At 38.5% G+C, this 57,671-nt stretch carries 48 protein-coding genes (2 of these 48 only partly in view); 27 read left to right on the plus strand and 21 right to left on the minus strand.

Features of this window, described 5'->3' with window-relative positions:
- The 3 genes from RGQ13_RS02980 to tkt form a co-directional block, all read right to left on the minus strand.
- On the minus strand, nucleotides 1-893 hold the start of the coding sequence (locus tag RGQ13_RS02980) for a PAS domain S-box protein (RefSeq protein WP_348392071.1). Its footprint begins 4,183 nt before the window's first position; only the first 893 of its 5,076 coding nucleotides appear in the window; its start codon is at nucleotides 891-893; its stop codon lies beyond the left edge, outside the window.
- Between the two features lie 154 nt (nucleotides 894-1,047).
- Nucleotides 1,048-2,697, minus strand: a complete 1,650-nt coding sequence (gene pgi / locus RGQ13_RS02985; protein ID WP_348392072.1) for a glucose-6-phosphate isomerase — start codon at nucleotides 2,695-2,697, stop codon at nucleotides 1,048-1,050.
- Nucleotides 2,698-2,708: 11 nt separating this feature from the next.
- Complete coding sequence (gene tkt, locus RGQ13_RS02990; protein WP_348392073.1) at nucleotides 2,709-4,715, minus strand: transketolase; 2,007 nt, start codon at nucleotides 4,713-4,715, stop codon at nucleotides 2,709-2,711.
- Nucleotides 4,716-5,151: 436 nt separating this feature from the next.
- Here tkt and mraZ point away from each other — a divergent pair, with 436 nt between their 5' ends.
- The 16 genes from mraZ to lpxC all read left to right on the plus strand — a co-directional run bounded on the left by mraZ (nucleotide 5,152) and on the right by lpxC (nucleotide 23,294).
- A complete protein-coding gene (gene mraZ, locus RGQ13_RS02995) occupies nucleotides 5,152-5,610 on the plus strand; it encodes a division/cell wall cluster transcriptional repressor MraZ (RefSeq protein WP_348392074.1) in 459 nt (152 codons plus the stop codon).
- Between the two features lie 8 nt (nucleotides 5,611-5,618).
- Nucleotides 5,619-6,563 (plus strand): 16S rRNA (cytosine(1402)-N(4))-methyltransferase RsmH, encoded by a 945-nt coding sequence (gene rsmH / locus RGQ13_RS03000; RefSeq protein ID WP_348392075.1) that lies wholly within the window; start codon nucleotides 5,619-5,621, stop codon nucleotides 6,561-6,563.
- 2 nt (nucleotides 6,564-6,565) lie between these two features.
- Entirely contained in the window at nucleotides 6,566-6,880 is a 315-nt protein-coding gene (gene ftsL, locus RGQ13_RS03005) for a cell division protein FtsL (RefSeq protein WP_348392076.1), read from the plus strand.
- Nucleotides 6,877-8,640 carry a peptidoglycan D,D-transpeptidase FtsI family protein gene (locus tag RGQ13_RS03010; RefSeq protein WP_348392077.1) on the plus strand — a complete coding sequence of 588 codons (1,764 nt, stop codon included), beginning with the start codon at nucleotides 6,877-6,879 and terminating at the stop codon, nucleotides 8,638-8,640. The genes ftsL and RGQ13_RS03010 overlap by 4 nt, the downstream gene beginning before the upstream one ends.
- Entirely contained in the window at nucleotides 8,609-10,174 is a 1,566-nt protein-coding gene (locus RGQ13_RS03015; RefSeq protein ID WP_348392078.1) for a UDP-N-acetylmuramoyl-L-alanyl-D-glutamate--2,6-diaminopimelate ligase, read from the plus strand. Before RGQ13_RS03010 ends, RGQ13_RS03015 begins: the two co-directional genes overlap by 32 nt.
- Nucleotides 10,171-11,568: a UDP-N-acetylmuramoyl-tripeptide--D-alanyl-D-alanine ligase gene (locus RGQ13_RS03020; RefSeq protein ID WP_348392079.1), complete on the plus strand. Its 1,398-nt coding sequence runs from the start codon at nucleotides 10,171-10,173 to the stop codon at nucleotides 11,566-11,568. Before RGQ13_RS03015 ends, RGQ13_RS03020 begins: the two co-directional genes overlap by 4 nt.
- Complete coding sequence (mraY, locus tag RGQ13_RS03025) at nucleotides 11,562-12,641, plus strand: phospho-N-acetylmuramoyl-pentapeptide-transferase (RefSeq protein ID WP_348392080.1); 1,080 nt, start codon at nucleotides 11,562-11,564, stop codon at nucleotides 12,639-12,641. Before RGQ13_RS03020 ends, mraY begins: the two co-directional genes overlap by 7 nt.
- A 35-nt stretch (nucleotides 12,642-12,676) precedes the next feature.
- Nucleotides 12,677-14,011: a UDP-N-acetylmuramoyl-L-alanine--D-glutamate ligase gene (murD, locus tag RGQ13_RS03030; protein ID WP_348392081.1), complete on the plus strand. Its 1,335-nt coding sequence runs from the start codon at nucleotides 12,677-12,679 to the stop codon at nucleotides 14,009-14,011.
- Nucleotides 14,011-15,213 carry a cell division protein FtsW gene (ftsW, locus tag RGQ13_RS03035; RefSeq protein ID WP_348392082.1) on the plus strand — a complete coding sequence of 401 codons (1,203 nt, stop codon included), beginning with the start codon at nucleotides 14,011-14,013 and terminating at the stop codon, nucleotides 15,211-15,213. The genes murD and ftsW overlap by 1 nt, the downstream gene beginning before the upstream one ends.
- Before the next feature lie 112 nt (nucleotides 15,214-15,325).
- Complete coding sequence (murG, locus tag RGQ13_RS03040) at nucleotides 15,326-16,402, plus strand: undecaprenyldiphospho-muramoylpentapeptide beta-N-acetylglucosaminyltransferase (RefSeq protein ID WP_348392083.1); 1,077 nt, start codon at nucleotides 15,326-15,328, stop codon at nucleotides 16,400-16,402.
- Nucleotides 16,402-17,844: a UDP-N-acetylmuramate--L-alanine ligase gene (gene murC / locus RGQ13_RS03045; RefSeq protein ID WP_348392084.1), complete on the plus strand. Its 1,443-nt coding sequence runs from the start codon at nucleotides 16,402-16,404 to the stop codon at nucleotides 17,842-17,844. Before murG ends, murC begins: the two co-directional genes overlap by 1 nt.
- A complete protein-coding gene (locus RGQ13_RS03050) occupies nucleotides 17,837-18,793 on the plus strand; it encodes a D-alanine--D-alanine ligase (RefSeq protein ID WP_348392085.1) in 957 nt (318 codons plus the stop codon). The genes murC and RGQ13_RS03050 overlap by 8 nt, the downstream gene beginning before the upstream one ends.
- Before the next feature lie 16 nt (nucleotides 18,794-18,809).
- Nucleotides 18,810-19,598 carry a cell division protein FtsQ/DivIB gene (locus RGQ13_RS03055; RefSeq protein WP_348392086.1) on the plus strand — a complete coding sequence of 263 codons (789 nt, stop codon included), beginning with the start codon at nucleotides 18,810-18,812 and terminating at the stop codon, nucleotides 19,596-19,598.
- Complete coding sequence (ftsA, locus tag RGQ13_RS03060; protein ID WP_348392087.1) at nucleotides 19,591-20,826, plus strand: cell division protein FtsA; 1,236 nt, start codon at nucleotides 19,591-19,593, stop codon at nucleotides 20,824-20,826. The genes RGQ13_RS03055 and ftsA overlap by 8 nt, the downstream gene beginning before the upstream one ends.
- 75 nt (nucleotides 20,827-20,901) lie before the next feature.
- The gene (ftsZ, locus tag RGQ13_RS03065) at nucleotides 20,902-22,056 is read left to right on the plus strand and encodes a cell division protein FtsZ (protein WP_348392088.1); all 1,155 of its coding nucleotides are present in this window, start codon (nucleotides 20,902-20,904) and stop codon (nucleotides 22,054-22,056) included.
- A 326-nt stretch (nucleotides 22,057-22,382) separates the two neighbouring features.
- Nucleotides 22,383-23,294, plus strand: a complete 912-nt coding sequence (gene lpxC / locus RGQ13_RS03070) for a UDP-3-O-acyl-N-acetylglucosamine deacetylase (RefSeq protein ID WP_348392089.1) — start codon at nucleotides 22,383-22,385, stop codon at nucleotides 23,292-23,294.
- 218 nt (nucleotides 23,295-23,512) lie between these two features.
- Here the strand turns inward: lpxC and RGQ13_RS03075 are convergent, their stop codons facing one another.
- Entirely contained in the window at nucleotides 23,513-23,971 is a 459-nt protein-coding gene (locus RGQ13_RS03075; RefSeq protein ID WP_348392090.1) for a DUF721 domain-containing protein, read from the minus strand.
- Nucleotides 23,972-24,023: 52 nt separating this feature from the next.
- Between RGQ13_RS03075 and RGQ13_RS03080 the strand changes: the two genes are divergently transcribed.
- From RGQ13_RS03080 to mutT, 3 genes are all read left to right on the plus strand, one after another.
- Complete coding sequence (locus tag RGQ13_RS03080; RefSeq protein WP_348392091.1) at nucleotides 24,024-24,920, plus strand: M23 family metallopeptidase; 897 nt, start codon at nucleotides 24,024-24,026, stop codon at nucleotides 24,918-24,920.
- A gap of 89 nt (nucleotides 24,921-25,009) precedes the next feature.
- On the plus strand, nucleotides 25,010-27,691 hold the full coding sequence (gene secA / locus RGQ13_RS03085) for a preprotein translocase subunit SecA (RefSeq protein WP_348392092.1): 2,682 nt from the start codon (nucleotides 25,010-25,012) through the stop codon (nucleotides 27,689-27,691).
- 224 nt (nucleotides 27,692-27,915) lie between these two features.
- The gene (gene mutT, locus RGQ13_RS03090; protein WP_348392093.1) at nucleotides 27,916-28,320 is read left to right on the plus strand and encodes an 8-oxo-dGTP diphosphatase MutT; all 405 of its coding nucleotides are present in this window, start codon (nucleotides 27,916-27,918) and stop codon (nucleotides 28,318-28,320) included.
- Nucleotides 28,321-28,522: 202 nt separating this feature from the next.
- Here the strand turns inward: mutT and RGQ13_RS03095 are convergent, their stop codons facing one another.
- On the minus strand, nucleotides 28,523-29,053 hold the full coding sequence (locus RGQ13_RS03095; RefSeq protein ID WP_348392094.1) for a DUF3465 domain-containing protein: 531 nt from the start codon (nucleotides 29,051-29,053) through the stop codon (nucleotides 28,523-28,525).
- Between the two features lie 122 nt (nucleotides 29,054-29,175).
- Nucleotides 29,176-29,412 carry a DNA gyrase inhibitor YacG gene (yacG, locus tag RGQ13_RS03100; RefSeq protein WP_348392095.1) on the minus strand — a complete coding sequence of 79 codons (237 nt, stop codon included), beginning with the start codon at nucleotides 29,410-29,412 and terminating at the stop codon, nucleotides 29,176-29,178.
- A 72-nt stretch (nucleotides 29,413-29,484) separates the two neighbouring features.
- Between yacG and RGQ13_RS03105 the strand changes: the two genes are divergently transcribed.
- The gene (locus RGQ13_RS03105; RefSeq protein ID WP_348392096.1) at nucleotides 29,485-31,170 is read left to right on the plus strand and encodes a PglL family O-oligosaccharyltransferase; all 1,686 of its coding nucleotides are present in this window, start codon (nucleotides 29,485-29,487) and stop codon (nucleotides 31,168-31,170) included.
- 1 nt (nucleotide 31,171) lies between these two features.
- Here the strand turns inward: RGQ13_RS03105 and zapD are convergent, their stop codons facing one another.
- The 8 genes from zapD to RGQ13_RS03145 all read right to left on the minus strand — a co-directional run bounded on the left by zapD (nucleotide 31,172) and on the right by RGQ13_RS03145 (nucleotide 38,950).
- On the minus strand, nucleotides 31,172-31,918 hold the full coding sequence (gene zapD, locus RGQ13_RS03110; RefSeq protein ID WP_348392097.1) for a cell division protein ZapD: 747 nt from the start codon (nucleotides 31,916-31,918) through the stop codon (nucleotides 31,172-31,174).
- Between the two features lie 110 nt (nucleotides 31,919-32,028).
- Entirely contained in the window at nucleotides 32,029-32,634 is a 606-nt protein-coding gene (coaE, locus tag RGQ13_RS03115) for a dephospho-CoA kinase (protein ID WP_348392098.1), read from the minus strand.
- A 163-nt stretch (nucleotides 32,635-32,797) separates the two neighbouring features.
- Complete coding sequence (locus tag RGQ13_RS03120; RefSeq protein WP_348392099.1) at nucleotides 32,798-33,685, minus strand: prepilin peptidase; 888 nt, start codon at nucleotides 33,683-33,685, stop codon at nucleotides 32,798-32,800.
- 133 nt (nucleotides 33,686-33,818) lie between these two features.
- Nucleotides 33,819-35,066, minus strand: coding sequence for a type II secretion system F family protein (locus RGQ13_RS03125; protein ID WP_348392100.1), 1,248 nt, complete (start codon nucleotides 35,064-35,066; stop codon nucleotides 33,819-33,821).
- 37 nt (nucleotides 35,067-35,103) lie between these two features.
- Nucleotides 35,104-36,801, minus strand: coding sequence for a type IV-A pilus assembly ATPase PilB (gene pilB / locus RGQ13_RS03130; RefSeq protein WP_348392101.1), 1,698 nt, complete (start codon nucleotides 36,799-36,801; stop codon nucleotides 35,104-35,106).
- Nucleotides 36,802-36,945: 144 nt separating this feature from the next.
- Nucleotides 36,946-37,317, minus strand: a complete 372-nt coding sequence (locus tag RGQ13_RS03135; RefSeq protein WP_348392102.1) for a pilin — start codon at nucleotides 37,315-37,317, stop codon at nucleotides 36,946-36,948.
- Between the two features lie 212 nt (nucleotides 37,318-37,529).
- Entirely contained in the window at nucleotides 37,530-38,423 is an 894-nt protein-coding gene (gene nadC / locus RGQ13_RS03140; protein WP_348392103.1) for a carboxylating nicotinate-nucleotide diphosphorylase, read from the minus strand.
- Nucleotides 38,423-38,950: a retropepsin-like aspartic protease family protein gene (locus RGQ13_RS03145; RefSeq protein WP_348392104.1), complete on the minus strand. Its 528-nt coding sequence runs from the start codon at nucleotides 38,948-38,950 to the stop codon at nucleotides 38,423-38,425. The genes nadC and RGQ13_RS03145 overlap by 1 nt, the downstream gene beginning before the upstream one ends.
- 325 nt (nucleotides 38,951-39,275) lie before the next feature.
- Between RGQ13_RS03145 and ampD the strand changes: the two genes are divergently transcribed.
- The 6 genes from ampD to lpdA all read left to right on the plus strand — a co-directional run bounded on the left by ampD (nucleotide 39,276) and on the right by lpdA (nucleotide 48,187).
- Entirely contained in the window at nucleotides 39,276-39,851 is a 576-nt protein-coding gene (ampD, locus tag RGQ13_RS03150) for a 1,6-anhydro-N-acetylmuramyl-L-alanine amidase AmpD (RefSeq protein WP_348392105.1), read from the plus strand.
- Between the two features lie 107 nt (nucleotides 39,852-39,958).
- Nucleotides 39,959-40,804: a regulatory signaling modulator protein AmpE gene (gene ampE, locus RGQ13_RS03155; protein WP_348392106.1), complete on the plus strand. Its 846-nt coding sequence runs from the start codon at nucleotides 39,959-39,961 to the stop codon at nucleotides 40,802-40,804.
- A 305-nt stretch (nucleotides 40,805-41,109) separates the two neighbouring features.
- Nucleotides 41,110-41,883 carry a pyruvate dehydrogenase complex transcriptional repressor PdhR gene (gene pdhR / locus RGQ13_RS03160; RefSeq protein ID WP_348392107.1) on the plus strand — a complete coding sequence of 258 codons (774 nt, stop codon included), beginning with the start codon at nucleotides 41,110-41,112 and terminating at the stop codon, nucleotides 41,881-41,883.
- A gap of 154 nt (nucleotides 41,884-42,037) precedes the next feature.
- The gene (aceE, locus tag RGQ13_RS03165) at nucleotides 42,038-44,710 is read left to right on the plus strand and encodes a pyruvate dehydrogenase (acetyl-transferring), homodimeric type (protein WP_348392108.1); all 2,673 of its coding nucleotides are present in this window, start codon (nucleotides 42,038-42,040) and stop codon (nucleotides 44,708-44,710) included.
- Nucleotides 44,711-44,733: 23 nt separating this feature from the next.
- Nucleotides 44,734-46,386: a dihydrolipoyllysine-residue acetyltransferase gene (gene aceF / locus RGQ13_RS03170; RefSeq protein WP_348392109.1), complete on the plus strand. Its 1,653-nt coding sequence runs from the start codon at nucleotides 44,734-44,736 to the stop codon at nucleotides 46,384-46,386.
- A gap of 367 nt (nucleotides 46,387-46,753) precedes the next feature.
- Nucleotides 46,754-48,187: a dihydrolipoyl dehydrogenase gene (lpdA, locus tag RGQ13_RS03175; RefSeq protein ID WP_348392110.1), complete on the plus strand. Its 1,434-nt coding sequence runs from the start codon at nucleotides 46,754-46,756 to the stop codon at nucleotides 48,185-48,187.
- Between the two features lie 211 nt (nucleotides 48,188-48,398).
- Here the strand turns inward: lpdA and RGQ13_RS03180 are convergent, their stop codons facing one another.
- The 6 genes from RGQ13_RS03180 to RGQ13_RS03205 form a co-directional block, all read right to left on the minus strand.
- The gene (locus RGQ13_RS03180; RefSeq protein WP_348392111.1) at nucleotides 48,399-48,875 is read right to left on the minus strand and encodes a hypothetical protein; all 477 of its coding nucleotides are present in this window, start codon (nucleotides 48,873-48,875) and stop codon (nucleotides 48,399-48,401) included.
- A 317-nt stretch (nucleotides 48,876-49,192) separates the two neighbouring features.
- Nucleotides 49,193-50,233, minus strand: a complete 1,041-nt coding sequence (locus RGQ13_RS03185; protein ID WP_348392112.1) for a metallophosphoesterase family protein — start codon at nucleotides 50,231-50,233, stop codon at nucleotides 49,193-49,195.
- Nucleotides 50,234-50,263: 30 nt separating this feature from the next.
- Entirely contained in the window at nucleotides 50,264-51,316 is a 1,053-nt protein-coding gene (locus RGQ13_RS03190) for a DUF2955 domain-containing protein (RefSeq protein WP_348392113.1), read from the minus strand.
- A 3-nt stretch (nucleotides 51,317-51,319) separates the two neighbouring features.
- Nucleotides 51,320-52,435: an HlyD family secretion protein gene (locus RGQ13_RS03195; protein ID WP_348392114.1), complete on the minus strand. Its 1,116-nt coding sequence runs from the start codon at nucleotides 52,433-52,435 to the stop codon at nucleotides 51,320-51,322.
- A 2-nt stretch (nucleotides 52,436-52,437) separates the two neighbouring features.
- A complete protein-coding gene (locus RGQ13_RS03200) occupies nucleotides 52,438-53,544 on the minus strand; it encodes an AI-2E family transporter (RefSeq protein ID WP_348392115.1) in 1,107 nt (368 codons plus the stop codon).
- Complete coding sequence (locus RGQ13_RS03205) at nucleotides 53,537-54,235, minus strand: potassium channel family protein (RefSeq protein ID WP_348392116.1); 699 nt, start codon at nucleotides 54,233-54,235, stop codon at nucleotides 53,537-53,539. Before RGQ13_RS03205 ends, RGQ13_RS03200 begins: the two co-directional genes overlap by 8 nt.
- Before the next feature lie 360 nt (nucleotides 54,236-54,595).
- Here RGQ13_RS03205 and acnB point away from each other — a divergent pair, with 360 nt between their 5' ends.
- A complete protein-coding gene (acnB, locus tag RGQ13_RS03210; protein WP_348392117.1) occupies nucleotides 54,596-57,193 on the plus strand; it encodes a bifunctional aconitate hydratase 2/2-methylisocitrate dehydratase in 2,598 nt (865 codons plus the stop codon).
- A 188-nt stretch (nucleotides 57,194-57,381) separates the two neighbouring features.
- On the opposite strand, the gene RGQ13_RS03215 is transcribed toward acnB, so the two are convergent.
- On the minus strand, nucleotides 57,382-57,671 hold the final stretch of the coding sequence (locus RGQ13_RS03215) for a hypothetical protein (RefSeq protein WP_348392118.1). 418 nt of this gene lie beyond the right edge of the window; the window shows 290 of its 708 coding nt (coding positions 419-708); its start codon lies off the right edge, out of view — the gene reads right to left on this strand; it ends in the stop codon at nucleotides 57,382-57,384.

Genomic DNA, 57,671 nt, shown 5'->3' on the forward strand with positions numbered 1-57,671 from the left:
GGATCTCGTAGTTCTATACTCAAAATACTTGACTGACCACCTTTTAATAAACCTATTTTAGCCAGTTGTTTTTCAAAGCGGCTGGCAGAAACTAATAACCCCTGATCATTTACAAAATAGGTTTCACCAGATTTTCCTACTCGGCCACTTGCTGCAATTCTAAATAATTCTTTATATGGGTTAATTCGTATGGCAAAGACCGAAAATACTTCACCTTGCTTATTTATTAGTGGGCCAACAATAAACATTGTAGTGTTATGTGAGCCTAAACCTTTTTGTAGTTTGTGTAATGAAATATCACTAATGATTGGTGGAATAACAACCGTTTCGCCACTAAATGCTTTTGCTAAAAGGTCGGGCTTTTGTTGGTAGATTAGATTTAATTCGCCTAAGTTTTTATCTCTTGATGAGCCGAAATTTGCAAAATCTTTGGAAATAATAAAGAAGCCAACGTGTTTATATTCTTCCGGCAAAGCATTGTAATTATCTCGTAATTTATCTAAATGCGGATTGTCTTTTAAAGTTGCTTTTGGAGAGTTAATAAGTTTTTCGGCAAGAGTGATATTTTCTTCGTTCTCGGTAAATACATGTAGTGCAGCGATGTGGCCTTCATGCCATGCATCTAGCGATGAATTTGTAGTTACAACAACTGTTTCGAGAGAAGCAACAGCTTGTTCCTTAATTTGCTGGTTAATTTTATCTAGACCATAAACAACAATGACTGAAATGATCAGTAAAAAAATCCCTACAGCACCTACCACTAATTGTTTTGACTTCTTGTTGCCTAGTAAGTCTGCTATGTCTTGTTGTGTTTGTGAACGTATTTTTTTTATAACAAAAACAAGCAGTGCAATAAGCAATATAATGGAAGCAATGAGCGATTGGCTAAACATAAAGAATAACTTCTAATTTAAATAAAATTAACTAATTAAGTTAATCATAGCAGCAACTTAAATAAATTAATCAGAAATGTATTTTATTTTTCAAAGCCATAAAAATAAAGAAGCACAGTATTGTATCTGTGCTTATTTAATATTTCCGGAATGATTATTTTTTAGCTTTGATAACTTTATAATAATTAATAAGTTCACGAGTTGAACTATCATGATTGGCTACTAAACTTTCAGCTTTTATTTCATCATAAATACGGTTCGCTAAGCCTTTGCCTAATTCAACACCCCATTGATCAAATGAACAAATTTCTAAGATTATACCTTGGCTAAATATTTTATTTTCGTACAAAGCAATCAAGCTACCTAATGATTTAGGTTCAATTCTATCTAATAAAATAGTGTTGGTAGGACGGTTTCCCTTATGCACCTTATGTGGAGCCACTTTATCTATGTATTCTTGCGTACGACCTTTAGCTTTTAAATCTTCACGTACTTGTTGTTCATTAACACCGCTCATCAGCGCTTCAGTTTGTGCAAAAAAGTTAGCCATTAATGTATCGTGATGGCCTTGTACAGGAGTTACCGATTCAACTGAGCCAATAAAATCAGCGGGTACTACATTATTGCTCTGGTGTAAGTACTGATAAAAAGCATGTTGGCCATTAATACCAATTTCGCCCCAAATAGACGGTACAGTAGCGTAGTCTACCTCTTGGCCTTGCCAGTTTACGGACTTACCATTGCTTTCCATCTCTGCTTGTTGCAAATACGCGGTGAGTTTATGCAGCGGTTGGTCATAAGGTAAAATTGCTTGTGATTGAGAGCCTAAAAATGTGCAATTCCACACACTTAATAGTGCCATAATCACTGGCGCGTTTTGCTCTAATGGTGCATTTTTAAAATGCATATCCATTTCATGAGCGCCTTCAAGTAGTTCAATAAACTTGTCAAAGCCAAGGTCGATTGCAATAGGTAAACCAATTGCTGACCATAAAGAAAAGCGGCCGCCAACCCAATCCCACATATCAAAGATATTTTCTGCTTTAATACCGAATTCACACGCGTTTACTTTGTTTGAAGAAACAGCGACAAAGTGTTTACCAATGGCCGATTCATCAAACGCTGAAGTAACTAACCATTTCATCGCGGTTTGGGCATTAGTCATGGTTTCAGTGGTAGTAAAGGTTTTACTTGAAACAATAAATAAAGTATTTTCAGGGTCTAACGGTCTTAATATATCGGCGATTTGAGTGCCATCAACATTAGATACATAATGCACTCGAACACTATTATCGCTGTAGTGCTTAAGTGCTTCAGTGACCATTTGTGGACCAAGGTTTGAACCACCAACGCCAATATTCACTACATCTTTAATACGCTTACCTGAATAGCCTTTCCATTGTCCGGTACGTACTTTTTCAGAGAAAATATTAATTTGCTCAAGAGCTTTATTTACTTTCTCGGTTAAGTTTTCACCATCAACAATTAACGGTGTACCGGAACGATCCCTTAAAGCCACATGCAAAACACTGCGATCTTCGGTGCTATTAATACGATCGCCTTTGAACATTTTTTCACGCCATTGCTCAAGATCACAATCTCTTGCTAAGGTGAATAAACCGGCCATTGTTTCTTTAGTAATCAGGTTTTTTGAATAGTCGAACAAAAATGCCGGCAACTTCAAGTTGAAATCATTAAAGCGATAATCACTATTTTGAAACAGATCTTTCATGTGATGTTGTTTCATGCTTATCGCATGCTCTTTTAAAAACTTCCAACTAGGTAAATTGGTTCTTGCCGACATTTATTGAAGTCCTATTTGTTCAAAAGTGATAACGTTGTATTTACTATGTTGTCGCTAGTAAAGCCAAAGTGTTCAAGTAATACATTACCTGGCGCAGATTCACCGAACGTGTCCATGCCAATTACGGCACCTTTACGGCCAACATATTTATACCAAAAATCTTTATGAGCCGCTTCTACCGCAACAATATTGTCAACAGAGCCTGGTAATACTGATTCTTGATAATCATCATCTTGAGCATCAAAAATATTGGTACTTGGCATAGAAACAACACGTATCTTATGGCCTTGTTCTGTTAGCTTGTTAGCGGCAGCAATTGTAATAGCCATTTCAGAGCCAGTTGCGATTAAAATTGCATCCGGTGTGCCAACACAATCTTGTAAGATGTAACCACCTTTAGAAATGTTTTCAACTTGCTCAGGGCTGCGCACTTGATGTGTTAAACCTTGGCGAGAGAAAACTAATGCAGAAGGAGCATCCTGATTCATGATTGCAGCTTTCCAAGCAACGGCACTTTCAGTGGCATCACATGGGCGCCATGTCGTCATATTAGGCGTTAGGCGTAAATTAGGTACTTGCTCAATTGGTTGATGGGTTGGACCATCTTCACCTTGACCAATTGAATCATGTGTATAAACAAAAATGTTTTGAATGCCCATAAGCGCAGACATACGAACCGCATTACGTGCATATTCCATAAACATTAAGAAAGTAGCGCCGTAGTTAATGAAGCCATCATGTAATGAGATACCATTCATTATGCCACTCATACCAAATTCACGAACACCATAAAATAAGTAGTTACCCGATGCATCGTCGCTACTAATACCTTTTGAACCTGACCACAAGGTTAAGTTAGAACCGGCTAAATCGGCAGAGCCACCTAATAACTCTGGTAGTAAAGGCGCGAATGCTTCAATCGAATTTTGCGACGCTTTACGTGAGGCAATATTCGCCATGCTTGCTTGGCTGGCTTGTATAAATTCATCGGCTTTTTCAGCAAAGTTAGCTGGTAATTCTTTAGTAATTACACGGCGTTCAAATTCACTAGCTAGTTCAGGATGTGCATTTTTATATTCAACAAATGCTTCTTCCCATTGAGCTTGGCGATCAACACCTTGTTGTTTTTTATCCCAACCTGCATAAACTTCATCAGGAACAACAAATGATTCTTTTTCTTCCCAGTTTAAAAATTCTCGAACTGCGGCGACTTCATCATGACCAAGTGGTGCGCCGTGACAATCGTGGCTACCTGATTTGTTTGGAGAGCCAAAACCAATTACTGTTTTACAACAAATCATCGTTGGTTTACTTGTTTCAGCTTGTGCTGCTTTTATAGCATTACTAATGGCAACTGGATCGTGACCATCTACATCACTAATCACATGCCAGCCGTAGGCTTCAAAACGGGCAGGGGTGTTATCAGTAAACCAACCTTCAACTTTGCCATCTATTGAAATACCATTATCATCCCAAAAGGCAATCAACTTGCCTAAGCCTAAAGTACCGGCTAATGAGCTTGCTTCATGAGAGATGCCTTCCATTAAACAACCATCGCCTAAAAAGCAATAAGTGAAATGATCGACAATATCATGACCAGGTTTATTGAATTGTGCGGCTAAAGTTTTTTCAGCTATTGCCATTCCGACAGCATTTGAAATGCCTGCGCCTAAAGGACCTGTAGTCGTTTCAACACCAGGTGTATAACCGTATTCAGGATGGCCAGGTGTTTTTGAATGTAATTGGCGGAAGTTTTTAATTTCTTCAATAGGTAATTCATAACCAGATAAATGCAATAAAGAATAGATCAACATAGAGCCATGACCGTTCGATAAAATAAATCGGTCTCGGTCAGGCCAATTAGGATTTTCTGGATTATGTTTTAAAAAATCATTCCATAACACCTCGGCAATATCTGCCATACCCATTGGTGCCCCAGGATGACCTGAGTTTGCTTGTTGAACGGCGTCCATAGATAAAACGCGAATAGCGTTAGCTAATTGTTTACGAGTGGTCATGTTTATACCTAATCTTTTTGTATTACTGAAAAGTGATTTAATTGAGCTTATTATTGTTGTAATTATACATACTTACAATAACTCTTTGATAGGTTTTTGTTATGGCTTAGACAGTAATTAGCGAAAATTAAAACAAAAAATCCACTTCGCCACAGTTATTCGACATTTTTGTCGTTATTTATCCCCGTTTTAATTTAATTATTGGGATATATTTACCCATAGGTTCCACAAAGTTCCACATAATAAGCAACTTAGCGCTATCCCTTATTTTTTATAGATCTCTGGCCGCATTTTATTGCCATTTCTTTACTTGACAACCGTTGACTGTTATCACTAAACTGTATAGAAGTGGGAAAAAGTGGAGAAATGTGGATCTTTAGGCTATTGTTTAAAAAATGCACAGCTTAATAACAAGATCCAGATAGAAGCAAATATTATGTTTAGAGGCGCAAGCAACATAACCTTAGACAGCAAGAATCGTATCACGATACCAACCAAGTATCGTGAGACTTTGTATGCTGATTTCGACGGTAAAATGATCTGCACTCTGCATACAGAAAATCGTTGCTTACTACTTTACCCTTTGCCCGAATGGGAAGAATTAGAGCTGAAATTAAGCCGTTTATCAGACATGAATAAAAGTGAACGAGCCATTAAACGAATTTTACTTGGTAACGCTACCGAATGTGAGCTCGACAAAAATGGTCGTTTATTGTTAAACGGCGTACTTCGTCAACATGCCAATTTAGACAAGAATGTAATGTTGGTTGGTTTATTTAATAAGTTTGAAATTTGGAATGAAGCTGATTGGCAAACAGAAATGCAAACTGGCATTGATGATATTCAATCTGGTGCATTGGAATTAACTGAACGATTACAAGATTTTTCATTATAAGAAAACATATGACGACAGAATTTTCACACATTTCAGTTTTATTACAAGAGTCCGTTGATGGTTTAGCTATAAAACCAGACGGTACTTATATTGACTGTACCTTTGGCCGGGGCGGTCATTCAGGTTTGATCCTGAACACCTTAGGTGATAATGGCCGATTGATAGCGGTCGACAGGGATCCGTCAGCAATAGAGTCTGCGCAAAGATTTGCTGACGACCCCCGCTTTTCAATAGTGCATAACGGTTTTTCTAATTTAGCTGATATTGCAAACGACTTAGATATAACCGATAAAGTCGACGGTATTTTATTAGATTTAGGTGTGTCATCGCCGCAACTTGATGATGCCAGCCGTGGCTTTAGTTTTATGAAAGACGGTCCTTTAGATATGCGTATGGATACCACTAAAGGTCAAACGGCTAGCGAGTGGTTAATGCATGCTGATGTTGAAGATATTACCTGGGTGTTAAGAACTTTCGGTGAAGAAAAGCACGCTTGGCGTATTGCCAATGCCATTGTAGATGCCCGTGAAGAAGAAGAATTAACTACCACCAGCCAGTTAGCAAAGATTATTAAAGTAGCCGCGCCGCAACGTGAAATTAAAAAACACCCCGCAACTCGCAGTTTTCAAGCTATTCGTATGTATATCAATTCAGAGCTTGAACAAATTGAAAACGTATTAGTTGCCGCGTTAGATGTATTACAAGAAGGTGGTCGCTTAGTGGTCATTAGTTTTCACTCGCTAGAAGACCGATTAGTAAAGCAATTTATGAAAAAGCACAGCACAGGTAAAAAAGTACCTCGTGGTATGCCAATTCCAGAAGTAGAAATTCAAAAAGGCAAAAAACTTGCCTTGGTAGGTAAAAAGCTTAAACCAAGTAAAACTGAAGTCAGCGATAATGTACGTTCGCGCAGTTCAGTTTTGCGAGTAGCGGTACGTTTGGCCAAGGAATAAAAATGGCGTTGGGTAAATTTGTTTTAACCCAAGAAATTTGGCAAGACATACGTCGATTTGGCGGTACCTATAGCTTAGTGTTGTTGGTGCTGCTTTCTGCGTTTTCGGTGATCTATTTAACTCATTTAAATAGGCAAACAACGATTGCAGTAGAACGACTTTATACCGAAAGAGATGAGTTAGATATTGAATGGCGTAACCTGCAATTAGAGCAAAACTCTTTAGCAGAACATAGTGAAATTGAATACAAGGCCGACAAAATGCTGCATATGCATCGGCCGAAACCAACAAATGAAATAATAATAAAGATACCATGACGGTTAAAAAAGCTAAACGCAATCAAGATAACTACAAACCGACCACCATCGCGTGGCGGTTTTATGTTGTCTTGGGTTTGATTTGTTTAGTGTATACCGGTTTGGTTGCCCGCGCGGCTTACATTCAAGTTATCGAGCCAGGCTCGTTAATTGCAAAAGGCGATAATCGCATCCATCGTAACATGCTTAATGATACCCATCGCGGTGCTATTGTTGACCGAAATGGTATTGAACTAGCTATTTCTGTACCTGTGCAAACTATTTACGCCGATCCTAAAATTGTGATTGAACAGAACGGTTTAGACATGAACCGTCGCTGGAAAGCGCTTGCCCAAGTACTTAATAAAGATGTAGACAAATTAAAATCTCGTATTGGAACTAACCCTAAAAGGCGTTTTGTTTACCTCGCTAGGCAAGTATCGCCATCAATGGCGGGCTATGTACGCGAACTGAAAATACCGGGTATTTATTTAAGAAAAGAATCGAAACGTTTTTACCCTGCCGGTGAAATCAGTGCACATTTGGTTGGTTTTACCAATGTTGATGACAAAGGTATTGAAGGTTTAGAACGTTTATATAACGATCGCTTAACTGGTGAAGCAGGCAAGAAAAAATATATAAAAGATGCGAAAGGCAGAAAAATTGAAATTCTTGAAAATTTGGACGCGACTGACCCACAAAATGTCGTATTGTCTATCGACCAAAGAATTCAAGCGTTAGCATATCGTGAGTTAAAATCGGCAGTGAAATCGTTTAAAGCGACTTCCGGTTCGGTAGTGGTGGTTGATGTTAAAACCGGCGAAATTTTAGCTATGGTGAATGGTCCTTCGTATAACCCAAATAATCGCAAGGGCACCGCTACACATCGCTTTCGTAACCGCGCTATAACCGATATTTTTGAACCAGGCTCTACAATGAAACCGTTAACTGTATTAACGGCATTAGAGTTCGGTTCAGCAGAGGCTGACACAGTAATTAATACGTCTCCAGGTTCAATGCGTATCGGTGGTCGTAGAGTTTCAGATCCACGTAACTATGGCAAATTAACTCTGACCGAAATCCTTAAAAAATCATCAAACATGGGCACAACAAAGCTGGCTCTTGATGTACCGAAAGACTTCCTATTAGGCAAGTTTTTTGAAATGGGTTTCTCTGAAGATACAGGTACAGGGCTTGTTGGTGAAAGCTCTGGCATGTTATCTGACCGAAGCCGTTGGTCAAAATTTGAATTGGCAACATTGTCTTGGGGTTACGGTTTAGCGATTACGCCTTTGCAGTTAGTTAGATTTTATTCTGCTATAGGCAATGGCGGTATGAAAATGCCATTAACAGTTTTAAAAGACCCTAGCTTTAATGAAGGTGAACAAGTACTTGATGCGATAAATACCAAAGCTGTTTTAGAAATGCTTGAAAAAGTAGTCACCGAAGGTGGTGGTAAAAAAGCTAAAGTTGAAGGTTACCGAGTTGCCGGGAAAACTGGTACCGCGATAAAAGCAGCTGCCGGCGGTGGTTATGGAAATGACTATGTAGGTTTATTTGCCGGGGTTGCGCCAGTATCTGATCCTCGCCTTGCCATTGTTGTGGTTATCAATGAACCTGGCGGTGATTTGTACCATGGCGGTGAAGTTGCTGCGCCGGTATTCTCAAGAATTATGGCTGGTTCATTACAGTATTTAAACATTGCTCCTGATGACGAAACGCAAATTAGTCGTTGGAGTAAGACATTTAGTGATAAACAAAAAGGAGCAAATGATGCTTGATTTTTCAGCTAACCATTTTGCTACTTTTTCAATTGCTAAAGCGTTAGCTGAATTTGATATCACTATTGATAATATCGAAACTAAGCATCTGGTTAATGACTCTAGGTTTGTTGAACCAGGTGACATTTTTGCGGCAGTAACAGGTACTCTTTCTGCTGGTAACGAGTATATAAATTCAGCAGTAGCAAAAGGCGCCTGTTTAGTAATTGCTCAATGTCAGAACAGTAGTGAACACGGCACTTTAAATAGTGTAACCGAGCAGGGCAATACGGCTACAGTTGTTAACTTTTTTGAGTTTGATAAACAACTCTCCTTGGTTAGCGCTTACTACTACGATAAGCCGTTTAAAAATATGAGTTTAATTGGTGTTACCGGCACTAATGGTAAAACTAGCTGTTGTCAGTTGCTCGCACAATTGTTCACAAAAAACAATCATAAATCAGCTATTATTGGCACCTTAGGTGCAGGTACATTAGATAGCTTAGAAAAAATAAATAATACCACCCCTGGGCCAACTAAATTACAGCAGTTATTAGCGAAATTCAGTTTTAATAAAATTGAAAATGTTGCAATGGAAGTGTCGTCACATGCCTTAAGTCAGAACCGTGTTGATGCCAATATGGTTGATATTGCAGTGTTCACTAATTTAAGTCGAGATCATCTTGATTACCACGGTGACATGGGCACTTATGCCGATGTAAAAAAACGATTGTTTCTAGGCTCAGCAGAGCAGGTGTTGGTATTGAATGTTGATGACCAATACTGTCAGTCATGGCTTGGCGAGTTACCGGATGAAAATCGACAGGTAATGTATAGCGTTAATGAAGCAAATAAGCACTTATTAGAAAATAATGAGTTTTTATTAGCTACTAACATTGTTTGTCATAACCAAGGCGTCAGCTTTAAATTAACGTCTAGCTGGGGCAACTGTGAAATAAACAGTGCGCTATTAGGCGAGTTTAATGTTGCCAATTTATTAGCGGCAATGGCGGTATTGTTAGTAAAAGGTATCGAACTTACCGATATTACTAAATGCACCGAGCATCTTGTGCCAGTAACCGGGCGAATGGAAACATACGGGGCAACAGGAAAAGCGACAGCTGTAGTTGATTATGCTCATACGCCTGATGGTTTAGAAAAAGCATTAGAATCGGCTAAAGCACATTGTCAGGGCGAACTTTGGTTGGTTTTTGGCTGTGGTGGTGACAGAGATAAAGGCAAACGGCCAATGATGGGAAGTATTGCCGAGCAATACGCGGATCATATTGTATTGACTAATGATAACCCTAGAAGTGAAGAGCCGTCGCAAATTGCTGCTGATATTAAACAGGGCATCAAAGCCATTAACAAAGTAGACGTTATTATTGATAGACAACAAGCGGTTATTTCTGCATTAAGCCGTGCTAAAGAAAACGACATGGTTCTATGTGCAGGTAAAGGCCATGAAGACTATTTAATTATTGGCGATGAAACTATTGCATACCATGAACGGGAAGTTGTACGCCAATTCTACCAAGGAAGGGCAAAATCATGATCCCATTATCCTTAACTGAAATAGCTAGCGTAGTTGACGGTAAAATAGTTAATAATCACGATAAAATCATCGTTGAAAGTGTCTGTTCTGATTCAAGACAATTGCAGCAAGGCGATTTGTTTATCGCCTTAAAAGGTCCTAATTTTGACGGTCATCGTTTTGTTGAGCAAGCCGCATCTATAGGTTGTGTTGCCGCGTTAGTGGTAGAAAAGCAAGATGTAGCTCTACCACAAATTGTTGTTAGCGATTGTTATAAAGCTCTAGGTGAACTAGCTGCATATGTAAAAGCCCAAGTTGCACCTAAAACTGTTGCTATAACTGGTAGTAGCGGAAAAACCACTGTAAAAGAAATGGTTGCGGCAATTCTATCTCGCTTAGGCACGGTACTTGCGACCAATGGGAATTTCAATAATGAAATTGGCGTGCCATTAACTTTATTACGCTTAGAGACGCAACATGAATATGCCGTTATCGAACTTGGCGCTAATCATATTGGTGAAATAGCCTATACCACAGGGTTAACTAAACCTGATGTTGCGGTCATTAATAACATTGCCGCTGCCCACTTAGAAGGCTTTGGCGATTTGTGTGGTGTAGCCCGGGCAAAAGGCGAAATTTTTGAAGGTTTAGGTGAACAAGGCGTTGCTTTGTATAACCAAGATACTCCATACGCGCATAAATGGCAGTGGCGTTTAGAAGGCAAAAATGTTCGTAAATTTTCGTGCATTAGCCCAGCTGATGCGTACTGTACTGATATTCGAATGAATACCAAGGGTTGTACTAGTTTCACCTTAAATACACATAAGGGAAATATCGATATAGAAGTACCAGTGCCAGGTAGACATAATGTTTGTAATGCTGTTGCTGCTGCTACCGTAGCACTGGAGTTTGGCGCTACGCTTACAGATATAAAACTTGGCTTACGTGATATGGCGCCAGTAAAAGGTCGGTTAAATTTAATCAACTTACCTGATGATTTCACCCTAATTGACGATACCTATAACGCTAACGTTGAATCGACAAAAGCGGCAGTAGAGTTATTAGCGAGTTACTCTGGAAGAAGTATTTTGGTCTTGGGTGATATGGCCGAACTTGGTGAAGATGCACGTACTTATCATCAAGAAATAGGTGAGCATGCTTTAGAGCAGCACATCGACAATATTTTAACTTTAGGTGTACTAAGTCAAAGTACATCTTCTGTATTTGAACAAGATGGTCGACACTTTTCATCGAGAGAATTGTTAGTTGAACATTTAGCAAATTTATTAGCACAGGAAGATCAGGCAATTACCGTATTAGTTAAAGGGTCACGTAGTGCCCGCATGGAATTAGTGGTTAAAGACATAAAAGATTGGCGCGAAAAGTCAACGAAAAATGAGGTTTCACCATGTTAGTTTGGTTAGGTCAGTATCTTACTGAGTTTTATTCTGGGTTTAATGTATTTCAATATTTAACCTTTAGAGCTATTTGTGCCACGTTAACCGCGCTGATTGCGTCGTTATATTTAGGGCCGAAGTTAATTCGCTATTTGCAAAAAATGCTAATCGGCCAAACTGTCCGTGACGATGGTCCTGAAAGCCATTTATCAAAATCTGGCACGCCAACAATGGGCGGGATTCTGATTTTAGGAACGATTTTATTAAGTATTTTATTATGGACCGACTTAACCAATAGTTATGTGCAAATAATTATATTTGTGACCGTAAGCTTTGGCTTAATAGGCTTTGTTGATGACTACCGTAAAGTGGTTCGAAAAGATGCTAATGGCTTAATTGCCCGCTGGAAGTACTTTTGGCAAACCGTAGCCGGTTTAGGTACCGCTATTTACCTATATTCTCTTTCTGCACCGGCGGATACCACCTTGCTAATTCCTTTTGTGAAAGAAGTGATGCCGCAACTTGGTTTGTTTTATATCGTATTTACCTATTTCGTAATTGTTGGTACTTCAAATGCGGTTAACTTAACCGATGGGTTAGATGGCTTAGCAATTGTGCCAACGATTTTAGTAGCTGGAGCATTTGCAGTATTTGCTTACGTTACCGGTAACATAAACTTTTCTGCCTATTTGAATTTACCGCACATTCGTGAAGTGAGTGAAATCGTTGTGGTGTGTACTTCAATCGTTGGTGCAGGATTAGGCTTCTTGTGGTTTAACACCTACCCAGCGCAAGTATTTATGGGCGATGTTGGCTCGTTGGCTTTAGGCGCATTACTTGGTGTTATTGCAGTATTAGTAAAACAAGAATTAGTGTTGTTTATTATGGGGGGCATTTTCGTAGTAGAAACTCTGTCGGTAATTTTACAAGTAGGCTCATATAAATTAAGAGCAAAACGAATCTTTAGAATGGCGCCTATTCATCATCATTATGAATTAAAGGGTTGGCCGGAGCCGCGGGTAATTGTACGTTTTTGGATCATATCCGTCGTATTAGTGTTAATTGGTTTAGCAACACTGAAGTTAAGATAACAATGACTAAAAAAATAAAAGGTTTTAACCGTTAAATGACAACATTGGCGTTACTGCAAGATAAAAACATATTAGTGCTTGGCTTAGGCGCCACAGGGTTATCTTGTGCGCGTTTTTTGACATCACAAAATGTTGATTTTGTTGTTAACGATTCTCGTCAAAAACCACCCGGTGTAGCAAGGTTAAAGCAATTAAATAACAAGATACAACTGATTAGTGGTTGTTGGGATGTTGATGCAATTGCTAATGCCGATTTAATTATCGCCAGCCCCGGTGTTGATATTAACTTGCCTGAAATAGTGAACAACCGTAAAGCGGGAAGCGAATTAATTGGCGATGTTGAGTTGTTTTGTCAGTTAAGTAACTGCAAGGTTATTGCTGTTACAGGCTCAAACGGAAAATCAACCGTTGTTTCAATACTTGCCCATTTAGCTGAGTATTGTGAACTAGATGCCGCTCTTGCCGGTAATATCGGCTTGCCGGTACTAGATGTGGTAAATGAAGCGAAAGATTTTGTCATTCTGGAATTGTCTAGTTTTCAACTTGAAACTATGACTTCAATGCAGGCAGTCGCTGCAACAATTTTAAATATCAGCGATGACCATTTAGACAGACATCAAACCATTGAAAATTATGCACAAATCAAGCATAAAATTTTCAGTCAAAGTAAACGTAGAGTAATAACACGCGAGCAAGATTTATCGCAACCTATAACTCAATTTACAACGGATGTTAGTTTTGGATTAGATAATCCTGATGAAGGGCACTTTGGTATTGCTGATGTTGCAGGTATTCGCTATTTGTGTTTTGGCGATACAAGTTTAGTCGCTTGTAATCAGCTACCAATAGTTGGTAAACACAACGAGTTAAATTGTCTAGCAGCATTAGCATTAGGTTACTGTGCTGGTTGGCCTATAGATAAAATGGTTAAAGGTTTAGCCTCTTTTGAAGGACTAGATCACCGTTGCAAACAAGTCGACAGTGGTGATGACATCGTTTGGGTTAATGACTCGAAAGCAACCAATATTGGTGCAACTTTAGCGGCTATCGATGGCCTGGCGAGTAGCCACCATAAATTAATTCTTATTGCTGGTGGTGATGGCAAAGGTGCTAACTTTAATGAATTAAAACCTGCACTTGCTCATGTAGACCATCTAGTAACTTTAGGCAAAGATGGTCCGCAAATAGCGGCATTAAAAGCTGATAGTATTCAAGTCGCTACATTACAAGAAGCTGTCACAGCGAGTCGTAAACTGGCAAATACGGGTGATATGGTTTTACTGTCGCCAGCATGTGCCAGCATAGACATGTTTAACAATTATATGCAGCGCGGCGATATGTTTATTGAAGCAATCAGGGAGGCAAGCTAATGGCTATTTCAATGCCTTCGGTTAGGCTTCCTGAGTTACCTTCTTGGCTTTTTGAAAGTCAAACAGCAAAAAACCAAGTAACCTTTGATCGTGGTTTTATCGTTATTGCACTAGCTATGTACCTGATTGGATTGATCATGGTCGCAAGTTCTTCAATGCCAATTGGTGAAAAGTTATTTAATAATCCTTTCCACTTTGTTATTCGCCATGCCATTTACATTGTGATGAGCTTATTTATTGCTGCTATAGCACTTAGAGTGGAAATGCATCATTGGCAAAAATCGAGCTGGGTTTTATTGCTGTTAGCGATGTTTTTGTTGGTCGCAGTTCTCATCATTGGTCGTACGGTAAATGGTTCCACACGTTGGATCATGGTGGGGCCAATTAACATTCAAGCCGCTGAGCCAGCCAAGCTTTTCTTCTTCTGTTATTTGTCAGCTTACCTAGTAAGGCGTCGAGATGAAGTGATGGATAACTTTAAAGGCTTTTTTAAACCATTATTAGTGTTATTTTTGCTAGCAGTTTTGTTATTATTAGAGCCTGATCTAGGCACGGTAATTGTAATGGGGGCAACGGCCCTTGGTTTACTATTTTTAGCCGGTGCAAAGTTATGGCAATTTTTTGCTATTGTTGCTGTAGTTTTGAGCGCATTTGTAATGTTGGTTATCTTTGAACCGTACCGTTTACGCAGGGTTACGTCGTTTTTAGATCCTTGGCAGGATGAATTTGGTAGTGGTTATCAATTAACACAATCGTTAATGGCGTATAGCCGTGGCGAATTTTTTGGTCAAGGTTTAGGTAACAGCGTACAAAAACTCGATTATTTACCAGAGGCTCATACGGATTTTGTTATGGCGGTTGTTGGTGAAGAATTTGGTTTTATTGGTATTGTGTTTTTATTAGGCCTTTGTTTAACCCTTGTGATCAAAGCATTGTTGTTAGGCAAAAGAGCATTAGAAAAAGAAAAGTATTTCGAAGGTTTCTTCGCTTATGCCATTGGTATTTGGATGAGCTTTCAAGCGGCAGTTAATGTTGGTGCAAGTGCGGGAATATTCCCGACTAAAGGATTAACCATGCCGTTGATTAGTTATGGTGGAAGTTCAATGATTGTCATGACGTTGGCGATAGTGGTATTAATTCGCATTGATCATGAATTACGGTTGCAGTCAATCCAAGCAACCGCAAAAGGAGGGCGTAAGTAGTGTCTAAACGTCCAACGATATTAGTAATGGCGGGTGGCGATTGGGTAGGTCATATCTTTCCTGCGCTTTTTGTCGCCGAAAATTTACAAGTCTTTAATGGAGGGCGTAAGTAGTGTCTAAACGTCCTACTATTTTAGTGATGGCAGGTGGAACAGGGGGGCATATCTTTCCTGGGCTTGCTGTTGCTGAAAATTTACAAGCACAAGGTTGGCATGTGCATTGGCTTGGTACGAGTGATCGTATGGAAGCACAAGTGATCCCGGCTAATGGTATTGATATTTCATTTATTAATATTGCTGGTTTACGCGGCAAAGGTATTAAGTCTTGGTTAACTATGCCGTTTAAAGTGCTGCAATCGGTTTTTCAATCATTAAAAGTACTTAAACAAGTGCAACCTGATGTGGTTTTAGGTATGGGCGGCTATGCAAGTGCTCCAGGTGGATTAGCTGCTTGGTTAAAACGTGTTCCGCTAGTTTTACATGAACAAAATGCGGTTGCAGGTATGTCGAATCGCTATTTGGCAAAAATTGCCACGAAAGTGTTAAGTGCGTTTCCAAACGCATTTGCGTTGCCTGTTACTAGTACTGTCGTTGGTAACCCTGTGCGTAGTGATATTAGTAAATTAAATACTAGCGAAGAACGAGAAATCACTAAAAAAGTATTGGTAGTTGGCGGCAGTTTAGGGGCAAAAATTTTGAACGATACCGTGCCGCAAGCAATAAGCCAAATTAAGCTACAAGACATTGATGTTTGGCATCAAACTGGTAGTGGTAATAGCGCAGCAATTACAGCTTCATACGAAGACTACGGCGTAAATAAAGATAAAGTAAAAGTAACTGATTTTATCGATGAAATGTCGGTTGCTTATGATTGGGCTGATTTGGTCATTTGTCGTGCTGGTGCATTGACTGTTTCGGAGCTTGCGATGGCAGGCAAGCCGGCTATATTTGTTCCACTACCGCATGCTGTGGATGATCATCAAACAAAAAATGCTGAGTACCTGGTAAAACAAGGTGGCGCGAAGTTAATGCCACAAGATAAGTTTAACGCTACTGTGCTGGCGCAAAAATTAAATTTATTGTTTAGCTCAGATATGGCGCTACGCAATATGGCGAAAGCGAGTAAATCCGCTTCTACTCCCAATGCTACCCAAGTGGTTGCTGATATTTGTAAGGCATTGGTGAAATAATGAATGAATTAACTATGAAAATTCCAGAAATGCGTCGTGTAAAAGTTATCCATTTTGTTGGCATCGGTGGTGCTGGTATGGGTGGTATTGCTGAAGTTTTATTAAATGAAGGTTACAACGTAACCGGTTCAGACATCAGTGTTAACCCTGTTGTTAATCGACTGACTAAACTTGGCGCTAACATTACTATCGGCCATAAACCTGAAAATATTCAAGGCGCAAGTGTAATTGTTGTATCTACTGCAATTAACAAGAAAAATGTTGAGTTAATAACCGCACAAGAGCGACGAATTCCAGTGGTACGTCGCGCTGAGATGTTAGCTGAGCTTATGCGCTTTAGACACGGTATCGCGATTGCAGGTACTCATGGCAAAACTACTACGACGAGCTTAATCGCCAGCATTATGGCTGAAGGTGATCTTGACCCTACTTTTGTTATTGGTGGTTTGTTAAATAGCGCTGGTACTAATGCTCGTTTAGGTAAAAGTCGTTATTTAGTCGCTGAAGCAGATGAAAGTGATGCGTCATTTTTGCATCTGCAACCGATGGTGTCAGTAGTAACCAATATCGATGCTGATCATATGGAAACTTATGACGGCGATTTTGAAAAGTTAAAAGATACCTATATCGAATTTTTACATAACCTGCCATTTTATGGTTTAGCCGTTATGTGTATTGATAATCCTGTAGTTCGTGAATTACTACCAAAAATTGGTCGCCAAATTACTACCTACGGCTTCAGCCAAGACGCAGATGTTAGAGGAATTGATTATCAACAAAGCGGTGAAGTAAGTAAATTTATTGTGCAACGCGCAAATAAAGACGACTTAGCTATCACCTTGAACTTGCCTGGCTTGCATAATGTTGCTAATGCCTTAGCAGCTATAACTGTGGCTACTGATGAAGGTGTAAGTGATACCGCGATTGTTGCTGCACTTGCTAAATTTGAAGGAATAGGTCGTCGTTTTGAGCATTTAACCACGTTAACACCACAACAGGGAGATATTACCGTAATTGATGATTATGGTCATCACCCAAGTGAAGTGGCAGCAACCATTAAAGCTATGCGTACTGGTTGGCCAGAACGTCGTTTAGTGATGATGTTTCAACCACATCGTTATTCACGTACCCGTGATTTATATGAAGACTTTGTTGAAGTGCTAAGCGAAGTAGACTCATTAGTTCTTCTTGATGTGTATTCTGCTGGCGAAGACCCTATAACAAATGCCGACTCGAAAGCATTAGCTCGAAGCATACGCTTACGTGGCAGTGTTGAGCCAATTTACGTGAGCTCTACTGAGCAACTTCCTGAAATTATGGAATCAATCCTGAACGACGGTGACATGTTAATTACTCAAGGTGCCGGTAATATTGGTGCAATTGCAAGAGAGTTAATAACCGCGAAAAGATTGAATTTAAGAAAAGGAGCTATTAATGACTGATCAATTAATTGATCTAGCTTCTTTAAAGCAAGAAACCATAGCAGTGTTATTTGGTGGTGACAGTGCCGAGCGTGAAGTATCACTAAGCTCTGGAACTGCAATTACAGAAGGTTTAATAAACGCAGGCTTTAAGGTAAAAGCTATCGATACTCAAGGTTTCGACTTAGCTAACTTGAAAACCGAAAACATAGACCGAGTGTTTATCGCTTTACATGGCCGCGGTGGTGAAGACGGTTGTATTCAAGGAGCACTTGAATACTTAAGTATCCCTTATACCGGCTCAGGTGTTTTGGGCTCAGCATTATCAATGGATAAAGTTAGAAGCAAGCAAGTTTTCAAAGCAATGAATTTGCCAACTGCTGATTTTGCCGTAGTTAACGAAGAAGACTTTAATGCCAATACTGCTGAGATGGTTTTAAACCAACTTGGTAACAAGGTAATGGTTAAACCAGCTAACGAAGGCTCAAGCATTGGTATGGCTATTGCCAACGATGTTGATGAATTAAACGCGGCGTTATTAGATGCCTTTAAATATGATCAGCAAATACTTGTTGAAGCTTGGTTAAGCGGTGCGGAATTTACTGTTGCCATTTTAGGCGATGAAGCGCTGCCGGCAATTTCAATGGTTACTCCACATGAGTTTTATGATTACCAAGCAAAGTATCAAAGTCATAGTACTCAGTATTTATGTCCTTGCGGCTTAGATGCTGACCTTGAAAATGAATTAAAAGTCATTTCGTTAAAAGCATTTAAAGCAACGGGCGCAAAAGGTTGGGGCCGAGTGGATTTAATGCAAGATGACCAGGGCAACTTCAACTTATTAGAAGTTAATACGGTACCAGGTATGACCGTGACATCTTTAGTACCCAAAGCAGCGAAAGTTGCTGGCTTAAGCTTCGAGCAATTAGTAACTCGGGTATTACAACTTAGTGACACTAACAAGGGTTAATTGGTAAATATAAAAGATGAATAAGCAAACACAACTTGATTTAAAAAACGCACCCTGGACCTTTTGGTCTGGGTTTAGTTTTTTTATTCTAGTTTGTTTGTTTATCATGATTGGTAGCTATTACCTGTTCGATTCAATGCTTGAAGATGAAGCTGCGCCAGTTTCATCACTGGTAATTAAAGGGAATATTCCCTACACCAAAAATGAAGAGATTGTCGCGGTGTTAAAGCAAAATACGCTTGGCAATTTTTTTCAGTTAGATGTTAATAATATCCAACAAAACTTAGAAAGTTTACCTTGGGTTTATTCTGCGTCAGTACGTAAACAATGGCCTAATGAAGTTCGCGTTTATGTAATAGACCAAACACCAGTTGCACAATGGAATGATGATTTTTTTATTAATGAACATGGCGTTATTTTTCAAGCAGATAAAAGTAGAGTGCAAAATAAATTGCCAAAATTATTTGGCCCTGAAGGCAGTGAAGTACTGGCTTTACAAAATTATAGAAATTTGAATAATTTGTTAACTTACATTCAAGTTGGCATTGATGAATTAGTACTAACAGAGCGTCATGCTTGGCAATTAACGTTAGCTGATGGCGTCTTTCTTGATTTAGGTCGAGAAGATAGAGTGACAAGAGTGCAGCGCTTTATGGAAGCTTACGAGCAGATAAAAGCGTATGCAAAAAAAGATATGCAAGTTGACTATGTTGACTTGCGCTATGACACCGGAATGGCTGTAGGCTGGAAACCAGTGTTGGTTGATGATTTAAAACAATTACAAGAGCAAAAAACAAATGCCTAAAGCCATAGAAAGAAATTTAGTTGTTGGCCTAGATATAGGAACATCGAAAATCGTTGCCGTAGTCGGTGAAGTAACGCCTGATGATGAATTAAGTATTATCGGTGTAGGTCATCATGCAGCACGAGGTATGGATAAAGGCGGAGTTAACGATCTTAATTTGGTAATTCAGTCTATCCAACGAGCGGTAAATGAAGCTGAATTGATGGCTGATTGCCGTATTGGCTCTGTCTATTTGGGTATATCGGGTAAGCATGTTAGCTGTCAAAACGAAAATGGCATGGTGCCAATTAACGACCATGAAGTGATGCAAGAGGACGTTGATAATGTAATACATACAGCTCGTTCAGTGCCTATGTCAGCAGAGCGACGTATGTTGCATGTGTTACCGCAAGAATACAGTGTCGACGTGCAAGAAGGTATTAAGAGTCCTATTGGTATGTCTGGTGTGCGTATGGAAGCTAAAGTTCATATCGTAACGTGTGCTAACGACATGGCTAAAAACATTGTTAAATGTGTAGAGCGCTGTGATTTAACTGCTGATCAATTAATTTTCTCAGCATTAGCGTCAAGCTATTCAATATTAACTGATGATGAAAAAGAATTAGGTGTATGTGTAGTAGACATGGGCGCCGGCACAATGGATATTTCTATCTTTACAGGTGGAGCATTGCGTCATAGTGCCGTTATCCCTGTTGGTGGTAATCAGGTAACTAACGATATTGCGAAAATATTTAGAACACCACTTAGCCATGCTGAAGACATTAAAGTGCAATATGCATGCGCTCTTCGACAAATGGTAAGTATGGAAGAAAATATTGAAGTGCCAAGTGTTGGTGGTCGCCCTGCAAGAAGCATGTCACGTCATACTTTAGCTGAAGTAGTAGAGCCACGTTATCACGAGTTATTTGAGTTGATCCAAGAAGAGATTAAAGATAGCGGCTTAGAAGATCAAATTGCTGCGGGCATCGTACTAACCGGTGGTACAGCAAAAATGGAAGGCGTTACTGAGTTTGCAGAAGAAGTTTTCCAAATGCCAGTGCGCATAGGTAGCCCATTGGATATTCAAGGTTTAAGTGATTATGTAAACGATCCAAGCTACAGCACGGTTATAGGTTTATTGAAATACGGCATTGAAGCAAGTGCTGAAGGTACAACAAATTCAACAGCGGGTGAGGGCGTAGTGAGCGCACTTACTCGGATGAAAAACTGGTTTAAGGGACAATTTTAGCATTTAGCTAAAACTTAAAAATAAAAACAATTTTTTTTGGTGGAACAAAAAATACAATAGAACGGAGAGAAAATTATGTTTGAATTAATGGAAGACCACAACGAAGAAGCGGTGATTAAAGTCATCGGAGTTGGCGGTGGTGGCGGTAACGCAGTAGAACACATGGTGTCACAAACCATAGAAGGTGTTGAGTTTATTACAGCCAATACTGACTCACAGGCACTACGTAACTCATCTGCTAACGTAACGTTGCAAATGGGCTGTGACGTGACTAAAGGTTTAGGTGCTGGCGCCAACCCTGAAATTGGTCGCAAAAGTGCTGAAGAAGATAGAGAGACAATTCGTCAAACTCTTCAAGGCTCTGACATGATCTTTATCGCAGCTGGTATGGGCGGTGGTACAGGTACTGGTGCTGCACCCGTAGTTGCTGAAATTGCCAAAGAAATGGGTATTTTAACGGTTGCAGTAGTAACCAAACCTTTCCCATTTGAAGGAAAAAAACGGATGAACTATGCCGACCAAGGCATTGAGTTCTTACAAAATAATGTTGATTCATTAATTACTATTCCTAACGAAAAACTGTTAAAAGTATTAGGCCCTGGTACTAGTTTATTAGATGCGTTTAAAGCAGCTAATAATGTTTTACTTGGTGCGGTACAAGGTATTGCTGAGTTAATTACTCGTCCAGGTTTAATCAATGTCGATTTCGCCGATGTACGTACAGTAATGTCTGAAATGGGTACTGCAATGATGGGATCTGGCCAAGCATCTGGTGAAGATCGTGCTGAAGAAGCGGCAGAAGCTGCTATTTCTAGTCCACTACTTGAAGATGTAGATTTAGCTGGTGCTCGTGGTATCTTAGTAAACATAACTGCTGGTATGGATATCTCAATTGATGAGTTTGAAACAGTAGGTAATGCAGTCAAAGCATTTGCATCAGAAAATGCTACCGTGGTAGTAGGTGCAGTAATTGACCCTGAAATGACTGAAGAGTTGCGCGTAACTGTTGTTGCAACAGGTATTGGCCAACAAAACAAACCTGAAATTTCAATTGTACCACCAATGCAAAAGCCTGAGCCTATGGTAGTAAACGCAAGCTACGCGCCATCTCCTGAGCCTGAAATTGCTAATAACACGTACAATGAAACTAACACTGCGCCGCAAACGGCACCTGCAGTAGAAACTGATTACCTAGATATTCCTGCATTTTTACGAAAGCAGGCTGACTAGAATCTTTAGGAACTAGGAACTAGGAACTAAGGGCTAAGAGCAAAAACTGATCAATCGTTCCTTCACTCTTTCCTGAATTTACTTCAGGTTCTATGTAAGGTCTGTTCAGCTGTTGTTCAGGTTTAAAGTGGTAAGTTAATTGAAGGTTTTAAGTTTAATAATTGCTGTTTAATTACAACTAGTTACAAGTGGTAATAAGTTGTTAGCAAATTTTAGGCCAAAACCGTTATCTTTTGACTACAAAGGCAAATTTTGCTATATTACGCGTCCACTAAATTAACAAATTGTTAATTGTGTCGGTTGGAACGCAAGATTTAAGGCGAATTATGATTAAACAACGTACTCTCAAACAAAGCGTAAATGCTACTGGTGTTGGTTTACATAAAGGTGAAAAGGTGCAGATTACTCTCCGTCCTGCGCCTGCAAACACGGGAATAGTATTCCGTCGTGTTGACCTAGAACCTATGGTAGATATTCAGGCTACACCTGAAGCTGTGGGCGAAACTACGTTGTGTACATGTTTAGTGAATGAGCAAGGTGTTCAAGTATCCACCGTTGAACACCTGTTAGCCGCAGTAGCTGGCTTAGGTATTGATAACTTAGTCGTAGAAGTAGATTCTCCTGAGATCCCAATTATGGATGGTAGTGCCTTACCATTCGTATATTTGATCCAATCAGTTGGAATTGAAGAGCAAAACGTCGCTAAGAAATTTTTACGCATAACTAAAAAAATTCGTGTTGAAGAAGGTGATAAGTGGGCTGAATTATGTCCACATGAAGGTTTCAAAGTTAACTTTGCTATCGACTTCGAACATCCGGTAATTGCTAATACTACACAGAATATGAGCATGGATTTATCTGCTAACTCTTTTATCAAAGAAATTAGCCGCGCTCGTACCTTTGGTTTCATGAAAGACATTGAGTTTTTACGTTCACATAACCTAGCACTAGGCGGTAGCTTAGAAAACGCTATCGTACTTGATGAATATCGTATGCTTAATAGTGAAGAGCTTCGCTATGATGATGAATTTGTTAAGCATAAAATATTAGATGCAATCGGCGACCTTTATATGGGCGGTGTTAGTATCTTAGGTGAGCTAAACTCATATAAATCAGGCCATGGCTTAAACAACATGTTGTTACGCGAAGTATTCAAACAAGTTGAAAGTTGGGAATGGGTAACGTATGAAGACGAACGCCCTTCACCGATAGCTTATCAAGATGCTGTTGTAGCGTAAGCGATAAAGAAATTAAATTCATAGAAAGCAGAACTTAGTTCTGCTTTTTTTTTACTTCAAGGATGATGGAATGCAAACTGCCATGGATGGCTTTAAGTTTGTAGATAATTTACAAACGAGAAACGAGAAACGAGAAACGAGAAGTTGAGTAAGCATCAGTTCCATGGTTGGTCCGAATTTATTCGGACGTAATCCCTAAAGGGCTAATTTATTATGACTTACTTTTTCCCATGCTTAGCCAACCGCAATAAAACTTCTTTTAAACCAGGAGGTGCATTCTCGGCAACTTCATAAATATGCTCAGCAGTTTCTTTTGACATACTTTTATTTGGTTTTACTGGCTCTTTCACTATTTCACGTCTATTGCCGTGCGGATTTATCTTTATTTCTATGCGTCGAAAAATTCCTTGGGTTTGCAATGCCAGTTGTTGTGATATATTGTTACGCTCGAACTGTAGACGTTGTCCCCAAACCGGAGATTTTGCTTCTATTACGACTAGATCTTGTCGGCAATTGGCTATTTGCCAAGCATTCTCTGGTAGATCAGGGCATATTTGTCGTATAATGTCGTCCAGGATTTTAAAAGATTGCGCTTTAGTAGAGAAATCAGCCATTGTACCACTGGCTTTTTCAAGCAAGCTGTTTAAGTCTTGAGGGGCTTTTACAATGCGTTTCATTAACCGGTTTACCTTGAGCGATTATCATTTCTAAACAGAAATAAGTATTTAAATGAGTTTAACACTATTATACCGCGGACAAAATGTCCGTTTTTCATTAAAGCTAAGTAAACCAAGATGGCTCGCCATTGTTGGTGGCTTTGCTGTGGTGTCAGGCTTTATTATTCATGCGGTTATGAAATCTGAAGATGTACCTGAACACTTGATGTCGGCTACGCAGCCGGTACAGCCGGTACCTAATACGACTAATGACAAACAAATTGTAGCTTTAAGTGCAAAAATTGCCGAGTTGCAATCGCATGTATTACGCCTAAATGCTTTGGGAGAACGCTTAGCTGAAGAAGCTGATATTCCTAAAGAAGAATTTAATATGGTGGCACTGCCTTCTTCGGGTGGGCCGTTACATCAAGAAGTGTTAACCAGTGATTTTTCAATGACTGACTTGACAAATCAGCTGAATAATTTGAATCACAGTCTAATTCAAAAAGAAAATCAGCTTAACCTACTTGAATCTTTAGCATTGGGTCACCATATCGAAAATATGAGTTACTTATCCGGACGTCCAATTGGCAAAGGCTGGTTGTCGTCATATTACGGAGTTCGTAAAGACCCATTCACTGGTAAACCTACAAAACATAAAGGTGTAGACTTTGCTGGTAAAGAAAATGCTGAAATTTATGCCACCGGCTCAGGCGTTGTTAGTTATGCTGGCGAACGTTGGGGCTATGGAAACTTGGTAGAAATTGATCACGGCACTGGTTATAAAACTAGATATGCACACAATAAGTCGCATCTAGTAAAAATTGGTGATGTGGTGAGTAAAGGGCAAGCAATTGCTAAAATGGGTAGTACAGGTCGTTCAACTGGCCCGCACGTTCATTACGAAATCCTGCGTAACGATAAACAAATAAATCCAACTAAATACGTTTATCGCAAGCCTAAAACTTAAGTAAATAACTCTCGTAATTCTTTGATTCAGTCTCTGACTGATTTTTTTTTATCGCCTAAAATATAATTGGCAAAATTGGTTTAAATAAAATGTTTGTAAATATAATGAGAAAGCTGTTTGGTAGTCGTAATGACCGACTTCTAAAGCAAATGAACAAAGAAGTATTAAAAATTAACGCCCTAGAAGAAACAACAAAAGCGTTAAGTGATGATGATTTAAAAGCCAAAACAACTGAGTTTAAAGAGCGAGTTGCCAATGGCGAAACGTTAAACAACATTTTACCTGAAGCATTTGCAGTAGTACGTGAAGCCAGTGTTCGTGTATTTGGCATGCGTCACTTCGATGTACAAATGATCGGTGGCATGGTGTTACATCACGGTAAAATTGCCGAGATGCGTACCGGTGAAGGTAAAACTTTAACCGCAACATTACCAAGCTACTTAAACGGCCTTACCGATAAAGGTGTTCACGTAATTACCGTGAATGATTACCTAGCCACACGTGATGCTGACTGGGCCCGTCCATTATTTGAATTCTTAGGTATGACTGTTGGTTGTAACATTCCAAATATGGCACCTGAAGAAAAGCAAGCGGCATATAATTGCGATGTAACTTACGGTACCAATAACGAATTTGGTTTCGATTATCTACGTGACAACATGGCGTTCTCTCCACAGCAACGTGCGCAACGTCCATTACATTTTGCGGTAATCGATGAGGTGGATTCAATTCTGATTGATGAAGCACGTACACCACTTGTTATTTCAGGACAAGCCGAAGACAGCTCCGAGCTATATCGTTTAATCGACTCTATGGTGCCGATGCTTGAACAACAAGAAGCAGAAGATGAAGAAGGTGTCGAAAGTACCGGTGATTTCACCATTGATGAAAAGTCAAAGCAAGTATACCTAACTGAGCGTGGTCAAGTTCGCGTAGAAGAAATCTTAAAAGAACGTGGCATGCTAGACGAGCACGATTCTTTATATGGTGCATCAAGTATCGCTTTATTACACCATGTTATGGCGGCGCTTCGCGCACATAAATTATTCCAAAAAGACGTTGACTATATCGTTAAAGAAGGCGAAATAGTTATTGTTGATGAACACACCGGCCGTACTATGGAAGGTCGTCGTTGGTCTGAAGGTTTACATCAAGCAGTAGAAGCTAAAGAAAATGTAAACATTCAAAACGAAAACCAAACACTTGCTTCTATCACATTCCAGAATTTCTTCCGTTTATACGAGAAGTTATCAGGTATGACAGGTACAGCTGATACAGAAGCATTCGAATTTAATCATATTTATGGCTTAGAAACAGTTGTTATCCCGACGAACCGCCCTATGGTTCGTAAAGATATGGCTGACTTAATCTACTTAACACAAGAAGAAAAATACGAAGCCGTAATTACCGATATTAAAGATTGTGTAGAACGTGGCCAGCCAACACTTGTTGGTACAATCAGTATAGAAACCTCTGAATTTTTATCAGACATTCTTCGTAAAGCAAAAATTAAGCATAAAGTACTTAATGCTAAATTTCATGCTGAGGAAGCCGAAATTGTTGCTAATGCCGGTAAACTCGGCGCGGTAACTATCGCAACTAACATGGCCGGTCGTGGTACCGATATCGTCTTAGGTGGTAACTTAGGCGCAGATCTTGCTAAATTGCAAAATCCGTCAGAAGATCAAATTGCTAAAGCTACAGCCGAGTGGCAAGAAAACCATGAACAAGTTGTTGCGGCAGGTGGTTTACACATTGTTGCTACCGAGCGTCATGAATCTCGTCGTATCGATAACCAATTACGTGGTCGTTCAGGGCGTCAAGGTGACCCAGGCTCAACACGTTTCTACTTATCTATGGAAGATGGCTTGATGCGTATCTTCGCCTCAGAGCGTATTGCTAACATGATGCGTAAATTAGGTATGGAACACGGTGAAGCGATTGAACACCCTTGGGTAACTAAATCGATCGAAAACGCCCAACGTAAAGTTGAAGGTCGTAACTTTGACGTTCGTAAGCAATTGCTTGAATACGATGATGTTGCCAACGATCAACGTAAAGTAATTTACGAACAACGTAACGAACTTTTAGATGAAGGTGATATTGGCGATACTATTGCTGCAGTACGTGGCGACGTGATCAACGGTATGATTGATGCGCATATTCCACAACAATCACTTGAAGAAATGTGGGATGTTCCAGCTCTTGAAGAACAACTTAAAGGTGAGTTAACTTTAGATCTTCCGCTAGTTAAATGGTTAGAAGATGACGATAAGTTAAACGAAGACTCATTGCGTGAACGTATTTTAGCGGAAGTTGAAACTGCCTACGCTGAAAAAGAAGCACAAGTTGGCCCAGACGTTTTACGTCAGTTTGAAAAAGCAATTATGCTACAAACACTTGATGGTTTATGGAAAGAGCACTTAGCGGCGATGGATCATTTACGTCAAGGTATTCATTTACGCGGTTACGCACAAAAGAACCCGAAACAAGAATACAAAAAAGAGTCATTCGAGTTATTCTCAAACATGCTTGATAACTTAAAATATGACGTAGTAAGCGTTTTATCTAAAGTTCGCATTCAACAAGAATCAGATGTTGAAGCGGTAGAAGAGCAAACGCGTAAAAACGAAGATGCACCTAAGCAATACACGCATGAATCAAGTGGCCAAGCAACACAAGAAAACGAAGTTGCACGTGTTGGCCGCAACGAGCCATGCCCATGTGGCTCAGGTAAAAAATACAAACAATGTCACGGTAAATTAAGCTAAGAAGTTTAGCTGAATGGATATTGATAAAGCCCTAATTGATGAAGTCAATTAGGGCTTTTTTGATTGAAGGATGAATTAACTTAGAATTGCCAGGGATGGCTTAAATTCTGTTATCATTGACGAGAAATGAAGAGCGTGACGTAACTCTGATCCATTAAACATCATTGCGGCGCAGGTCGTAATCTTATATTCTTCCATCAATATAAAAATCTAGAAACACAACAATGACAAAAAGAGTCCACGTCGCCGTAGGCGTAATATACAAAGACCAAAAATTCTTCCTCACAAAACGCCTTGAACACACCCATCAAGGTGGTAAATGGGAATTCCCTGGTGGTAAGGTGGAAAATAATGAAACTGTGCATGAAGCGCTGCACAGAGAGCTTAAAGAAGAAATCGCAATTGATACTCTCGCGATGCAACCACTCATTGAAATAAGCCATGACTACAGCGATAAGCAGGTATTACTCGAAGTGTTTTTAGTTGACCAATTTTTAGGAGAGCCAACAGCTCAAGAAGGACAACAACAAGGCTGGTTTAAAAAAGAAGAACTAATAAGCATCGACTTCCCAAAAGCCAATACGCCAATAGTAGAAAAATTGATGTTATTGAATTTAGCCAAAATTTAAATGTATGGTTGGCTCGAATTTATTCGAGCGTTATCGCGATAGCGACATTTAAAGGCAAACTTAGTCAAACTTTCCTGCGGAAATAACGTCCTAATAATTTAGGACCAACAAAACTGCAGACCTTCACTGTTAGTTATGATTCCCCTGAATTCGAAGGTGACGCCCTTAGTCCTTGACCCCTAAACCCCTTATTCCTATTTCCTTAATTGTAAGTAAGCCCAACATATTTCAAATACCCATCCGGATGTTGTCCATTAGGATCTTTATGGGTCCAATGCACCACACCACCTTTATCATTCCATTCATACACCCCATAAAAGCCAATATCGTCACCTTCACGTAAAGAATTTACTCTTGAGCCGATATCAATATTATGAGCGACTAATACTGTTTGATTATTTTTAAGCCGTACAATAAAGCGCTGATGACGAGAGCCTTCATTATCATCGGGTAACATTCTTACCACACGACCAGAACCACGTACCTGAACGTTTGATAATTGATTGTCAGACAAATGTGTAATCTTTTCGAGGTCGGTTAGCTTAGATAAATCAACATCACGCTTAAATTCCATGTTTTGATCAAATGCATTAGCGAGCATATCGTCTGTAGATTCTAAAACGATTGGTTGTATATTAGATAGATTTGGATCTTCAGCTTTAGGAAAAAGCACATTGAAATAAACGTATACACCAACAAAGGCTAAAAGAATAATGGTAAGTAAGTTTTTCATAATCCGTGAAATTATTATTTTGTCCAAGATAAAATAATTATGCCCTATTTATAATGGCCATTTCAAGTGATTGAAAAATAGGATTTTAAGAAGGACAAAATAAAATGAGAAAACAAATTTAATTATTCAGATTCAACAAAAAACTTATTGTTTTGTAAAAACTCATCTTCAAGCGCATCCAACATTTCTTCAGATAAAGGCTGTGCACCTTGCGCTGGCTGAGAAATCTTATGACCTTCACTTGCCCACTCACCTAAGTCAATTAGCTGACAACGTTTAGAACAAAATGGACGAAATTCAGACTCATTGCACCAAACAACTTCACTTTGGCAATTAGGGCATTTAACTTTTGTAGTCATTTATTTTCCAGTAACTAATATATTTAAGGTATTATCAATAAAAATAATTATAACAACAATTCGAGTCTTAGTTTGCAATTTAATTTTCATAAAGCATATCAATTAACACTATTATTTTTCACTATTATTGGTATGCATGTAGTTACCTTTATGCCAAGAGGCAGTGGATTATACGTTTCTTCAAATATGATTGGTTGGGGGGTAGTTTCTTTATTAATCTCTTATGGCTTTTGGTATGTATATAAAAATAAAGCGATTACTTACTCAAAACTGTCTTTGTATGTTGTCTCTGGTGTTCTACTTTTAATTTTACCTGTTACTTATTCTAATTCATCTCTAGATAACTTTTTACCTAGATTGATTGCTCTGATTGCAGGAGTCTTATTTTTATTTAGCCTTTATCAATGTAAATTTGGTTTAACAGATAGAGTAAAAATACTGAATATATTTTTAATTGGAATTCTTATAGAGGGTATCTTAGGTTTTTTACAGTTCTTTGTGTTTAACTTTTTAGAGTGGGATTTTGGTTATTATGACTTATTAAACTTACGTCCTTCGGGAGTATTTAGGCAGCCCAATATTATGGCTAGCTTTATGGCTTCGGGTATAGTTATTTCTTTGTTCTTACTTTATAAGGAAATTAATAATTTAAATAAAAAAATTCTTTATATTTATTATTCTGTTTTATTTATCTGTTCTACGATTCTCTTAATTTTACAATCTAAAACTGGCTATTTAGGTTTGTTGCTTTCCTTACTTCTGTTAATTCCTGTTATATTCAAACACTTTAATAGAGTAAAGGTAGGTATCATTTTTATTCTTCTAGGTCTTATTTGGGGTATTATTTCTTTAAATATTATCAAAGGAGTAGAACGAGGAGAAAAGCTTTATACTGATGGCGGTATTAGACTAGATATAATTAATGTTGGATTTGATATATTTGAAAAAAGTCCTTTGCTAGGGCATGGATACGGTAACTTTGAAAGAGTATATAGAAGTGCTCATATTAAAAAAATGAAAACAGAGGAGTCACTTGGTGAGCCTCTTGAAAATCTTCATCATCCCCATAATGAAATTTTATTTTGGGGAATAGAAGGGGGAATCGTAGCTTTATTCGGACTTTTAATTTTAATCATTGGTTTCATACAGATATTTCCCCGAAATATGCTAAGAGAAAATTCCGCTCTTTTAAGCCTATTAGTCCCAATTTTATTGCATACTCAATTCGAGTACCCTTTCTATACTTCATTGATTCATTTACTACTATTTATTACTTTAATTTGGTATATCGATGAGTCACTAAACAATTCGAGGGAGAAAAATATTGGAAAAAATGAAGCTACTAAATATATAGGAATATTGATTCCTATATTAGTAATTCCATTTATGGTTTCAGGTTTGCATACGATGAAATCAATGTCAGATTTTCATGAAAGCAAATACAAAGATGTCCAATACTTGTTGAATGTAAAAAATGACCTCATTTGGCATGACTACATAAGTAGAATTTATCAAAATATATATTTCAATAAAGGAATGAAAACGGGTGATGTTGACTCATTGACTTCCTACATAGTCTGGGGACTTAATTATGTTGAAACTAAACCAAGAGTAAAAATTTACGATAACATGATCAAGTCCATACAGTTAATTGAAAGCAAAGGTAATGAATATAATTATGAAACAAAAGTGAAAATTTTTACAGATGCTAAGTTAATGTACCCTAAAGTTTTTACATATAAAATTGTTAAAGGTTAGACTAACATTTAGCCAAGTTGAAATGCACAGTGTCAGTGATATATTGCTGGCCTTTACTTTCACACAGCTCCATAAAACGTATTGAATATCGGTATCTATTGCCACTTACCGATGGGAAATAATCTACTCCATCGGGTAATTTAATACGTAACAATAATAGCCCTTCACCGTTATCTTGGTAAAAGCTGTTACTGGCTTCAATTTCTAAAAAACTAGATTTTTGACGGATGAATTTTAAAATCATTAGCAACGCTTGTTCGACTTTACCTAACGCACCTAACCATCTATCAACATCTTGTTGAATAAAAATAGGTGGTTGATTTAGCCAATATACAAGAGCAGGTAAATCAAAACCACAATAAGCCCCTTGGAGGGTAAAACGCTTACGCATGCCGTCCAAAAATTTATCATCTTTCAAACTCGACCATAAAGGCTGTTTAGAACGAAGGCTTGTCGTTAACGACTTAGTTTGTTCAAGGTTCAGTTGTAATGCTTTTGAATTTACATCAGGTGATTTTGACCAAACAATTAAATTCTGTTCAAGCTTTTCCAAATCCTTAATAACATCACCGCGTAAATCGGTTCTATCTAATGTATCTAAAATGGCAAATAAAGCATTAAAAAATAAGGTATGACTTGACGAAAATTCTTGGGCCAGACACGAACGTGCCTGAACAAATAATTGCTCAAGTTTCAAATAGTTACGAATCCGTTCGTTTAGAGGGTGTTCATAAAGAATTTCAGTCATGTTTTTATAATTTTTGTTCTGATCTTTCTATACTAACCAGAGATTTAGCGAAAGGCTATTATTTTTTTTGAGTATGATTGGCGAGACATCAGTCTTTTGTTTTTAGCGTGCTAGCCAACAACTAATTTTAAAAACTCTCTATGCAGCAATTCTATCTGCTCTTTTAATTCATCAATAGAGCAATCATCATTATTAATCACATAATTTGCATGGGCTAGTCTTTCATCACGAGATATTTGCGCTTCTAGAATTTTTTGAGCCTGTTCAGCAGTATTATTATCTCGATTTACTGTTCTAGTAATTTGAGTTTCTGGCTTAACATCGACTACCAACACTTTATCAACAGTATTATTAATACCATTTTCTATGAGCAAAGGGGCAACAAGAAAGCAATAAGGACTTTTAGCAAGGCTGCATTGCTCTGTCATAGTATTTCGAATAAGGGGGTGTAAAAGGGCATTTAGCCAGGTTTTATCAGCTTCATTAGCAAATACTCTATGTCGTAACTTGCTTCTGTCTAAATGGCCATCAGCAAGAATAAAATCAGGGCCAAAATGTTCTGCAATTTTGACTAGTGCAGGAGTACCAGGTTCAACAGCTTCGCGAGCAACTAAATCGGCATCAATAATATCGATACCGTATTCTGCAAATATATCTGCGACAGTAGTTTTACCACTACCAATACCGCCGGTTAAACCTATTACTAACTTTGACATTCGACTTCCGTCATTCCTCTTTTTCTCGTCATCACCGCGGAGACTGAGATCTAAAAAACTAGACACTTCCTAAACTCGTTTCAGGATCTCATCAATTGGGCAAATCACTGGATATTCTTTAACGTCCGATTAAAATCGGACCAACCAGCGCTACGATAAATTTTTACGCGAGCATCCCCAAATACCAAACCCATATACCTTCACCCCATAATGCTGTGATCCAACCGGCGATAGCCAAATATGGGCCAAAAGGGATCGGTTTAGAGCTTTCATGATTTCTAAATACCATCAAGCTTATGCCAATAATTGCACCAACCAAAGAAGCCATAAGTATTAATAATGGAAGTAATTGCCATCCAAACCAAGCACCGAATACAGCAAATAGTTTAAAGTCGCCATACCCCATTCCTTCCTTGCCTGTAATTAGTTTAAACAACCAGAATATGCACCATAAACTCATGTAGCCAACAATGGCACCAATAACTGCTTGGTCAATAGACACAAACACATCATTCAAACCAAGAATCAAGCCAAGCCAGACAAGAGGTAAAGTAATTTGATCAGGCAATATCATCTTATCAACATCAATCATAGTTAATGCAATAAGTGCCCAAGTCAATATCAGCATAAACAATGCTTGCCAAGTAACATCAAAATACACACCGATAACTAACGAGGTAATTCCAGTAACCGTTTCAATTATGGGATAGCGTGCAGATATAGGGTTGGTACACGAAGAGCATTTGCCCTTTAAAAATAACCAAGAAAGAACAGGGATATTTTCCCAAACTTTAATTTTATGGCCACATTTAGGGCAGGTAGAAGCCGGTTTAGATAGTGTTAGTTCTTCAAGCTTTGCTAACTCTTTGGCCGGCTTTAATTCATCGTCTAAAAATTCACGGCATTCACATCGCCATTCGTTTTCAAGCATTTTAGGTAAACGATAAATTACTACATTTAAAAAACTACCAATCACCAAACCTAAAATGGTAATAGTTACATAAAATATTATTGGGAAGTGCTCAAATAGAGCGATTACGTCTGAAAACACAGATAGACCTTATTATTATTTTATTTTTTGTGATAACAAAGCTAACAAGTCACACTCATTAGCTTATAATTAATAGTTCCTAGTTCCTAGTTCCTAGTTCCTAGTTCCTAGTTCCTAGTTCCTAGTTCCTAGCCTAAATAATTGAACCCATAGCGAATATTGGTAAGTACATGGCAATAATTAACCCTCCAATAACTACACCTAACACCGCCATAATTAAAGGTTCTAATAAAGCCGTTAAGTTATCAACAGCATCATCAACTTCTTGTTCATAAATTGTAGCTACTTTAGCTAGCATATCATCAAGAGCTCCTGACTCTTCGCCGATAGCGACCATTTGTATAACCATATCGGGGAAAGTTGGCACGTTACGCATAGCTAAATTCATCTGCATACCAGAGGTGACTTCGGCACGAATTTCATTAATGCCATCTCGATAAACAGCATTTCCTGATGCTCCTGCAGCTGAGGCTAAAGCATCTATTAAAGGAACACCTGCAGCAAAGGTTGTAGATAAAGTTCTTGCAAAACGAGCAATTGCCGCTTTATCTAGAATTGCACCCACAACAGGTAATTTTAATATGATTCTATCAACTTTATCTCTATAGTCTTGGCTTTTTAGGTGAGTCTGTTTGTGAAGGTAACCTGTAGCAAATAATGCCGCTAATGCCACCCACCAATAGGCAACCATAAAATCAGATATTCCAAGTACGAATAAGGTAAACCCAGGTAATTCTGCGCCAAACCCTTCAAAAATTTCAGCAAATGTTGGTACAACAAAAATTAACAATATAGAAGTAACGATTGAAGCTATAACTAAAATTGCAATAGGATAAGTCATTGCTTTCTTAATTTTGGATTTAAGAATTTCGGCTTTTTCTTTATAAATAGCAATACGATCGAAAATTGTTTCTAAGGCACCTGACTGCTCGCCTGACTCAACTAAATCACAATATAAGTCATCAAAATATTTTCGATGCTCTCTTAAGCACTCTGATAATGGCAAGCCTGATTGAACTTTATTTCCTATATCCCCAAGCAATTTTCTTATATTGCCGTTTGGATTCCCTTTACCTATCATTTCAATGCTTTGTACCAGAGGTACACCAGCACCAAGCATTGTTGCTATCTGTCTAGTAATAACAGCAATATCCATAGGCTTTATAGCTTTATCACCACTCATTCCAAGGAAGGGTTTAGGCTTTTTCTTAGTTTTTAGGGGAGTTATGCCTTGTTTTCTGAGCTGTGCTTTCAGCTCCATTAAGTTTGTTGCTGATAGTTCACCCTTAATTTTTTTACCCTTACGGTTCATTCCTTCCCAAAGAAACACTTCAACGGGTTTTGGTTTAACTACCTTATGTTGAGCACTTGCAATAGCCATAGGTTTTCCTATCTTTTTGTTATTTTAATTTTTCTGCCTAAGCAGTAACTCGATTTACTTCAGATAAACTAGTAACACCAGATTTTGCTTTTAATAAAGCTGATTGCCTTAAGTTATTATAGCCTTCACTTTGTGCCTGGTTGGCGATATCTAATGAATTTCCACCTTCCATTATGATGCTGGCAGTTTCTTCACTTATCTTCATAACTTCGTAAATACCAACACGGCCTTTATAGCCCTTAGTGCACTCTTCACAACCTACCGGCTTAAATATTTTTAGCCCGGACACTTCTGTCGACTCAAAGCCAAATTCTATTAATGCGTGTTCGGTAATATCATCCTCAACTTTACAATGATTACATAAACGACGAGCAAGACGTTGAGCAATAATTAATGTTACAGAACTAGCAACGTTGTATGAAGGAACGCCCATGTTTAATAAACGTGTAAGGGTTTCTGCTGCAGAGTTGGTATGTAATGTAGATAAAACCAAGTGACCCGTTTGCGCGGCTTTAATCGCAATTTCAGCAGTTTCTAAATCTCGTATTTCACCAACCATAACAATATCTGGATCTTGACGTAAAAAGGATTTTAGTGCACTAGAAAAGTCTAACCCTGCTCGGTTATTAATTTGTACCTGGTTTACCCCTTCAAGGTTAATTTCTACAGGGTCTTCTGCGGTAGATATATTTCGTTCTTCGGTATTTAAAATATTTAAACCGGTATAAAGTGATACCGTTTTACCTGAACCTGTTGGGCCAGTAACTAAAATCATACCTTGAGGTTTAGATAAAGCATCCATATAAAGCGCTTTCTGTTCATCCTCGTAACCGAGTATATCAATGCCTAATTTGGCACTAGATGAATCAAGGATACGCATAACTACTTTCTCACCCCACATAGTCGGTAGGGTAGATACACGAAAATCAATTGATTTTTTCTTAGAAACAGCAAGCTTAATACGCCCATCTTGTGGCACTCGTCTTTCAGCAATATCAAGTTTAGACATAACTTTTAAACGGGCAGTCATTCTGCTTGCAAGGTTCACCGGAGGCGTAGCAACTTCAGTTAAAATTCCATCGACGCGAAAACGGATTCTAAATTTATGTTCAAAAGGTTCAAAGTGGAGATCTGAAGCGCCTTTTTTAATCGCATCTAAGAGAATTTTATTAATATAGACAACAATTGGGGCATCATTTGAACCGTCAGAATCGTCTTCTTCTTTTTTATCTTCTGCGACGTCAAGGTCGCCTAATTCTTCTTGATCAAGATCAGTAATATCTAAAGCAGAATTTTCATCTTCTAATAATTGCTCGATTGTAGCATGGAGGTTTTTTTCATCAGATAATACCATCTCAGTATTAAAACCTGTATTGAACTGAAATTCTTCTAAAGCATCTATATTGGTAGGATCTGATACAGCAATAAATAATATTCCGCCTCTAAGGTATAAGGGCAAAGCATTATGTTTTTGAATTAATTTTTCATTTCGTAAGCCGTCAGGAATAGCATTTAAATCGATCTTTTTAAGATCTATTAATGAATAACCAAAACTCTTAGAAAGAACCTTTGATAAATGTATCGGGCAGACATCAGTTTTGTTTACTAAATAGCTAATAATTGATTGTTTTTGTTTTTGGCTAACAGAAAATACATCAGCCGCTTTTTCTTTCGTGATAACTTCATTACGAACTAAAGCAGATAATAGGCTAGATTGTCTATGGATCCCTTTCATACATTATTTCTATTTATTATTTTAAATTTATATTGCCAGTTTACCCTTTTAAAATAATTTTTAAAGGCATTAAATTACATATACAAAAAAAGCTAGCAATAAAATTGCTAGCTTTTTAGCTATTAACAAATAAATGCTTATTTATTAATAATCACAACCTTTAACTTGTACAGTTGAAGGTGAGTGAGAACAAGCCCATGTGATTTGGTTTGAGCTGGTAGTTGGCGCTAATAAAACAGTCTCGCCATCATATACGCTTGATATAGTACCACCAGAACAACTCACTCCAGTAGCATCTGAAGGTACACCAGCACAAGATAAAGAGCCATCCACTGAAAAGCTTTCAGTTACAACCATTTTGTATCCTGCGGCGGAAGCAATAGCGTTAGTGATTTTAGCTTTATCTGTGTAATCTTTGTACGCAGGTAACGCGATAGCTGCAAGAATACCGATGATCGCAACAACGATCATTAATTCGATTAGGGTAAAACCCTGGCTTGATTTCATGTTTTTCATAGTATTAATTCCATTAATTAATTAATTGTTATTATGGGGGCTAAAGTAAATATGTAACACATAGTTACAAAAGTAAAATGTTTTTTGCTTAAAATAGGCTGTTTTCGGCAATTATTTGCCTGTTTGTGCAGTTTTTCGGCGATTGTTTGCCGGAGAGGGTGCTAATGGATTCCCGAACGAGCCGGGAATGACATTGAATGGGGGGTACTTAATTACGCAAAACGCATCGATAAATCAATTGCTTGTACATGCTTGGTTAATGCACCTACTGAAATAAAATCTACTTTAGCTGCTGTGTATTCTTTTAGTATTTCAATGGTCATGTTGCCAGAGACTTCTAGTTTGGCTTTGCCTCTTGTAAGACTTACTGCAGTTTCAATCATCTCTGTGCTGAAGTTATCTAGCATGATGATGTCTGCACCTGCTTCTAGGGCTTGAGTTAGCTCATCTAAGCTTTCGACTTCAACTTCTACAGTTTTACCAGGGTGGTTTTGTTTTGCCGTTGTTACTGCATTATTAATACCGCCACAAGCGTTTACGTGGTTTTCTTTTATTAAGAACGCATCAAAAAGGCCAATTCTGTGGTTGTGACCACCACCGCAAGTTACTGCATATTTTTGCGCGCTGCGCATACCGGGAATAGTTTTTCGGGTATCTAGTAGTTTCGTTTCGCTACCTTCTAACTCTTTTACGTATTGGCTAGTAAGCGTTGCTGTGCCTGATAAGCTTTGTAAAAAATTAAGTGCTGTACGTTCACCTGTTAATAATAAACGTGCATTACCGTTTAATTCAAAAAGGGTGGTATTAGCTTTAACAGTTTGCCCGTCATTAACAAACCAGGTGATTTCGGTGTGTTCATTTGCTGAGGAATCTAACTGTTTAAATACTTCATTTACCCAAGCAACACCTGAAATAACACAGTCTTCTCTACAAATTACTGTCGCTATGGCTTTATGATTAGCTGGAATTAAACATGCAGTAATATCGTCTTCTGCTTTTGGTTGAACACCAGGTGCGGCACCTAAATCTTCAGCCAGTGCCCACGTTACAGTAGATTTAATGTCATTTTGTAGTTCAGGGCTAATTTGAAGATCAAGATTGTGCATTAGTATTCTCTTTGTTCAGTTAAATAAAGGTATTGTCCAGATTGACGAAATTCTACTTGTTTTAAGGCGCTCATGCCTAATAATATTTCGTTTGTATTCATACCTGGATTTATATTTGCCGCGACATTATACAGAATAATATTACCAATACTCAATTGATCTATTTGAGTTTGATATACCTTTACTCGCCCATTGGCGGTTTGCACATAATGATTACCTAAATTAGGCAGGTTGAGTTTATCGGCTAACTTTGCTGGAATTGAAACATTGGTCGCGCCTGTATCTAGCAGAAACACAACACCTTCATTATTGATTGTACCTGCCGAAACATAGTGGCCGTATTTGTTTCTTTTAAGAGTAACTTCTGCTAACCCATCACTGGTTAGTCCAACTTGTGGAACTGCATTCGGGTTTTGTTGTTTGTCTAAAAAACCTTGGAAGGCCCATACTAAAAGTGCAAAAAATATGATCCAGGCAATCCACATCATGCCTTTGCCCATTTTTACGGTGTCGTCTGTTTTGTGCATGCTGTTAGTTTGCTCTTTTAAATAGATTGCGGCCTGCGCCACAATGACGTTAATGTAAGTATAGCCACAGTTTAATGCTGTTCGTCTTTCTGACGGAGGTCAGAATCTTCTTTAGATTGCGGCCTCGGTTCGGGCATCCATGCTTCGCTCTCGGCACTTGTTCCCGACAGTGCTCTACCTCCGATATCCATATCGTCGTACCTCCTATATTCATATAGTCGTTCGCCACAAAGACAAAAAGAAGATTGCGGACTTCGCCACAAAGACGTTAATCTTATAATGAAGATTAGTTAACGACAGAGAATAAAAGGTATATAACAGTAGTATGGAGACAAACTTTACAATCGACAATGGTTGGATAGAAATATCTGATGGAAAACCTTTCGCTGTTGCACATTTTGAGTCACCTCATTGTGATGAAAGAGAATGTGATGATGTTAGTTTATTGGTGATCCACAATATATCTTTACCACCAGGTAAGTTTGGTTCAAACCACATAACCGATTTTTTTCTTGGTAAGCTAAACCCTAATGATGATGAATATTTTAAAAGTATTTATGAAATAAGAGTTTCTGCCCATTGTTTAATTCGCCGTGACGGCTCTGTCGTACAATACGTGCCATTTAATAAACGGGCTTGGCATGCTGGTGTTTCTTGTTTTGAGCAAAGAGAAAAATGTAATGACTTTTCAATTGGCATTGAAATGGAAGGTACCGATGAGTTGCCATATACCAATGAACAATATGAATCGCTACAGCACTTAACCACAGCTATCACTCATAATTATCCAGCTATAAATAACGAAAGAATAACTGGCCATTGTGATATTGCTCCGGGTCGAAAAACTGATCCAGGAGAAAGTTTTGACTGGCAAAAGTATAAAAATGGCTTAATTGATTAGCAGTTTATGCGATTAAGTATTTTATTTTCTGGCAATCCTAGAATTGTAAGAGTAAAATTTTATATATAGAAAATATTTGAATATAAATAAGAACAACAGGAACTTAAATGACTCTTATTAGCTTATTAATCGCTTTAGCCGCTGAGCGAGTTTTGCTATCTAAACATTGGTGCTTTAATTTTTATTATGGCCACTATCTAAAATTTGTCCGTGGTTTTGTTTCTAAAGGCGAGATCAGCAAAAACAGTTTTAACGTCTTCGTTTTTGCATTATTTCCGGCTGTCTTAGTTGGTGGCTTACTCGCGTTCATCGATAGTACTCTGCTTACTTTTATAGTATCGATAGTAATACTTATGGTTTGTTTGGGTTGTACTGAAGCGCGTGAGTCGTATAAAGGCTTTTTAAATGCTGCAATGCGCGGTGATGAAGTTGCTGTTTCTCATCATCAAATGGAACTGCAACAAAACCAAGAGTTTGAAGGTGAAAGTTTTGGTCAAACCTTAGTTTGGATAAACTACCAATACTATATGGCCGTTATGCTGGTATTCATTTTCTTTGGTATTGGCGGCGTTATTTTTTATCGCGTACTAGTGGCTGTTGGTAATAATATTAAAAATGCAGAAGGTGAAGCTTATTTACCTGAAGCTGCAGTTGAACATGGTCGTGGTTTATTATTCGCGATAGATATTATTCCATCAAGGTTTGTCGCTTTTGGTTATATGCTCGTAGGGCACTTTTCTAAAGCGTCCACTATTTGGCTTGAAGGTCTATTAAACTTTCATGTGTCATCTCGTCGATATTTATGTACTGTGGCAAAAACCTCCGAAGAATATAAGATTCAAGATGATGATTTAACTGCAGAGCCATCTTTGTTGGTACGCTTAGCTAAGCGTAATGTTTTATTATTACTTGCTGCAGCTGCCTTTATGACACTAGCTGGTGTACTGAGCTAAGCTTATTTGAGTTAAACCTATTTAAGTTAATTCCTATTACGCGCGGCCTAAGTCGCGCTAATTTCCTTTATTCCTCCATTTCTTTTATTTTCTTCATTCCTTGAGCTACCTAATACTATTCTTTTTTATTGGTCTTACCAATGCGGTTTAAGCTCAAAATTCAATCAAACTGTAACTTGAATAATAAATGTAATAATTTTACATTTTGATCTAAGTCTGTTACTTTATGTTGAATTAAATAAATATTGGTAAGACCAATTTACCAATAATCTTAAGTTAAATTCAACCAGTGGCGTGATATTAAGATGACCTTTAAAAAGATTCGACAGCCGAAACTATCTGACGTGATACTTACTCAGTTAGAAGATATGATTTTAGAAGGGAGCTTATTGCCCGGACAAAAACTACCTCCCGAGCGTGAGCTTGCTGAGCAGTTTTCAGTATCTAGGCCATCATTACGTGAAGCTATACAAAAGTTAGAAACTAAAGGTTTAGTTTACCGTCGCCAAGGTGGTGGTACTTTTGTTAAAGAAAACTTATTAGAAGGTATGTCAGATCCATTATTTGATTTGATGGCTAATAAAGGTGAAGCGCAACTTGATTTATTAGAGTTTCGCCATGGTATTCAAGGTATGGCGTCTTACTACGCAGCAATGCGTGGTACGAAACAAGACTTTAAGAATATTGAAGAAAAGTATGAAGCAATTACTGTTGCTCAAATTGAAAATACACAAATTAGTGAAAATTTTCGCGGCGAAGCCGAAACAGTATTTGAATTTTACTTAGCTATTTGTCAAGCATCGCATAATGCGGTGATTCTACATTTAGCCAGAGCCATGGGCTCGTTATTAATCGATAACATTGAAAAGAATTTACAAGTGCTTGCTAAGCGGCCTGAAGTACCTGGACGAATTGCTCATTATAGACAGCGATTAATGGAAAGCATTATAAGTGGTGAACCAAATAAAGCTTGGGGCGCAAGTCATAAAAACCTAGCTTATATAGAAGAAGTTATGCTCAAACTTGGTAAAGAAGAAAGCCGAGTAACTCGTTCACTAAGACGCTTCCAAACAGGCTAAAGCTGAGTAAGAAGTATAAAGAGCCACAAACGCCGGGTAAATAACGGCACTAATTACTAAAGGTTGTTCGAAATTTGAACTATCTTTATATGCAAATTAAAAAATTAATTTATAAACAATAATCGTTTATCAGAACCGGAGTTAAAAAATCGTTATGACTGAATTACTCAATCACGATATTGATCCTCAAGAAACACAAGAATGGCTAGATTCAATGGAAGCTGTGCTTGAACAAGAAGGTCCAGCACGTGCTCATCAATTACTTGAGTCTTTAATTGAACGCGCTCGTCGCGGTGGTACACATTTACCATTTGAAGCAAAAACTGCTTACGTAAACACTATCCCTGTAAATCAAGAACCACATATGCCGGCTGATCAAACTATTGAGTCGCGCATTCGTGCTGCTATTCGTTGGAACGCATTAGTTTTAGTATTACGTGCTTCTAAGAAAGATTTAGAGCTTGGTGGTCACATTGGTTCATTCGCCTCTTCTGCAATGCTTTATGATGTTGGTTTTAACCACTTCTTTAAAGGTGCGTCAGAAAAAGGCAGTGGCGATTTTATTTTTTCACAAGGTCATATTTCTCCTGGTATCTATTCACGTGCGTTCTTAGAAGGGCGTTTAACCGAAGACCAAATGAATAACTTCCGTCAAGAAGTTGATGGTAATGGTTTATCTTCATACCCACATCCACACTTAATGCCAGACTTTTGGCAGTTCCCTACGGTATCTATGGGCTTAGGTCCATTACAAGCAATTTACACTGCTCGTTTCTTAAAATATCTAACCGATCGTGGAATTAAAGATTGTTCAGGCCAACGTGTGTACTGTTACTTAGGTGACGGTGAAACTGATGAGCCAGAATCATTAGGAGCTATCGGTTTAGCCTCTCGTGAAGGTTTAGATAACTTAACATTCGTGATCAACTGTAACTTACAGCGTCTTGATGGTCCGGTACGTGGTAACGGCAAAATTATTCAAGAACTTGAAGGCACATTCCGCGGCGCAGGCTGGGAAGTAGTTAAAGTTATCTGGGGTTCATACTGGGATGCATTAATCGCTCGTGATACATCAGGTAAACTTTTACAGCTTATGAATGAAACAGTAGATGGCGAATACCAAAACTGTAAAGCCAAAGGTGGTAAATACACTCGCGAAAACTTCTTCAACAAGTATCCTGAAACTGCAGCATTAGTAGCGAACATGTCAGATGAAGACATTTACCGCTTAAACCGTGGTGGTCATGATCCAATTAAAGTTTATGCAGCTTACAAAAAAGCGATGGAAACTAAAGGCCGCCCAACAGTAATTCTTGCCAAAACAGTTAAAGGTTTCGGTTTAGGTGCTTCTGGTGAAGCATTGAACATTGCTCACAACGTTAAGAAAATGGACGTTGAGTCAATTAAGCATTACCGCGATCGTTTCAATATTCCGGTAGCGGATGAAGATATTGCAGACTTACCGTTCTACAAATTCCCTGAAGATAGTGCTGAATACAAATACATGATGAGTCGCCGTGAAGCATTAGGTGGTTCATTACCTGCACGTTTAGAGCAACCCGAAGAAGCATTAGAAGTTCCTCAGCTGAAAATATTTGATGCGGTATTAAAAGGCTCGGGTGAGCGAGAAGTATCTTCAACAATGCAATTTGTTCGTATCCTTAATAACTTATTAAAAGATAAGAAAATAGGTAAGCGCATTGTACCAATCATTCCTGATGAAGCTCGTACTTTTGGCATGGAAGGTTTATTCCGTCAGGTTGGTATTTACGCTAACGAAGGTCAAAAATATGTTCCACAAGATGCTGACCAAGTGGCTTACTATCGTGAAGATAAAAAGGGTCAAGTACTGCAAGAAGGTATTAACGAATTAGGTGCAATGGCGTCATGGGTTGCCTCAGGTACGTCTTACTCTACATGTAATGCTACAACTATCCCATTCTACATTTACTACTCAATGTTTGGCTTCCAACGTGTTGGTGATTTAGCATGGGCAGCAGCAGACAGCCAAGCACGCGGTTTCTTATTAGGTGCTACTGCTGGTCGTACAACGTTGAATGGTGAAGGTTTACAACATCAAGATGGTCATTCACATGTGCAAGCTGGATTAATTCCAAACTGTGTTACTTATGATCCTACATACGGTTATGAAGTTGCAGTTGTCGTACGTGAAGGTTTACGTAGAATGTATGAAGAGAATGAAAACATTTTCTTCTACCTAACGTTAATGAATGAAAACTACAAACACCCTGAAATGCCAAAAGATGCCGAAGATGACATCATTAAAGGTATTTACAAGTTAGAAACCGTTAAGCCTAGCAAAAAAGCAAAAGCTAATGTCCAACTTATGGGGTCAGGTACTATCTTGTTACAAGTGCGCGAAGCGGCGCAAATTCTTGCGAATGATTTTGGTATTTCATCTGATGTTTATTCAGTGACTTCATACAATGAACTAGCTCGTGAAGGTCAAGAAGCGACTCGTTACAACATGCTTCACCCAGAAGCTGAGCAGAAAGTGCCATTTATTAGCCAAGTAATTACTAGTGAAAATGGTCCGGCAATATCTGCAACTGATTACGTTAAAGCGTATTCTGATCAAGTACGCGCATACATCAATACCGATTACCGTGTATTGGGTACTGACGGTTTTGGTCGCAGTGATTCACGTGCAAACTTACGTCGTCATTTTGAAGTTGATCACAACTACATTGTTGTTGCTTCACTATATGAACTAGCTCAACGTGGCGAAATTAAAATGGCAGTTGTTACTAAAGCAATAAAAGACTTTGGTATTAATGCTGACAAAATTAACCCGCTATACGCATAATTGACTAGGAAAGGAAAATACAGATGTCTGATATTAAACAAGTTCTAGTCCCTGATGTTGGTGGTGATGAAGTTGAAATTATTGAGTTATGTGTTGCCGTAGGCGATACAGTTGAAGCTGAAGATGCACTAGTTAGTGTTGAAACTGACAAAGCTTCAATGGATATTCCTGCACCATTTGCAGGTACTATCACTGAAATTAAAGTTGCCGTTGGTGACAAAATTAATGAAGGTGATTTAGTAGTAATGATTGAAGTGGCAGGCGCTGATGCGCCCGCGGCTAGTGTTGAAGCTCCTGCTGCACCTGTTGCGGCAGAGCCAACTCCTGTTGTAGAAACTACTCCTGTTGCCGCTCCTGCAGCTCCTGCTGCAAGTGCCGTAATTGAAGTTGTTGTACCTGATATTGGCGAAGACGGTGAAGTTGACGTTATCGAAGTATTAGTTGCTGCCGGCGATGTTATCGAAGCTGAAGATGGTTTAATTACTCTTGAAACAGATAAAGCGACAATGGACGTGCCATCTCCTGAAGCGGGCACGGTAGTTGAAGTTAAAGTTGCTACTGGCGATAAAGTTAAGCAAGGCAGCTTAGTGATTATGCTTGAAACATCTTCTAGCGTAGCAGCGCCTGCACCAGTTGCAACAACAGCGCCTGTAAAAGAGACGACAGTTGTTGCTCCAGCAGCCCCAGCCGCACCAAAGGCAGCGCCAGTACCACATCATCCAAGTGCGGGTACGAAGCAAAGCCAAGGTCATATTTATGCATCACCTTCAATTCGCCGTATTGGCCGTGAATTTGGTGTCGATTTAACGCAAGTTAAAGGTACAGGTAATAAAGGTCGTATTTTAAAAGAAGATGTTCAATCTTATGTTAAGTACGAATTATCACGCCCTAAAGCTACTGCAAACACTTCTGTTTCAGGTGGTGCTGGTGGATTACAAGTTATTGGTGCCAAATCTATCGATTTCTCTAAATTTGGTGAAATTGAAACTAAACCACTATCTCGTATTCAAAAAATATCTGGTCCATTTTTACATCGTAGCTGGGTAACTGTTCCGCATGTTACTCAATTTGATGAAGCAGATATCACCAACGTTGAAGCGTTCCGTAAAGAACAAAACGTTATCGCTGAGAAGAAAAAGCTTGGCTTTAAAATTACGCCACTTGTTTTCATTTTAAAAGCCGTTGCTGATGCATTAAGTGAATTTCCGGTATTTAACTCAAGCTTGAGTGAAGACGGTGAAAGTTTGATCTTGAAAAAATACATCAACATTGGTGTAGCTGTAGATACGCCTAATGGATTAGTTGTACCAGTTGTACGTGATGTTGACCAAAAAGGCATTCATCAGTTATCTAAAGAGTTATTAGAAATTAGTCTTAAAGCCCGTGACGGTAAGCTGAAAGCTACCGACATGCAAGGTGGCTGTTTTACTATTTCTAGCCTTGGCGGTATAGGTGGTACAGCGTTTACTCCTATTATTAATGGCCAAGAAGTCGGCATTTTAGGTGTTTCTAAGTCTGAAATGAAACCTAAGTGGAACGGAAAAGACTTTGAGCCAAAATTAATGTTGCCATTATCTCTGTCGTACGATCACCGTGTAATTGATGGTGCGTTAGCTGCACGCTTTACCGTGCATTTATCGTCAGTAATGAGTGATATTCGTCAACTAATTTTATAATTGATAAGCGGTGTAATAATAAAGTTATTACACCGTTACTTTAAGTCGATTTGAAGTGACCGTTTATCTGCTGAATAACAAAATTGTTGTACTGGATGAAAGTTTTTACGAAAAGCAGAGACTTAAGTCTAATTTATTACAGTTTTGTTGGCGATTTTTTGTCACACAATGTAAACTTGCGGGCGAAAATGCTTAGTCATAAAAAATTGTGAACTAAGGCATTAAATTGCAGTAACAAAGCACCCGCTTTTGTTACCTGTAAACACAGAATTCATACCTTCGGGTATAGTACCAGTTGCATGAGTGGTTGGTATCAGCTTGGCTGACATGAGTTGGTCAATAAATATAAGTAATTTTTGAGGTTAACATGAGTAACGATATTAAAACTCAAGTCGTTGTTTTAGGCGCTGGCCCTGGTGGCTATTCTGCAGCATTTCGTGCTGCTGATCTTGGTTTAGATGTAGTATTAGTAGAAAGCCGCGCTACACTTGGTGGTGTTTGTTTAAACGTAGGTTGTATCCCTTCTAAAGCATTACTTCATGTTGCTAAAGTAATAGATGATGCTGCTGCAATGGCATCTCACGGTGTTACTTTTGGCACTCCAAAAATTGATTTAGACAAAATTCGCAGCTGGAAAGAAGACGTAATCGGTCAACTTACTGGCGGTTTAGGCGGAATGGCTAAAGCGCGTAAAGTTAAAACTGTTACTGGTTTTGGTAAATTTACCGGCAGCAACACTATCGCTGTTGAAGCAAACGACGGAACAGTAACCAACATCTCTTTTGATAATGCAATTATCGCTGCTGGTTCTTCAGTGGTCGATTTGCCATTTATCCCTAAAGATGACCCACGTGTTATCGACTCAACTGGCGCTCTTGAATTACAAGATGTTCCAGCTGAAATGTTAGTTCTAGGTGGTGGTATCATCGGTTTAGAAATGGGTACAGTTTATAACGCCTTAGGCTCAAACGTATCTGTTGTTGAGTTCGCCGATCAATTAGTACCAGCTGCAGATAAAGACATTGTTAAAGTTTACAACAACTACAACAAGAAAAAATTCAACATCATGGTATCAACTAAAGTTGTAGCCGTTGAAGCTAAAAAAGATGGTTTATACGTAACATTTGAAGGCAAAAATGCGCCGGCAGAACAAGTTCGTTACGACAAAATCTTAGTTGCTGTTGGTCGTAAACCAAATGGTCACTTAGTTGCAGCTGATAAAGCTGGTGTTAATGTTGACGAGCGTGGTTTCATTAACGTTACTAACGAATTACGTACTAACGTTAACCACATCTTCGCTATTGGTGATGTTGTTGGTCAACCTATGCTTGCTCATAAAGCTGTTCATGAAGCACATTGTGCTGCTGAAGTTATCTCAGGTAAGAAACACGTATTCGACCCACGTTGTATTCCTTCTATTGCTTATACTGATCCAGAAATGGCTTGGGTTGGTGTTACTGAACGTGAAGCAAAAGAGCAAGGCTTAAACATTGAAGTTGCTAACTTCCCATGGGCTGCTTCTGGTCGTGCAATCGCTTCAGCTCGTACTGAAGGTAAAACTAAGATGATCTTCGAAAAAGACACTGGCCGTGTATTAGGTGGTGCTATCGTAGGTATCAATGCTGGTGAAATGCTTGGCGAAATTTGTTTAGCTGTAGAAATGGGCGCTGATGCAGAAGATATTGGTTTAACTATCCATGCTCACCCAACGTTAAACGAGTCTATTGGTTTAGCTGCAGAAATTTTTGAAGGTTCAATTACAGATCTTCCAAATGCAAAAGCCGTTAAAAAGAAAAAGTAATTTCGCTTTAACTTAGATTATAAAAAACGCCAGCATTAGCTGGCGTTTTTGCACATGGAAGTGCTTATCCTCTCGTACCAAGGATGGGGGAAAGAGAGGGCTTGCACATGGAAGTGCTTATCCTCTCGTACCAAGGATGGGGGAAAGAGAGGGCTTGCACATGGAAGTGCTTATCCTCTCGTACCAAGGATGGGGGAAGAGAGGAATTAAATTAAAATGGTCGTATTATGGCAATGCCAACCACTGTTGTTGTTTCACTGCCGACAAAATCAAAAGCAATTGTTGGGGCAATTTCAAAATCACCTACAGGTATGTCCCAATTAGCCGAAACACGAGTCAAGTCTTCTTCATGACTTGGGTGGCCATGGCTACCGTTTACTTTTTCCTCACCTACACCAACACCCAAACGCAAATGTTCGATAGGATGAAAGTATACAGAAGCTAGTCTAACCTCAATTCCTGCACCTTCATGGGCATTGTCAGTATTTTCCATCACAACCCCAGCGCCCCATTTATCGGCAAATTTGTACTCATATTCCAACCCATATGAGAAGTCAGTTTGACTTTCAATAGTGGTTGCGCCAATGAATATACCTGGAAAGTGTTTTTTATCTGATGCGTGTGCGATGTTCGAAATAGATGCTATCGCAATTAATCCATTACAAAAAAGTGGAAGTTTTTTCAACATTTTGATTACCTTAAGTTAAACAGGTGAATGGTTAAATTCAACATATAATAGTTTTGCCATCCGCCAAGTAAGCAAATGCCAATGTTTAATCTTAAAAGTATGTTTCAAGTATGAAATTAGTGCAGTGAATTCATATTCTTGAAGTCATGAACATGCTTTTAAACAAATTTAGATAGGTTTTTATGCCGCGAGTCTAGCGTACCGAATAATAGTATTGCTAGACGAGATTTGTTGAGTCTTGTAGTAAATTGTAATTTTCTAGCTAACATCAACTCGGAAAATAGAAATGTTAAATAAGGCTGCTGCCTGGAGGGAGGTTAGTTACAACCTGCCGAATTTAAGCACAGTTCATCACCACCAGCAGGCACTTTACCCTCTTTATTTATCATGCCGTTAAGCTTAATATTTAAATAGCTCGGCGTTTTATCTTTTAAAGCAACCCACATAATATGATCCATATTAATGCCTGATTGAGCATTCATTTCTCCACCTGTAGTCGCTAGCTGAATGTAATCTTTTCCTAAGCGTTCAGTATGTTCATACGAATGTACGTGACCATTAAAAACCGTATAATCACTCTCCGATAATGCTTGTTCAATTTGTTTAAAGTGTTGCTCTTTTTTATCTTGCCAAACAGGCTTATGCATAAACAAAAATGTCCAACGAACATCTTGATTTTCTTTAATGGCATTAACCATATATTCTTTTTGTTCAGCGCTTATTTCGCCAAATTTACGTTCATCCATTTGCGCATACTCAGTGTAAGCGAAATCTCTGGGGTCTTTCTTATACACTTTTATCGCATCATTTCGTTTGGTTTTTAGCTCTTCAAAAAAAACATCAGTAAAGTCTTCACTATCCAATACCAAAAATAACGCATTTTTATAAACAAAATGATAATAACGAGGGCCTACCTTCTCTTCATACCATTGGCGCATTACATTGTTTGATATATCGTGATTTCCAACTGTTGGATAAAATTCCAGATCTCGGTTGTTCAAATTTTTGTTAAACGTTGACCATTCTTTGTCCATTTTGGCTATGTCTTCAGTGCCGCCTTCAATTAAATCGCCAATACTCATAATAAAGTCTGGTTTCATTGCATATATGCTTTGCGCACCTACATTAAAAACACCAGAGCGTTCACCACCCGTAAGGTCGCCTATTATGGCAAACCTGACAAGTTGTTCATCAGCAGTAGGCGAGCTGAAATTAGTTTTCTGAGACTGAATAGATTCAGTATTTATTTCAGGACTAATATCAGAACTTAGATCAGGGTTAATATCAGTGCTTGCATCTTCAGTGGCACAAGATATCAGTAAAGTTATAGAGCAGAAAACACATACTAGATTTTTCATTATATGGATCCCTTTGAAATGATGAAACGTTTAAGTTTTAGCTTTGTAAGCCGACTTTATTTGAGTTAATAATGGAGTAGTCAGGTAAGTAGCAAAAATGATGTATCCACAAGCTGCACCAATTTGTAATATACGAATATAAAACTTCCCTCCAGCGCCGGCATCACCAGAACTTCCTGAAGATATTAGAATAATCATCGTAGTGAGCGCCATGGCAAATAATGGTGCAAGGGGGTTATCTGAAAAAATCAACTTAGCAAAGTAAATATTTACCACAGCAAAAAGCAATACTAGCGCTGTAAATGTGGGAGCAATAAGTAGTAACTTATAAACAGCAATAGCTGCTAATCCTCCGATGGTATTGCCTAATAGTAATGCTTTACTGCCTTTCATTCCCATCAATAAATCTGGTTTTTGCGCTAAAATAGCAATAAACACTAAAATAAGAAGTGAACTGGTTAAGCCAAAAAACATGAAAAATACGATGGCTGGCATGATAATTATTGTACTTAGCAAGGCTAATTGAAAACGAGTTGATTTCAATTTTAAGCCTTGTTTTTCTACTTTATCTTCGTATTCAGTATTTGGATTATCAGGGATTATTTCATGCATTATCATGGTAATGAGTAATGCAATTAAGCAAGAAAATAAGAATCCGATAGTTACCACGCTTGCGACTTCTTGTTTAAATAAACCTAGCATAGGCACTAATGTAAAGCCCACTAACAGCATGGTTATGACAAAATCGTTACCACCAGAATAGCCCCAATATGAAACTAAAAATATCAGTAAGGTCATGATCAAAATAAAAACAATAGGGAATGGTAGTAAAAATCGCGTCACTAATATACCTGCACAAAATGCAGTAATACTAACGATAAGGATGCCAAACAGTGCTTTAAATGGCAGTTTAGGCGAGTTGTTTCCTAAAAAATTTGCCGTAAAAACTGCCGCAATAAACGCTAATGGCCAATCAAATCCGAAAGCAATGGCGATCGCTAGTGTTACACCAATCGTAAAACGAATAATCCTTATTCGCTCTGGAGTTTGCTTGTGTAGTTGAGTATTTAAAACCGCAATCATAAACTAGTAAAGATACGTTAAGAAGCTAGTGATTCTAACCCAAATCTTACCCAAACTATTGAAGATAAAACTATCGCCAGTATAGGCTATAACATCTGCTTGCCCACCTTCACGTAATAAGCGTTTATCAGGCTCATCAGTAAATTTAATTATGGTGGTAAAACGTTGTGGATCTCGCATCCAACCTTGAGGCTTCTCAGGAGTTGGCAGTTCACCTGGTTTGCTTTGATCGAAACTAACACCGAATCCTATGGTCATCACTTCGCCAGAAAAAACTTGCCCAGGAGCAGAATCTAAAACAATATCTACAGGATCTCCCGATTTAAGATTACCTAAACTATTCTCCCTAAAACCAGCTTCAATCCACACCATTTCATTTGAAATAAAGGTCATTATTTTTTGCCCTGCCGCGGCATAGTAACCCACATTAACTTTTGCATAAGATACTACTCCATCACTTGGTGCTCGAAGTTGGGTACGATCTAAATTTAACCGAGCTGTTGACACTTCAGCTAATGCACTAAGTAATTTCGGGTTGTTTTCACCTTGTTTTCCTAGTTTTTGTTGAGCCTCTTCATAAGATGCTTGGGCATTGACAACTTCAAGCTCGGCTTGCGTTAATACGCCTCGAGCTCTGTCTCCATCGAACCCGGAAATGATACCTTGTTTTTCAAGTTCGAAGACACGATTAGAGTTGATGCGTTTTACGATTAAATCGGCATTAGCTTGGTCTAAACTTGCTTTAGCAGAGCCTACCATTGCCGTATCAGCACCAATTTCTTGACCGGTTAACTCCAAACTTGCTTTAGCTTTATCAAGCGCAAATTTAAAATCACGATTATCTATTTCAAATAATAACTCGCCCTTTTTAACGATTTTATCACCACCCACATATATATCGGTAATTTGACCTGATACTTGTGGCACTATAGGGATCACAAATGCTCTTACCCTAGCTTGATCAGAAATAGGGGTCAGCCTGTCACCAATGACATACCAAAGAAAATAAAATAGCGCTAAGCCTAGTATTATTTTACTTAGTCGCTGAGCTAAATCAGGCTTGTCCGTTTCATTAACGTTTTCATTAGTTTCTTTTTCTACAACATTGGTGTCAGTCATTACTATTCAGCTTTATCTGTTGGAGTTTCTATTGCGCCTTGCTCAGATTGATTTAACCACATCATCATTAACTGATAACCTAAAGCTAAAATAACCGCGCCGGTAAACAAACCAATAATGCCAGAAACTATCATGCCGCCAATGGCACCTAGTAAAATCACTAACATAGGAATGTCTGTACCACGCCCTAAGAACAGCGGTTTTAATACAGCGTCACTACTACTAACCACTATTGAGTAAACCAAAAATATAACAGCAGGAGTCGTATCCGCTACAGAGAAATAATAAGCTGCAATAGGGCCTAAAATAAGAATTGGAGGTAACTGTACAATAGCAAGCATTAGTACTACTAACACCCAAAGACCTGCTGCTGGAATATCAGCTATTACTAATCCTATGCCTGACAATACTGCTTGAGTAAATGCAATACCTAAAATACCGGTTGCTACACTTCGAATGGTAGCAATAGAGTTTTTAACAACAGTTTCACCACTTTCACCCATTAGGCGAGCGAAGAAAGACTGACAACCCTTAGTACATGATTCAGAGTTCGCTAAAAACATCGAGGCAATAATTACCGATAAGATAAATTGTAAAATTACTCCGCCGACGCTAGCCGCTGCTGATAATACTTTTGAAAAAGTATCTTTAATCTGTTCTGAATATTGTCCTGCAAATTTTTCTAGATTATCTGAGGCTGCAAGCCAAGCTGGATAAACTTTATCGCCGATTAAAGGCCAATCTTTTACTTTCTCTGCCGGTGGTGGAATATCAAGCGTCCCTTCTTTAAGGCCTTCAGAAACCTGCGTAATAGAATCTATTGTAGATGTCGAAAAGGCAATCGTCGGTATTACCAATATGGCAATACCGATAATGGCAAACACGCCCGCAGCCAAGCCTTTTTTATTGGCGCACCACTTTACTAATTTCTGATAAAATGGAAATAATGCAATCGCTAAAATTGCCCCCCAAGCCATGGGCATAACAAATGGTCTCAGTATGTCGAAACACCATGTACCAATAAGCATAATGGCAATTATTTTGATTGCGGCATCAATCATGTTGGCAGAAAATATTTTACTCTCTGCAGAGTTCGTCGAGTTATTCATGGTTTGCCTCTGTGTTTTCATTTAAATGTTTTTGACTAGAATTAGAGATTTTAGAGCCGACTAAACTCGCCACTAAAATCGCTAAGTAAAATTGTCCAACTATGGCCTCAAGATACACCAAAAACCTAGTGACGGGCATAGAAGGAGATATATCACCAAAACCAAGTGTGGTTAAAGTAACAAAAGAGAAATAAACAAAATCGGGCATGGTTTCATACCAAAGTTTACTATCTGGCATGCCGTTAAATGCTTGTACTGACATCAAATGGACTAAAGTGTAAATTAACGCCCAGATCAAACCCAATAAAATATAAAGACAAATAGCACCAAGTATTTTATTACCGTCGATTTCACCGGTAAAAATTACCTGTTTAGCTGTTTGGTATGCAGTAATGATAAAAAATACCAATAGCAGCAATAAATGCGCATAATTTAAATCTAAATTATCCAGATAATAACTAAACAATGAAGTGAGAATAATTGCGACAGGAAAAATAAAGCCTTTTCTAAATATATATTGCTCATCTTTCACTCCCCAAACAGCCACTAATAATGTAACTACAGTAGCCGATTGCATTAGTCGTTGTACTGATGGATCAAAGAATTGTTGCGCTAAGGCCATGCCCAAAAGTAATAAAATTAGAGAGTAAGTGAGATAGATAAAATTATCGTTTTGCGTCATTTTAGACATTGTGTATTAAACCATGCGATTTTTATTGTTTTTCTTTATTTAAATCTAGCTTAAAAACTAGCAAAATCAATATTTTAATGAATTTTAATGAATTATTTTGATAACTAAAGTTACTAGATTCTAAACTCGCATGCAAATGTTTCAATAATGAAACAGTTGATCGTAGAAAATGACCTTCAAGGTATACTTAATATTAACGGTCAAATCTTATATAAATATTATGAATACCAGATATAAATAGTATTTCTGGTTGATTTGTTCAGTTTTACACTTGGATCGCGTATAATCGCCGCGATAAATTTTAATAATGATAGTGACTATACAGTAGTTATTCATTTTCTAGATAGAGAGGAAAGCGTTGTGCTTCAAGAATATCGCAAACACGTTGAAGAACGTGCCGCTGAAGGTATCGTACCTAAGCCATTAGATGCTGAGCAAGTAGCTCAGTTAGTTGAACTAGTTAAAAATCCACCAGCGGGTGAAGAAGAAGTATTATTAGACCTTCTTGTAAACCGTGTTCCTCCTGGTGTTGATGACGCAGCATACGTTAAAGCTGGTTTCTTAGCCGCTATCACTAAAGGCGAAGCTACTTCACCTATTCTTGATGCTGAACGTGCAACTGAATTACTAGGTACAATGTTAGGTGGTTACAATATCCAACCTATGATTGACCTTTTAGAGTGTGACAAGTTAGGCGCAACTGCTGCTACAGGTCTTTCTAAAACTTTATTAATGTTTGATGCATTCCATGACGTTAAAGAAAAAGCTGAAGCGGGTAACGCACAAGCTAAAACTGTTATGGATTCTTGGGCTGCTGGTGAGTGGTTTACAAATCGTGATGCTGTAGCGGAAAAAATTACTGTTAAAGTATTTAAAGTTACTGGTGAAACTAACACTGATGACTTATCTCCGGCACCTGATGCATGGTCTCGTCCTGATATCCCATTACACGCAAAAGCGATGATCAAAATTGGTCGTGATGGCATCACTCCTGATGAAGAAGGTGTTATTGGTCCAATTACTCAAATTGAAGACCTACAGAAAGACGGTATTCCTCTAGCATACGTTGGTGATGTTGTTGGTACAGGTTCTTCACGTAAGTCTGCTACAAACTCTGTTTTATGGTTTATGGGTGATGATATCCCTTATATCCCTAACAAGCGTGGTGGCGGTGTATGTTTAGGTGGTAAAATCGCTCCTATCTTCTATAACACAATGGAAGATTCAGGCGCATTACCAATTGAACTAGACGTACAAGCAATGAACATGGGCGACGTAATTGATATCTTCCCTTACGAAGGTGTTGTTAAACGTTCAGGTACTGACGAAGTTATTTCTACGTTTGAATTAAGCCCGGTACTTCTTGATGAAGTTCGTGCTGGTGGTCGTATTCCACTTATCATTGGTCGTGGTTTAACTGGTCGTGCTCGTGAAGCATTAGGTCTAGCTGAAACTGATTTATTCAAAAAACCAGTAGATGTTGCTGCTTCTAGCAAAGGTTACACTTTAGCTCAGAAAATGGTTGGTAAAGCATGTGGTACTGACGGTGTTCGCGCTGGTCAATACTGTGAGCCTAAAATGACAACTGTTGGTTCGCAAGATACTACCGGTCCTATGACTCGTGATGAGTTAAAAGATTTAGCTTGTTTAGGTTTCTCTGCAGACTTAACAATGCAATCTTTCTGTCACACATCAGCTTACCCAAAACCAGTTGATGTTATCACTCATCACACATTACCAGATTTTATTATGAACCGTGGTGGTGTATCACTTCGTCCAGGTGACGGTGTAATTCACTCTTGGTTAAACCGTATGTTATTACCAGATACTGTAGGTACTGGTGGTGATTCTCATACTCGTTTCCCTCTAGGTATTTCATTCCCTGCAGGTTCTGGTTTAGTAGCATTTGCTGCAGCAACAGGTGTTATGCCTCTTGATATGCCTGAGTCTGTATTGGTACGTTTTAAAGGTGAAATGCAACCAGGTATCACATTGCGTGATCTTGTACATGCAATCCCTTACTACGGTATCAAGCAAGGTTTATTAACTGTTGAAAAAGCCGGTAAAATCAATGAGTTCTCTGGTCGTGTATTAGAGATTGAAGGTCTTAAAGGTTTAACCGTTGAGCAAGCATTCGAATTATCTGATGCATCTGCTGAACGTTCTGCTGCTGGTTGTTCAATTAAACTTGAAGAAGACGCAGTTGCTGAATACCTAGAGTCTAACATTGTTATGCTTAAGTGGATGATCAGTGAAGGTTACGGCGACGTACGTACTATTGAACGTCGTATTCTTGCCATGCAAGAGTGGTTAGCTAACCCTGAGCTTATGTCTGCTGACTCTGATGCTGAATACGCACACGTAATCGAAATCGATTTAAATGAAGTTAAAGAGCCAATCGTTTGTTGTCCAAATGACCCTGATGATGCCAAACTTCTTTCTGATGTTGCTGGCGTAAGCGTTGATGAAGTATTCATTGGTTCTTGTATGACTAACATTGGTCACTTCCGTGCTGCTGGTAAATTACTAGAAGATTTCGGTGGCGTTCTTAATACTCGTATGTGGGTTGCTCCGCCAACTAAGATGGACCGTGACCAACTTACTGCTGAAGGTTATTACTTTACTTACGGCAAAGCTGGCGTTCGTATTGAAACACCAGGTTGTTCATTATGTATGGGTAACCAAGCACGTGTTGCAGAGAAGTCTACTGTACTTTCTACATCAACTCGTAACTTCCCGAACCGCTTAGGTAATGGCGCCAATGTTTACTTAACATCAGCTGAACTTGCTGCTGTTGGCGCAATCGTTGGTCACTTACCAACAGTTGCAGAATACATGGAATACTCAGCTAAGTTAGACACAACTGCAGCTGATACATACCGTTACTTAAACTTCCATACTATGGATAGTTACACGAAGAAAGCTAAAGAAGTTGTTATCGCACAAAGCGTAGCGTAACCGACACCCTAGTGTCGTCCCGTACTTGATACGGGATCTTAGATAACTTAATTGATAAAGGCTGCATTTTGCAGCCTTTATTTTTTTAGAAACGAGAAACGAGAAACGCAGAGCGAGAGTGTCAACCACAACAGTACCTTACACTCTCTTAATCGACGCACTAGCGTCGTCCCGTTGAAGAACGGGATCTACTTATTTTTAAATCGACTCATCTTTTTAGCCATAAACTCCCGAAAATACTTTTCTTCATCACTTTCTCCACAATCACTAAATGAAGTCACAGAACCTAAATTATCATCAATAAAGCTTAAATCTGTAGTTTGCATACAAACACCATTTTGTTTTACAAAAGTTTCATTACCAATTTGAGTTGTAGCTTCTGCTTTTCGTTGTAATTCTGATTTATGAAATACACTGTGCGGTACAGATTTGGGCAATATCTGCATTGCCGAAAAACCTTGGTTTAACTGCTCCTCTT

Origin of the sequence: Thalassotalea psychrophila (genome assembly GCF_031583595.1) — a bacterium.
Taxonomy (GTDB): Bacteria; Pseudomonadota; Gammaproteobacteria; order Enterobacterales; family Alteromonadaceae; genus Thalassotalea_A; species Thalassotalea_A psychrophila.

Excerpts from the sequence above, each read along its gene's own strand:
- RGQ13_RS03050 (WP_348392085.1), top strand. The coding sequence starts at position 17,837 with ATGACTGATCAATTAATTGATCTAGCTTCTTTAAAGCAAGAAACCATA.
- aceF (WP_348392109.1), top strand. The coding sequence starts at position 44,734 with ATGTCTGATATTAAACAAGTTCTAGTCCCTGATGTTGGTGGTGATGAA.
- RGQ13_RS03195 (WP_348392114.1), bottom strand. The coding sequence starts at position 52,435 with ATGACTGACACCAATGTTGTAGAAAAAGAAACTAATGAAAACGTTAAT.
- RGQ13_RS03180 (WP_348392111.1), bottom strand. The coding sequence starts at position 48,875 with ATGTTGAAAAAACTTCCACTTTTTTGTAATGGATTAATTGCGATAGCA.
- ftsL (WP_348392076.1), top strand. The coding sequence starts at position 6,566 with ATGGCGTTGGGTAAATTTGTTTTAACCCAAGAAATTTGGCAAGACATA.
- mutT (WP_348392093.1), top strand. The coding sequence starts at position 27,916 with ATGACAAAAAGAGTCCACGTCGCCGTAGGCGTAATATACAAAGACCAA.
- nadC (WP_348392103.1), bottom strand. The coding sequence starts at position 38,423 with ATGCACAATCTTGATCTTCAAATTAGCCCTGAACTACAAAATGACATT.
- ftsZ (WP_348392088.1), top strand. The coding sequence starts at position 20,902 with ATGTTTGAATTAATGGAAGACCACAACGAAGAAGCGGTGATTAAAGTC.
- RGQ13_RS03075 (WP_348392090.1), bottom strand. The coding sequence starts at position 23,971 with ATGAAACGCATTGTAAAAGCCCCTCAAGACTTAAACAGCTTGCTTGAA.
- coaE (WP_348392098.1), bottom strand. The coding sequence starts at position 32,634 with ATGTCAAAGTTAGTAATAGGTTTAACCGGCGGTATTGGTAGTGGTAAA.
- RGQ13_RS03055 (WP_348392086.1), top strand. The coding sequence starts at position 18,810 with ATGAATAAGCAAACACAACTTGATTTAAAAAACGCACCCTGGACCTTT.
- ampE (WP_348392106.1), top strand. The coding sequence starts at position 39,959 with ATGACTCTTATTAGCTTATTAATCGCTTTAGCCGCTGAGCGAGTTTTG.
- murD (WP_348392081.1), top strand. The coding sequence starts at position 12,677 with ATGACAACATTGGCGTTACTGCAAGATAAAAACATATTAGTGCTTGGC.
- RGQ13_RS03200 (WP_348392115.1), bottom strand. The coding sequence starts at position 53,544 with ATGAATAACTCGACGAACTCTGCAGAGAGTAAAATATTTTCTGCCAAC.
- RGQ13_RS03145 (WP_348392104.1), bottom strand. The coding sequence starts at position 38,950 with ATGCACAAAACAGACGACACCGTAAAAATGGGCAAAGGCATGATGTGG.
- mraZ (WP_348392074.1), top strand. The coding sequence starts at position 5,152 with ATGTTTAGAGGCGCAAGCAACATAACCTTAGACAGCAAGAATCGTATC.
- yacG (WP_348392095.1), bottom strand. The coding sequence starts at position 29,412 with ATGACTACAAAAGTTAAATGCCCTAATTGCCAAAGTGAAGTTGTTTGG.
- ampD (WP_348392105.1), top strand. The coding sequence starts at position 39,276 with ATGGAGACAAACTTTACAATCGACAATGGTTGGATAGAAATATCTGAT.
- murC (WP_348392084.1), top strand. The coding sequence starts at position 16,402 with ATGAATGAATTAACTATGAAAATTCCAGAAATGCGTCGTGTAAAAGTT.
- pgi (WP_348392072.1), bottom strand. The coding sequence starts at position 2,697 with ATGTCGGCAAGAACCAATTTACCTAGTTGGAAGTTTTTAAAAGAGCAT.
- RGQ13_RS03135 (WP_348392102.1), bottom strand. The coding sequence starts at position 37,317 with ATGAAAAACATGAAATCAAGCCAGGGTTTTACCCTAATCGAATTAATG.
- aceE (WP_348392108.1), top strand. The coding sequence starts at position 42,038 with ATGACTGAATTACTCAATCACGATATTGATCCTCAAGAAACACAAGAA.
- ftsA (WP_348392087.1), top strand. The coding sequence starts at position 19,591 with ATGCCTAAAGCCATAGAAAGAAATTTAGTTGTTGGCCTAGATATAGGA.
- RGQ13_RS03125 (WP_348392100.1), bottom strand. The coding sequence starts at position 35,066 with ATGGCTATTGCAAGTGCTCAACATAAGGTAGTTAAACCAAAACCCGTT.
- zapD (WP_348392097.1), bottom strand. The coding sequence starts at position 31,918 with ATGACTGAAATTCTTTATGAACACCCTCTAAACGAACGGATTCGTAAC.
- pdhR (WP_348392107.1), top strand. The coding sequence starts at position 41,110 with ATGACCTTTAAAAAGATTCGACAGCCGAAACTATCTGACGTGATACTT.
- pilB (WP_348392101.1), bottom strand. The coding sequence starts at position 36,801 with ATGAAAGGGATCCATAGACAATCTAGCCTATTATCTGCTTTAGTTCGT.
- ftsW (WP_348392082.1), top strand. The coding sequence starts at position 14,011 with ATGGCTATTTCAATGCCTTCGGTTAGGCTTCCTGAGTTACCTTCTTGG.
- rsmH (WP_348392075.1), top strand. The coding sequence starts at position 5,619 with ATGACGACAGAATTTTCACACATTTCAGTTTTATTACAAGAGTCCGTT.
- lpxC (WP_348392089.1), top strand. The coding sequence starts at position 22,383 with ATGATTAAACAACGTACTCTCAAACAAAGCGTAAATGCTACTGGTGTT.
- RGQ13_RS03080 (WP_348392091.1), top strand. The coding sequence starts at position 24,024 with ATGAGTTTAACACTATTATACCGCGGACAAAATGTCCGTTTTTCATTA.
- RGQ13_RS03095 (WP_348392094.1), bottom strand. The coding sequence starts at position 29,053 with ATGAAAAACTTACTTACCATTATTCTTTTAGCCTTTGTTGGTGTATAC.
- RGQ13_RS03020 (WP_348392079.1), top strand. The coding sequence starts at position 10,171 with ATGATCCCATTATCCTTAACTGAAATAGCTAGCGTAGTTGACGGTAAA.
- RGQ13_RS03010 (WP_348392077.1), top strand. The coding sequence starts at position 6,877 with ATGACGGTTAAAAAAGCTAAACGCAATCAAGATAACTACAAACCGACC.
- mraY (WP_348392080.1), top strand. The coding sequence starts at position 11,562 with ATGTTAGTTTGGTTAGGTCAGTATCTTACTGAGTTTTATTCTGGGTTT.
- lpdA (WP_348392110.1), top strand. The coding sequence starts at position 46,754 with ATGAGTAACGATATTAAAACTCAAGTCGTTGTTTTAGGCGCTGGCCCT.
- secA (WP_348392092.1), top strand. The coding sequence starts at position 25,010 with ATGTTTGTAAATATAATGAGAAAGCTGTTTGGTAGTCGTAATGACCGA.
- tkt (WP_348392073.1), bottom strand. The coding sequence starts at position 4,715 with ATGACCACTCGTAAACAATTAGCTAACGCTATTCGCGTTTTATCTATG.
- RGQ13_RS03190 (WP_348392113.1), bottom strand. The coding sequence starts at position 51,316 with ATGATTGCGGTTTTAAATACTCAACTACACAAGCAAACTCCAGAGCGA.
- RGQ13_RS03185 (WP_348392112.1), bottom strand. The coding sequence starts at position 50,233 with ATGAAAAATCTAGTATGTGTTTTCTGCTCTATAACTTTACTGATATCT.
- RGQ13_RS03205 (WP_348392116.1), bottom strand. The coding sequence starts at position 54,235 with ATGTCTAAAATGACGCAAAACGATAATTTTATCTATCTCACTTACTCT.